55 protein-coding genes, 3 tRNA genes and 1 pseudogene are annotated in these 53701 nt (G+C 60.8%); 33 read left to right on the forward strand and 26 right to left on the reverse strand.

Annotated elements, in window-relative coordinates:
• Positions 1-29: 29 nt before the first annotated feature.
• The 4 genes from ABI_RS16060 to ABI_RS16075 form a co-directional block, all read right to left on the reverse strand.
• The gene (locus tag ABI_RS16060) at positions 30-773 is read right to left on the reverse strand and encodes an SIMPL domain-containing protein (RefSeq protein ID WP_050808328.1); all 744 of its coding nucleotides are present in this window, start codon (positions 771-773) and stop codon (positions 30-32) included.
• A 119-nt stretch (positions 774-892) separates the two neighbouring features.
• Positions 893-1774, reverse strand: coding sequence for a CatB-related O-acetyltransferase (locus ABI_RS16065; RefSeq protein ID WP_006274097.1), 882 nt, complete (start codon positions 1772-1774; stop codon positions 893-895).
• 55 nt (positions 1775-1829) lie between these two features.
• A tRNA-Ile gene (locus tag ABI_RS16070) sits at positions 1830-1905 on the reverse strand.
• Between the two features lie 58 nt (positions 1906-1963).
• Positions 1964-3238: an MFS transporter gene (locus tag ABI_RS16075; protein ID WP_006274098.1), complete on the reverse strand. Its 1275-nt coding sequence runs from the start codon at positions 3236-3238 to the stop codon at positions 1964-1966.
• A 140-nt stretch (positions 3239-3378) separates the two neighbouring features.
• On the opposite strand from ABI_RS16075, the gene ABI_RS16080 reads away from it, so the two are divergent.
• Positions 3379-3960, forward strand: coding sequence for a TetR/AcrR family transcriptional regulator (locus ABI_RS16080; RefSeq protein ID WP_006274099.1), 582 nt, complete (start codon positions 3379-3381; stop codon positions 3958-3960).
• Here ABI_RS16080 and ABI_RS16085 read toward each other — a convergent pair.
• From ABI_RS16085 to ABI_RS16095, 3 genes are all read right to left on the reverse strand, one after another.
• Positions 3957-4229, reverse strand: coding sequence for a GNAT family N-acetyltransferase (locus ABI_RS16085; protein WP_006274100.1), 273 nt, complete (start codon positions 4227-4229; stop codon positions 3957-3959). The genes ABI_RS16080 and ABI_RS16085 overlap by 4 nt on opposite strands.
• A gap of 72 nt (positions 4230-4301) precedes the next feature.
• Positions 4302-5369 (reverse strand): hypothetical protein, encoded by a 1068-nt coding sequence (locus ABI_RS16090; RefSeq protein WP_006274101.1) that lies wholly within the window; start codon positions 5367-5369, stop codon positions 4302-4304.
• On the reverse strand, positions 5366-6124 hold the full coding sequence (locus tag ABI_RS16095; RefSeq protein WP_006274102.1) for a hypothetical protein: 759 nt from the start codon (positions 6122-6124) through the stop codon (positions 5366-5368). Before ABI_RS16095 ends, ABI_RS16090 begins: the two co-directional genes overlap by 4 nt.
• Positions 6125-6316: 192 nt before the next feature.
• Between ABI_RS16095 and ABI_RS16100 the strand changes: the two genes are divergently transcribed.
• From ABI_RS16100 to ABI_RS16145, 10 genes are all read left to right on the forward strand, one after another.
• Complete coding sequence (locus ABI_RS16100; RefSeq protein ID WP_006274103.1) at positions 6317-7108, forward strand: SPOR domain-containing protein; 792 nt, start codon at positions 6317-6319, stop codon at positions 7106-7108.
• Positions 7108-8205, forward strand: a complete 1098-nt coding sequence (gene nagZ / locus ABI_RS16105) for a beta-N-acetylhexosaminidase (RefSeq protein WP_006274104.1) — start codon at positions 7108-7110, stop codon at positions 8203-8205. The genes ABI_RS16100 and nagZ overlap by 1 nt, the downstream gene beginning before the upstream one ends.
• Complete coding sequence (locus ABI_RS16110; RefSeq protein ID WP_006274105.1) at positions 8202-9077, forward strand: segregation and condensation protein A; 876 nt, start codon at positions 8202-8204, stop codon at positions 9075-9077. Before nagZ ends, ABI_RS16110 begins: the two co-directional genes overlap by 4 nt.
• Entirely contained in the window at positions 9074-9715 is a 642-nt protein-coding gene (gene scpB / locus ABI_RS16115; protein ID WP_006274106.1) for an SMC-Scp complex subunit ScpB, read from the forward strand. Before ABI_RS16110 ends, scpB begins: the two co-directional genes overlap by 4 nt.
• Positions 9716-9847: 132 nt before the next feature.
• Positions 9848-10045 (forward strand): twin-arginine translocase TatA/TatE family subunit, encoded by a 198-nt coding sequence (locus ABI_RS16120; RefSeq protein ID WP_040309513.1) that lies wholly within the window; start codon positions 9848-9850, stop codon positions 10043-10045.
• 36 nt (positions 10046-10081) lie between these two features.
• Positions 10082-10615, forward strand: a complete 534-nt coding sequence (gene tatB / locus ABI_RS16125) for a Sec-independent protein translocase protein TatB (protein WP_006274108.1) — start codon at positions 10082-10084, stop codon at positions 10613-10615.
• Positions 10612-11568, forward strand: a complete 957-nt coding sequence (gene tatC, locus ABI_RS16130; RefSeq protein WP_006274109.1) for a twin-arginine translocase subunit TatC — start codon at positions 10612-10614, stop codon at positions 11566-11568. The genes tatB and tatC overlap by 4 nt, the downstream gene beginning before the upstream one ends.
• Positions 11569-11741: 173 nt before the next feature.
• Positions 11742-13025, forward strand: a complete 1284-nt coding sequence (serS, locus tag ABI_RS16135; RefSeq protein WP_006274110.1) for a serine--tRNA ligase — start codon at positions 11742-11744, stop codon at positions 13023-13025.
• A 311-nt stretch (positions 13026-13336) separates the two neighbouring features.
• The gene (surE, locus tag ABI_RS16140) at positions 13337-14152 is read left to right on the forward strand and encodes a 5'/3'-nucleotidase SurE (RefSeq protein WP_006274111.1); all 816 of its coding nucleotides are present in this window, start codon (positions 13337-13339) and stop codon (positions 14150-14152) included.
• A complete protein-coding gene (locus ABI_RS16145) occupies positions 14149-14796 on the forward strand; it encodes a protein-L-isoaspartate(D-aspartate) O-methyltransferase (protein ID WP_040309514.1) in 648 nt (215 codons plus the stop codon). Before surE ends, ABI_RS16145 begins: the two co-directional genes overlap by 4 nt.
• On the opposite strand, the gene ABI_RS16150 is transcribed toward ABI_RS16145, so the two are convergent.
• The 4 genes from ABI_RS16150 to ABI_RS16165 are packed head-to-tail and all read right to left on the reverse strand — an operon-like array spanning position 14793 to position 16377.
• A complete protein-coding gene (locus ABI_RS16150) occupies positions 14793-15122 on the reverse strand; it encodes a hypothetical protein (RefSeq protein WP_006274113.1) in 330 nt (109 codons plus the stop codon). The two genes, ABI_RS16145 and ABI_RS16150, sit on opposite strands and share 4 nt — an antisense overlap.
• Positions 15119-15691, reverse strand: coding sequence for an RNA polymerase sigma factor (locus ABI_RS16155; protein WP_006274114.1), 573 nt, complete (start codon positions 15689-15691; stop codon positions 15119-15121). Before ABI_RS16155 ends, ABI_RS16150 begins: the two co-directional genes overlap by 4 nt.
• Positions 15692-15718: 27 nt before the next feature.
• Entirely contained in the window at positions 15719-16186 is a 468-nt protein-coding gene (locus ABI_RS23805) for a hypothetical protein (protein ID WP_006274115.1), read from the reverse strand.
• Positions 16187-16197: 11 nt separating this feature from the next.
• The gene (locus ABI_RS16165; protein WP_006274116.1) at positions 16198-16377 is read right to left on the reverse strand and encodes a hypothetical protein; all 180 of its coding nucleotides are present in this window, start codon (positions 16375-16377) and stop codon (positions 16198-16200) included.
• A 230-nt stretch (positions 16378-16607) separates the two neighbouring features.
• Between ABI_RS16165 and ABI_RS16170 the strand changes: the two genes are divergently transcribed.
• From ABI_RS16170 to ABI_RS16195, 6 genes are all read left to right on the forward strand, one after another.
• On the forward strand, positions 16608-17153 hold the full coding sequence (locus tag ABI_RS16170) for a LysM peptidoglycan-binding domain-containing protein (RefSeq protein WP_083811539.1): 546 nt from the start codon (positions 16608-16610) through the stop codon (positions 17151-17153).
• 8 nt (positions 17154-17161) lie between these two features.
• On the forward strand, positions 17162-17899 hold the full coding sequence (locus tag ABI_RS23810) for a murein hydrolase activator EnvC family protein (protein WP_006274118.1): 738 nt from the start codon (positions 17162-17164) through the stop codon (positions 17897-17899).
• A gap of 134 nt (positions 17900-18033) precedes the next feature.
• Positions 18034-18387, forward strand: coding sequence for a preprotein translocase subunit YajC (gene yajC, locus ABI_RS16180; RefSeq protein WP_006274119.1), 354 nt, complete (start codon positions 18034-18036; stop codon positions 18385-18387).
• Positions 18388-18425: 38 nt separating this feature from the next.
• Positions 18426-21026, forward strand: coding sequence for a protein translocase subunit SecD (secD, locus tag ABI_RS16185; RefSeq protein ID WP_006274120.1), 2601 nt, complete (start codon positions 18426-18428; stop codon positions 21024-21026).
• An 87-nt stretch (positions 21027-21113) separates the two neighbouring features.
• Positions 21114-21719 carry a hypothetical protein gene (locus ABI_RS16190; RefSeq protein ID WP_006274121.1) on the forward strand — a complete coding sequence of 202 codons (606 nt, stop codon included), beginning with the start codon at positions 21114-21116 and terminating at the stop codon, positions 21717-21719.
• Between the two features lie 3 nt (positions 21720-21722).
• Entirely contained in the window at positions 21723-22397 is a 675-nt protein-coding gene (locus tag ABI_RS16195) for a squalene/phytoene synthase family protein (protein WP_006274122.1), read from the forward strand.
• Positions 22398-22399: 2 nt separating this feature from the next.
• Here the strand turns inward: ABI_RS16195 and ABI_RS16200 are convergent, their stop codons facing one another.
• Positions 22400-23143, reverse strand: coding sequence for a DUF1353 domain-containing protein (locus ABI_RS16200; RefSeq protein WP_040309516.1), 744 nt, complete (start codon positions 23141-23143; stop codon positions 22400-22402).
• A 49-nt stretch (positions 23144-23192) separates the two neighbouring features.
• Positions 23193-24584 carry a methylenetetrahydrofolate--tRNA-(uracil(54)-C(5))-methyltransferase (FADH(2)-oxidizing) TrmFO gene (trmFO, locus tag ABI_RS16205; RefSeq protein WP_006274124.1) on the reverse strand — a complete coding sequence of 464 codons (1392 nt, stop codon included), beginning with the start codon at positions 24582-24584 and terminating at the stop codon, positions 23193-23195.
• 152 nt (positions 24585-24736) lie between these two features.
• Between trmFO and ABI_RS16210 the strand changes: the two genes are divergently transcribed.
• Genes ABI_RS16210 through ABI_RS16225 form a run of 4 tightly spaced genes read left to right on the forward strand, consistent with a single transcriptional unit; the run spans position 24737 to position 28335 of the window.
• Positions 24737-25537, forward strand: a complete 801-nt coding sequence (locus tag ABI_RS16210) for a hypothetical protein (protein ID WP_157138962.1) — start codon at positions 24737-24739, stop codon at positions 25535-25537.
• A 31-nt stretch (positions 25538-25568) separates the two neighbouring features.
• The gene (locus ABI_RS16215; protein WP_006274126.1) at positions 25569-26498 is read left to right on the forward strand and encodes a hypothetical protein; all 930 of its coding nucleotides are present in this window, start codon (positions 25569-25571) and stop codon (positions 26496-26498) included.
• 22 nt (positions 26499-26520) lie between these two features.
• Positions 26521-27441, forward strand: coding sequence for a hypothetical protein (locus ABI_RS16220; protein WP_006274127.1), 921 nt, complete (start codon positions 26521-26523; stop codon positions 27439-27441).
• Between the two features lie 48 nt (positions 27442-27489).
• Positions 27490-28335 (forward strand): hypothetical protein, encoded by an 846-nt coding sequence (locus ABI_RS16225; protein WP_006274128.1) that lies wholly within the window; start codon positions 27490-27492, stop codon positions 28333-28335.
• Here the strand turns inward: ABI_RS16225 and ABI_RS16230 are convergent.
• Both ABI_RS16230 and uvrA read right to left on the reverse strand, forming a co-directional pair.
• Entirely contained in the window at positions 28321-29157 is an 837-nt protein-coding gene (locus ABI_RS16230) for a carbonic anhydrase (RefSeq protein WP_006274129.1), read from the reverse strand. The two genes, ABI_RS16225 and ABI_RS16230, sit on opposite strands and share 15 nt — an antisense overlap.
• A 55-nt stretch (positions 29158-29212) precedes the next feature.
• Positions 29213-32122, reverse strand: a pseudogene (gene uvrA, locus ABI_RS16235) (excinuclease ABC subunit UvrA).
• A 235-nt stretch (positions 32123-32357) separates the two neighbouring features.
• Between uvrA and ABI_RS16240 the strand changes: the two are divergent.
• The gene (locus tag ABI_RS16240) at positions 32358-33482 is read left to right on the forward strand and encodes a hypothetical protein (protein WP_040309518.1); all 1125 of its coding nucleotides are present in this window, start codon (positions 32358-32360) and stop codon (positions 33480-33482) included.
• Positions 33483-33485: 3 nt separating this feature from the next.
• Here the strand turns inward: ABI_RS16240 and ABI_RS16245 are convergent, their stop codons facing one another.
• The 4 genes from ABI_RS16245 to ABI_RS16260 form a co-directional block, all read right to left on the reverse strand.
• The gene (locus ABI_RS16245; protein ID WP_040309519.1) at positions 33486-34718 is read right to left on the reverse strand and encodes a TadE/TadG family type IV pilus assembly protein; all 1233 of its coding nucleotides are present in this window, start codon (positions 34716-34718) and stop codon (positions 33486-33488) included.
• A 75-nt stretch (positions 34719-34793) separates the two neighbouring features.
• A complete protein-coding gene (locus tag ABI_RS16250; RefSeq protein ID WP_006274135.1) occupies positions 34794-35234 on the reverse strand; it encodes a hypothetical protein in 441 nt (146 codons plus the stop codon).
• Positions 35234-35566 (reverse strand): rod-binding protein, encoded by a 333-nt coding sequence (locus ABI_RS16255; RefSeq protein WP_157138963.1) that lies wholly within the window; start codon positions 35564-35566, stop codon positions 35234-35236. The genes ABI_RS16250 and ABI_RS16255 overlap by 1 nt, the downstream gene beginning before the upstream one ends.
• Positions 35567-35636: 70 nt before the next feature.
• A complete protein-coding gene (locus ABI_RS16260; protein ID WP_006274137.1) occupies positions 35637-36743 on the reverse strand; it encodes a flagellar basal body P-ring protein FlgI in 1107 nt (368 codons plus the stop codon).
• A 263-nt stretch (positions 36744-37006) separates the two neighbouring features.
• Between ABI_RS16260 and ABI_RS16265 the strand changes: the two genes are divergently transcribed.
• From ABI_RS16265 to ABI_RS16285, 5 genes are all read left to right on the forward strand, one after another.
• Positions 37007-37432 carry a flagellar assembly protein FliX gene (locus ABI_RS16265; RefSeq protein ID WP_006274138.1) on the forward strand — a complete coding sequence of 142 codons (426 nt, stop codon included), beginning with the start codon at positions 37007-37009 and terminating at the stop codon, positions 37430-37432.
• 330 nt (positions 37433-37762) lie between these two features.
• Positions 37763-38191 carry an RNA polymerase-binding protein DksA gene (gene dksA, locus ABI_RS16270; protein WP_006274139.1) on the forward strand — a complete coding sequence of 143 codons (429 nt, stop codon included), beginning with the start codon at positions 37763-37765 and terminating at the stop codon, positions 38189-38191.
• Between the two features lie 20 nt (positions 38192-38211).
• Positions 38212-39048 (forward strand): FkbM family methyltransferase, encoded by an 837-nt coding sequence (locus ABI_RS16275; RefSeq protein WP_050808329.1) that lies wholly within the window; start codon positions 38212-38214, stop codon positions 39046-39048.
• 56 nt (positions 39049-39104) lie between these two features.
• On the forward strand, positions 39105-39569 hold the full coding sequence (locus ABI_RS16280; RefSeq protein ID WP_006274141.1) for a DUF6265 family protein: 465 nt from the start codon (positions 39105-39107) through the stop codon (positions 39567-39569).
• On the forward strand, positions 39566-40300 hold the full coding sequence (locus ABI_RS16285; RefSeq protein ID WP_040309520.1) for a 3-keto-disaccharide hydrolase: 735 nt from the start codon (positions 39566-39568) through the stop codon (positions 40298-40300). The genes ABI_RS16280 and ABI_RS16285 overlap by 4 nt, the downstream gene beginning before the upstream one ends.
• 55 nt (positions 40301-40355) lie before the next feature.
• Here ABI_RS16285 and ABI_RS16290 read toward each other — a convergent pair whose 3' ends face one another.
• Positions 40356-40952, reverse strand: a complete 597-nt coding sequence (locus ABI_RS16290; RefSeq protein ID WP_006274144.1) for an LOG family protein — start codon at positions 40950-40952, stop codon at positions 40356-40358.
• Positions 40953-41059: 107 nt separating this feature from the next.
• Here ABI_RS16290 and ABI_RS16295 point away from each other — a divergent pair, with 107 nt between their 5' ends.
• On the forward strand, positions 41060-41926 hold the full coding sequence (locus tag ABI_RS16295; protein WP_157138965.1) for a hypothetical protein: 867 nt from the start codon (positions 41060-41062) through the stop codon (positions 41924-41926).
• 12 nt (positions 41927-41938) lie between these two features.
• On the opposite strand, the gene ABI_RS16300 is transcribed toward ABI_RS16295, so the two are convergent.
• From ABI_RS16300 to ABI_RS16310, 3 genes are all read right to left on the reverse strand, one after another.
• Entirely contained in the window at positions 41939-42577 is a 639-nt protein-coding gene (locus ABI_RS16300; RefSeq protein WP_006274146.1) for a 2OG-Fe(II) oxygenase, read from the reverse strand.
• 120 nt (positions 42578-42697) lie between these two features.
• Positions 42698-42895, reverse strand: a complete 198-nt coding sequence (locus ABI_RS16305; RefSeq protein ID WP_006274147.1) for a hypothetical protein — start codon at positions 42893-42895, stop codon at positions 42698-42700.
• A 134-nt stretch (positions 42896-43029) separates the two neighbouring features.
• A tRNA-Asn gene (locus ABI_RS16310) sits at positions 43030-43105 on the reverse strand.
• Positions 43106-43420: 315 nt separating this feature from the next.
• Here ABI_RS16310 and ABI_RS16315 point away from each other — a divergent pair.
• Entirely contained in the window at positions 43421-44557 is a 1137-nt protein-coding gene (locus ABI_RS16315) for a methyl-accepting chemotaxis protein (RefSeq protein WP_006274148.1), read from the forward strand.
• Here the strand turns inward: ABI_RS16315 and ABI_RS16320 are convergent, their stop codons facing one another.
• Positions 44558-45532 (reverse strand): glycerophosphodiester phosphodiesterase family protein, encoded by a 975-nt coding sequence (locus ABI_RS16320; RefSeq protein WP_040309521.1) that lies wholly within the window; start codon positions 45530-45532, stop codon positions 44558-44560.
• 60 nt (positions 45533-45592) lie between these two features.
• A tRNA-Cys gene (locus ABI_RS16325) sits at positions 45593-45666 on the reverse strand.
• A 195-nt stretch (positions 45667-45861) separates the two neighbouring features.
• Here ABI_RS16325 and ABI_RS16330 point away from each other — a divergent pair.
• The 4 genes from ABI_RS16330 to ABI_RS16345 all read left to right on the forward strand — a co-directional run bounded on the left by ABI_RS16330 (position 45862) and on the right by ABI_RS16345 (position 51689).
• Entirely contained in the window at positions 45862-46491 is a 630-nt protein-coding gene (locus ABI_RS16330; RefSeq protein ID WP_006274150.1) for a protein-L-isoaspartate O-methyltransferase family protein, read from the forward strand.
• A gap of 223 nt (positions 46492-46714) precedes the next feature.
• A complete protein-coding gene (locus ABI_RS16335) occupies positions 46715-48163 on the forward strand; it encodes a TolC family outer membrane protein (protein ID WP_245531376.1) in 1449 nt (482 codons plus the stop codon).
• A 190-nt stretch (positions 48164-48353) separates the two neighbouring features.
• On the forward strand, positions 48354-48881 hold the full coding sequence (locus ABI_RS16340) for a DUF2497 domain-containing protein (protein WP_006274152.1): 528 nt from the start codon (positions 48354-48356) through the stop codon (positions 48879-48881).
• A gap of 102 nt (positions 48882-48983) precedes the next feature.
• Positions 48984-51689: a valine--tRNA ligase gene (locus ABI_RS16345; RefSeq protein ID WP_006274153.1), complete on the forward strand. Its 2706-nt coding sequence runs from the start codon at positions 48984-48986 to the stop codon at positions 51687-51689.
• A gap of 103 nt (positions 51690-51792) precedes the next feature.
• On the opposite strand, the gene ABI_RS16350 is transcribed toward ABI_RS16345, so the two are convergent.
• Positions 51793-53499: a GMC oxidoreductase gene (locus tag ABI_RS16350; protein WP_040309522.1), complete on the reverse strand. Its 1707-nt coding sequence runs from the start codon at positions 53497-53499 to the stop codon at positions 51793-51795.
• Between the last annotated feature and the right edge of the window lie 202 nt (positions 53500-53701).

Here is a 53701-nt window from a genome sequence, read left to right on the forward strand (position 1 = left end):
CGATGAGGCAAGGTCATCGTGGATTGGTATTATTCAAGCTCGAACACGGCCGAGACGCTGACGCTCAGTTGCAGTTCACCCGACGCGACCGGGGTCGACTTGTCCATGGCGGCTTCGGCGCGCATCGCCATCATCGGCATGGGGTGATTGTAGACCGGACCGCTTTCGGAGATGGTCTGGACTCGCTTGACCTTCATGCCAAAGGCCGAGGCATACAGGTTGGCGCGCTGGGTCAGGGTCTTGATGGCCTGGGTGCGGGCCTGGTCCATCAGGACGTCGTCATTTTTCAGACCGAAGCTGATATTGTCGATCTGATTGACCCCGGCGGCCAGGACGGCGTCGATGACGGCGCCCGTCTGGTCCAGCTTGTTGACGCGAACGCTGACCTGGTTCATCGCCTGGTAGCCGGTGATCTTGGGCTGGTTGCCATTGCTGTAGTCGTACTGCGGGCTCAGGTTCAAGCTGGAGGTCTGGATGTCCTTGGCCTCGATGCCGGCGGCCTTCAACGCCGCCATGACCTGGTTCATCTTGACATTGTTGTTCTTCATCGCCGTTGAGGCAGTACCGGCCTGAGTGACGACCCCGAAGCTGACGGTGGCCTTGTCCGGTGCGGCCGAGACTTCGCCATTGGCTGTCAGGCTGATGGTGGTCGGCAGGCTGGCGGGCGAAATCATCATTGGGGTCATTGTCTGGGCGGAAGCGGCCATGGGCGCGGCGGCGAGGGCGGCGGCGCACACCGACAGGGCCAGGGCTTTCAGGATGGAGCGGGTCATTTTCAATTCTCTCACAATTGGTACAACGGGAATGTCTCGCTGTGGATAGCGGTGTATGGCTTGGCGGCTGAACCTGAACTGAATGAAATAAGGTTGAAATGTGGTAGGCAGTTGCGCGGTTATTCGTCGATGCCGGCGTCGGCCTCCGCCGCGGCCTTTTCCAACGCCCCGATGTCGCCCGACATGATGTGCGGCAGACAGACCTGGATCTTTTCGTAGGCCCAATCCCACCAAGATAGTGCCAGTAACCTCTGTATGGTGGTTTCGTCGTGGCGAAAACGGATGACCCGCGCCGGATTGCCACCAACTATGGCATAGGGCGGCACGGATTTGGTGACCACCGCCTGGGCCGCGATCACGGCGCCATGGCCAATGCTGACCCCGGGGTTAATCACCGCGTTGACCCCGATCCAGACGTCCGATCCAATGGTGACCTGACCTTTCTCAACATGGTCAGGAATACCCCGCGCGGCGGGCCAAAGTCCCTGGAGGGTGCTGAACGGGTAGGTGCTGAAGGTGTCTGTGTAGTGGTTGGACAGGATGATTTTGACGCCCATTGCAATGCTGCAAAACCGACCGATCGTCAGTCCACCATATTCTTCTTCGAGAACGTCCGGAGTGCCGTAGGTGTAGTCGCCGATGCTCCAGCCATATTTGACAATCTTTTCCTCGAAAATTCGCCATGTCCAGGTGAACCAAGGATCCATGCCGGGGATGGCAGGCTCCAGGTACAGGGTCGGGTGCGATGAGCCCAGGAGGTGCTCGCCTGATAGGATGGTGTGTTTGCCCACTGTCTTGACGTTGTCGAAGCGGACGCTTTTTTCGCCCTGCACGTTGTAAAAACACAGCAGGTTCTCTTCCATGCCCCATCGCGCTTCGTTCGGATGGTCGTAACCCAGAATACGGCCGTCCTCTGACAGGCGCAGGGTGTTGGTGGTCGGGCGGCGCCGGTCGAGGCTGAAACGCCAGACGGTCTGAAAAAATTCACGCGGTAACGTCATAAGCGGCTCGATGAGGCGAAAAAATCTTTGGGAAAGCGAAACAGACTTTGGGAAGTGGTAGGCGAGGAGGGACTCGAACCCCCAACCAGACCGTTATGAGCGGTCGGCTCTAACCATTGAGCTACTCGCCCCCGTGACAGGGCTCCCGAAGCGGGAAGGCGGCGGTGCTAACACGCGTCGCGCGCGGTTTCAAGCCGCAGCCGGCGCTGTCTGTGCTTTCGGCCGGATGATGGTCAGCGCCAGAAGGGCTGCGAGCAGGCACAGCGCGCCGGCGATTAAGAACGCCAGGTCGTATTTGCCAGAGGTGGTGCGGATAAACCCTGCTGTAAAAGCGATCGAGGCGGCGCCCAACTGGTGGCCGGCGAACACCCAGCCGAAGACGATGCCGGCCTTGTCCTTACCGAACTTTTCCGCCGCCAGTTTCAGGGTCGGGGGCACGGTGGCGATCCAGTCCAGGCCGTAGAAAACCGCGAAGGGCGCCAGGCCGAAGAATGTGAACTCGGCATTGGGCAGGAACAGCAGGGAGATGCCCCGCAGGCCATAATAGGCAAACAACAGCCAGCGCGAATCGTAGCGGTCCGACAGCCAACCCGATCCTATGGTGCCGATAAAGTCGAAGAGTCCCATCAGCGCCAGGACGCCGGCTGCGGTCACGGCGATCATGCCGTAGTCACCGCAGAACGAGACGAAGTGCGTCTGGATCAGGCCGTTGGTCGAGGCGCCGCAGATAAAGAAGGTGCCGAACAAGACCCAGAAGGTGCGGGTCTTGGCTGCGTCCTTCAGAACTTGGAACGGTTGCAGGTTCTGCGTGGGTGGAGCGGTGTCGACGACCGTGTCGCCATAGGCCGGCAGACCGAGATCTGACGGACGGTCGCGCATCAGCAGCAGAACCAGGACAAAGGCGGTCGCCAGCAGGCCGCAGACCAGGATCAGCGCCGTGCGCCAGCCAAAGGCCTGGTCCAACTGCGCGATCAGGGGCAGGAAGGCAAGTTGCCCGGTGGCCGACGACGCCGTCAGCAGGCCGATGACCAGACCGCGGCGATGGTTGAACCAGCGCGTGGCTACCGTGGCGCCCAGGACGATGGCCGTCATGCCGGCACCGACTCCGGTGAACACGCCCCAGAACAGCACCAGTTGCCACATGTCCTTCATGAGCATCGACAGGCCCAAACCAGCGACGATCAAGGCCAGGGCGCAACTGACCACCCTTTGCAGGCCATAGCGCATCATCAGCCAGGCGGCGAACGGGGCAATGGCGCCGAACAGAAACAGGCGCAAGGCCAGGGCGGCTGAGATATCGGCCGTGGTCCAGCCGAACTCCTTTTGCAGCGCCGGCATCAGCACGCCCGGCGCCCCCAATGCGCAGGCGGTGGTCAGCATAATCAGGAAGGTCAGGCCTGCCATCACCCAGCCATAGTGGATGTTGCGCGAGTTCAGGGCGGCGGCAAGAGGCGTGGACAACATGGCGAGTCACTTTACATGATCATGGTCATGATTGCATTTATGATGATGATCATGTATCGTCAACGCCAAACATCGCAAAGAAACTGCCAAACTGCCAAACTGCCAAACCGCCAACACTTAAACTATCAGGACTGCCCTTCTTGAAGACCTCCCGTGCCACTGTCGAACGTAACCGTGAACGTTTGCTGCAGACGGCGTCCGCCCAGGTGCGCAAGCGCGGCATCGAAGGCTTGAAGGTGGCCGACCTGATGCGCGAATGCGGCCTGACCCATGGTGGTTTCGGGACCTATTTCGACTCGAAGGAAGACTTGGTCGCTCAGGCCTGCGCGGCGACCCTCCAGCGCCAGTCCGAGCGAATTGGCCGGGCGGTGGCGACGGGGAGTTTCCAGGCGGAGCTTCTGGGGCTGTTCGAGCGCTATCTGTCGCAGCAGAACCGCGACCATCCGGAAGGGGCTTGTCTGTTTCCATCCCTGGCCGGAGATATGCCACGCCAGCCGCAGTCCGTGCGGGCGATCTTTACCACTGGACTTAAAGACTATCTGGCTGGGATGCAGGCTTTGCTGGGCGGGGACGAGGCCGAAGCAATGACAGTGATGTCGACCCTGGTCGGCGCCATGGTTCTTTCGCGCGCCGTGGATGATGTGGCGTATTCAGATCGTCTGCTGGAAGCGGTGCAGGAGAGGCTGACCGAAGTGCATGCCGCGGACGGATCTCCTTCCTAACCCGCCAAGTCCGCGTATTCATCATGGCGCCGGATCCAGGCCGCAGCGTAACCGCAGATCGGGATCACCTTCAGCGTACGTTCACGCGCCGTATCCATCACGCCGCGCATCAGCCGCCCGGCCGTACCCTTTCCACGCAGGGCCGGCGGCGACTCGACATATTCGATATACAAGGTATCGCCGTTGATCCGGTAGTCGGCTGTCGCTGTGCCTTCATCTTCACTGAGTTCGAAACGGCCGCGGGCGGGATTGTCGATGACCTCGGACATGTTGGCGCTCCTTCGGTTTGAACCTCAAGATAGGCATGCCGCGATAAGGGCGCAATACCTATCAGGAGAGACCTACCAGGGAAGCACGGCACAGCCGTTGCCGGCGAGTTTGCGTTCGTAGGACGTCACCAGGGCGTTGTAGGGCGGTACGAAGGTATTCAGCGGCCGCAAGGTGCCATTGACCTGTTCGGCGACCGACAGCCGGATCTCGAAATGCAGGTGGACCGTTGTGTACGACGTGCCGCCTGGCCCGAAGTCGCCGACCTGGCCCAGCCGCCGGCCGGCCTTGACCATCGTCGTCGTGCCTTCCAGCGGTTGCCAGTGGGCGATAAAATCGGGATCCATGTGCAGATAGCGGTAGATGCGGTACGGCGGGTTCACCGCCCGCAGGGTCAGGGTGTAGGACCCGACGTCCTTGACGACGGAATCTTCGGCAGCGACAGCCCAGTGGACGCTCTTCTGGCAGGTTTCGGGGCGGATATCCTGGCCCTGGTGGCCTTTGGCGCTATGGCAGAGGGCATTTTCGCCCGAGCGCTTTTCACAGAAGTTGTCGCGCCAGGGATACTGGTAGTTCGAAGGGTCGCAAGAGGTACCGCGCAGATTGTTGTAGGCGGCCAGCCAGCCCGACTGCTTGGGGTTGCTGTAGGCCTTGTTGTACCAGGCGTCGTACTGCGCCTTGGAGGCCAGGGCTTCCGGCGTGGCGAAGCCTTCGCCGCCGGGGCGGTAGACCTGGCTGTTGGCATAGGCCTTGCCTTCGATAGGGAAACACATGGCCGGCGACCAGTTGTCGACGTTGACATTGGCCTTGTAGCCCGGATCGTTGTTGCTGGTCGCTGCCCAGGGCAGGGGCACGGTGCTGGAACTCCACGACCAGGGCAAAAGGTCGGTCGCCGGCAGGTAGGTGAAGCCGCCAGGCGCTACCGAGCTTTCCACGGACGCATCGACCGAGGCTGTGCCGGAGACTTCGCTCTCGCCGGAAACCGGGGGCGCGGCGGAGGATGACGAAGCGCCGGCGCCCATGGGGATGACCGGCAGCCCGTACTTGGCGCCCTGGCACTGGTACAGTAGGCCCAGGGCCAGGATCAGGATGATAACCGCGATGACCGCGCCGCCGCCGCCAGAGCCATTGTTCCTACTCATGGCTTCACCGAAGAATTGGGTTTCACCGGATTGTTGGCCGTTTGGCGTTGTGTCAGGACGTCACGATTGACGGGGACCTTGACCGTGTCGGTCGGCCGTGGCGGTTGGGTCGTATTGCCGCCGGTGGCGGCGGTGAATTCGCGTTCCGCTTGAGCGCCCAGCACGATCTCGGTCATGCCGGAGGCGATCTTGCGAATATAGGTCGAGTCCTTGCAGTAGTTCATGGCGTCGGCTTCATCGCAGATGACCTCGATGCCGTAGGCCATGCCGAAGCGCGAGAAACTGGCTGTCCAGCCGTCCTCCGTCTCGCTGAACAGCACCTCGACCGGCTGGCCGCCCATATTGACCTGGTCGAACTTGACGCCACGGAACATGCCGGGCTGTGAGGCAACGAAGACTCGGGTGCCACTGAGCAGGACCGTCAGACCTTTGACCGGCTGCGGCAGGTTGATGTCGTAGACGTCGCCCAGTGAGGTGAAGGCCAGGCCGTCGCGGCTCACGCCTGTCGAGGCGTCGGGCAGGAGGATGGGCAGTGTCGTGTTGTCGACCTGATCGTTGCGGGCGCGCAGACCACGGGTCGCGCGCGATTTTGCGGCGACGCCGGGATTGTAGACGCGCGACAGGGTTTTCCAGTCGATCGCGGCGGGCGGCAGGGTGCGCGGTGACGCGTCCTGGGCCTGGGGCGAGACGACAATGCCGCCCCCCAGGATCACGGCCAGAGCGACCGCGGCCAAAGGCATGATTTTGCCGTTCACGAAGCAAGTCCCCTGAATTGAAATGTTTGAAAATCAAAGATTACGCGTAACAATGTCGTCACCATAACAGGGATCTTCGAACGAGTCCTGCAAGACGGTGATTATTTGCGTCAGTGAACATTTTTCGCCACAGGGGTGTCAAAATCGTATTGCAAACTCTATTCTCTAGGGTCTGCCTGAGAAGAATCAGGCATGATTCGCCCAAACGGCTTTGGCCGCCTGTGCGGGCATTGTATTTTTCAGGCTTTGGCCAAGGACTTCACACCCATGCTGGACAAGGATCGCGGCACCTATTCGCCCCCGACCGAAGACAATCTGAGCTACGAATCGCGCCGCACTGCGTCGCGCGATCAGGCGCCGCTGACCCTGATCATCAGCGGCATTGTCCTCGTGGTGGTTTTGCTGGCGGCGGTGCTGTTCTACAATTCGGGCCTGAGCACAAAGGGCCGCATTCCGGTCGAGGTCGGTGACACACTGGGTGAATTCCGCGACGAAAAGGTCACCGACGCCAAGGTCTTGAGCGACGAAGATTTGGCCGAAGGCAGCCAGGCGAAGTTCGCGCCCGGTTCCGAAACCCCGGCGCTGCGCGATTCCGCGACCTCAGGCGAAACCAATGTCGCGCCCCCGGTTGCTGCCCCGATCGAAGGACCTCTGCCGTCGCAGAAGCCGGTGGAAGCCGTGCCGGTGCCGGCGGAGACAAAACCGGAGACCAAGCCTGCCGCCACGCCGCAGCCGGTGGCGTCTTCGGGTTCGACCTCGGTCCAGATCGGCGCCTTCAACAGCCAGGAACAGGCCAATACCGAGTACGCCAAGGTCGCGTCCAGCTTCGGGCTGTTCGTTGGCGGCGCCGGCAAGAGCGTCCAAAAGGTCGAGACCGAACGCGGCACCTTTTATCGCACCGCCTTTACCGGCCTGTCGGCCGACAAGGCTAAGTCCTTCTGCGCCGCGCTGAAGTCGGCCGGCCGCGACTGTATCGTGCGGTAATGTCCAGGGTCAAAAAGCTGGCCGATGTCCGGGCCTGTATCCTGGGCGTCAGCGGTCTGGAACTGACGACGGAAGAACAACGCTTCTTCCACGATCATCCCCCGCTGGGTTTCATCCTGTTTCGCCGCAATATCGAGACACCGGAGCAGACCAAGGCCCTGGTGACCGCGCTGAAGGCGTGCGTGCGCCACGATCCATTGATCCTGATCGACCAGGAAGGCGGTCGGGTGCGCCGCCTGCGTCCGCCGCACTGGCCCGACTATCCGCCGGCTGCCCGCTTTGCCGAAGTGTGCAACGACCCATATGAGCAGCGAGACATGGTACGCCTGGGCGCGCGGCTGATGGCCAACGACCTCTATGCGTTGGGTATCAATGTCGACTGCGTGCCGGTCCTGGACGTACCTCAACCCGGTGCCCACGATATTATCGGCGACCGCGCCTATGGGCTAACGGCCGGCGATGTCGCCGTTATGGGCCGCGCCGCCTGCGAAGGCCTGCTGGCCGGCGGCGTCTTGCCGGTGATCAAGCATATTCCCGGTCACGGCCGGGCAGGAGCCGACTCGCACACCGACCTGCCCAAGGTCGATACCAAGCTGGACGAGTTGCTGAAGGTCGACTTCTATCCGTTCCAGGTCAATGCCGACATGCCGATCGCCATGACCGCGCACGTGCTGTACAAGGCGATTGACAAGCGCAACACCGCGACCACATCGAAAAAGTGCATCAAGGTGATCCGCAAGGTTATCGGCTTCGACGGGCTTTTGATCTGCGACGACCTGTCAATGAACGCGCTGACTGGCGACCTGCATCACCGCGCCAAGGCGTCTTTGAAGGCCGGGTGCGATGTCCTGCTTCACTGCAACGGCAAGTTGGACCAGATGAAGGTCGTCGTCGCCGAGGCGCCCAAGCTGCGCCGCGATGCCTTGCGCCGGGCCGAGGCCTGTTTCCGCCGTCTGGTGACCACGCCGGAGCCGTTGGATGTGGCCGATGCCCGGGCGCGCTTCGATGTTGTTCTCGCGCGCAGTGCGCCGCATGAAGCCAAGGTCGATCCGACCGAGGTGCTGGCCGGCGCGCCGGCCGCCAGAGAACAGGCATGAGCCGCGAACGGGCCGCACCTTCGGGGCTCGATCACGACGTCCGCCAGTCGAAGCTGGACTTTGATGGTTCGGCCTCCGATGCGCCCGAGGAAATCGCCCCCGATGAAGCGCTGGTGCTGCAACTCGACAGCTATGAAGGGCCGCTGCATGTCCTGCTGGCCCTGGCGCGGTCGCAGAAGGTCGACCTGCTGAAAATCTCGATCACCCGCCTGGCCGAACAGTACCTGGCCTTCATCCAGGAGGCGCGCAAACTGCGCTTCTCGTTGGCGGCCGACTATCTGGTCATGGCGTCCTGGCTGGCCTATTTGAAATCGCGCCTTCTGCTGCCGAAGACCGAGCGCAAGCAGGGCAATGAACCGGCGCCGGAAGATCTGGCCGCGGCCCTGGCGTTTCGGCTGAAGAAGCTGGAAGCCATGCGCAAGGCGGTGGAGGCCCTCACGGAACGGCCGCAGCTCAAGCGTGACGTCTTTGCGCGTGGCGATCCGGAGGCGCGATTGATCATTCCATCATCGCGCATCGAGGCCAATGTCTTCGACCTGATGAGCGCCTACGTCACCCAGCGGCGGCGTGAAACGGAGCGTCATTACGACCCGACGCGACGTATCGAGGCCTACTCGCTGGAAGATGCCCGCGATAACCTGCGCTCCAAGCTGCCGTCACTGAACAACTGGACGGCATTGGACGATGTGGCGCCACAGCCGCGCGGCGGAGTTGGCCCCAAGCGAATCTCCTACCTGGCCTCGACCCTGTCGGCGTCGCTGGAGCTGACCAAGGAGGGGCAACTTCAGCTTCAGCAACTGGCGACCTTCGACACCCTGTACATGCGCAAGCGCACGCCCCTTATGCCGATCCCGGAGGTAAAACCGGAATGACGCCCGAGACTCTGGAACGCGCCGTCGAAGCGCTTTTATTTGCCGCTGCCGGTCCGCTGTCGGCGGCTGAACTGGCCTATCGTCTGCCGGAGGGCGTCGATGTTGGCCAGGCTCTGGCTGGTCTTAAAGCGCGCTATGCCGGGCGCGGCGTGGCGCTGGAGGTTATCAACGACCGCTGGCAGTTCCGCACCGCCGGCGATCTGGGCTACCTGATGGTGGAGGAGCGCGAGGAGCCGCGCCGACTGTCCAAGGCGGCGCTGGAAACCCTGGCCATCATCGCCTACCACCAGCCGGTCACCCGCGCCGAGATCGAATCCGTCCGCGGTGTCGGCCTGTCGCGTGGGACTCTGGACGTCCTGCACGAAATGAACCTGATCCGGCTGCGCGGTCGGCGCCGTACGCCCGGCCGACCGGTAACCTACGGCACGACGGAGACCTTCCTGGAGCAGTTTTCTCTGCCCAGCCTGGCCGACCTGCCGGGTGTGGCCGAGATGCGCGCCGCGGGACTGCTGGACCTCAATGTGCCGGCCGACTTCATGGTGCCCGACCCGTCGTCGGGGCAGGTGCTCGAGGACGCGGCGACGCTCGACGATCTGGAAGAGGTCGAATTCGCCCAGGACTTCTTCGAAGAGAAATGAATTTCTTTCGCAGAGGCGGGATAATCGATGCAAAAATGCTTCCTAATTTGGTCATAAAAAGCCTATAAGGACTGAAATTTGCATCGTGCCCGCCCCATGTACAGGGGCGAGAGGCGCCAAGGAGAGTAGACTATGGGTGGACTTAGTATTTGGCACTGGCTTTTGGTTGCAGTCGTTGCATTGTTGCTATTCGGTGGCCGCGGTCAGATTTCCAACCTGATGGGCGATGCCGCCAAGGGTATCAAAGCGTTCAAGGACGGCCTGAAGGACAGCGGCAACGAGGACGACGACAAGAAAAAGAAGGTCGACGGCGAAGAGCCGAAAGCCTAACCGTCCTATCGCCACACTTAAGAGAAAGCTGCCATCATGTTGCCCGGTCTCGGCGGCAGTGAGCTGATTATCATTGCAATCGTCGCCCTGGTCGTGGTCGGGCCGAAGGATTTGCCGAAGCTGCTCCGCAATCTCGGCAAGTTCATCGGCAAGATGCGCAATATGGCCGACGACTTTAAATCCTCGTTCGACGATATGGCCCGCCAGAGCGAGCTCGATGACCTGCGCAAGGAGGTCGAGGCGCTACGCTCGAACAACCTGACCAGTTCGATCCAGAGCGAGATGAAGGCCATCGAAAGCGATATCAGCGTCAGCCTGAACAAGGGCGACAGTCCGGTTACGATGACGCCCCCGTCTGAGCCGGTGGATCCGAAGATATCTTATCCTCAGATGGACGGTTTGCCGCCCAAGTGGGACGCCGCCCAGAGTGATGATCTCGAGGCTGAGGTTGCCCCCGTCAAAAAGCCGCGTGCGCGCAAACCGAAGGTCGTTGCGCAAGCGGCGGCGGAACCCGAAGTCGAGCCTACCGTCATGCCTGTTAAACGCTCGCGCCGGAAGGTTGCCTCGTGACCGAAACCCTGCCGAACACGATCGACGTCGAAGACAAGCACAAGCGTAGCCTGGTGACCAAGGGCCAGACGACGGCCAATGACGCCGAAGATGCCGATATCGAGGCGTCGCGTGCGCCGTTGATGGATCACCTTGTCGAGCTGCGCACGCGCATCGTCATCATGGCGGTTGCCTTCGTGATTGCCTGCATCGGATGTTTCGCGGTCGCCAAGCCGATCTACGAGTTCCTGCTTCATCCGCTTAAGGTGGCCAGCGCCATGCTTGAGCAGACAAAGATCAGCGGCCATGGCGGCAATCCTTTCGACATGATGTATGTCCTGTTGGGCCTGAAGCAGGTGACTCTGAACAAGGATTTGTCGCTGATCTTCACGGCGCCGCTGGAATTCATTTTCACGCAAATGAAGATGGCCATGTTCGGCGGCATCATCGTCAGCTTCCCAGTCCTGGCCTGGCAACTCTACGGCTTCGTCGCTCCGGGCCTGTACCGCCGCGAACGCAACGCCTTCCTGCCGTTTCTTTTCGCAGCGCCACTGATGTTCGTGCTGGGGATGGCGCTGGTCTATTTCATTATCCTGCCGACGGTGCTGTGGTTCTCCCTGAGCCAGCAGATTGTTGCTCCGGGCGTCGCCATCACCGCCATGTATAAGGTGTCCGACTACCTGTCGCTGATCACCACTTTGATGCTGGCCTTCGGTTGCTGTTTCCAGCTTCCAATCGTTATAAGTCTTTTGGGCCTGGCCGGTATTGTCACGTCGAAAATGCTGAGCAGTTTCCGGCGCTACGCCATATTGGCCATCGTTGTCGTGGCGGCGGTTGTGACGCCGCCGGACCCGATTTCGCAACTGATGCTGGCGATCCCGATCGTGCTTCTGTACGAGATATCGATCCTCTGCGTGAAGTTGATCGAGTGGCGGCGCAAGGGCAAGCCGGTCACGGACGTCGTTGAAGTCTGACGCATTTTGGGTTTGCCCAAATCACCGGCTTTGCGTATCTAGCCCGCTAAGTTTTACACCGCTTATCTAGCCTGTCCCGGTGATAGGAGAGGGTTGACAGAGTCTCTGTCAACTCCCTCTCCCCACTTGAGGGGAGAGGGTTGGGGTGAGGGGTCCTTACATCCGAGGCCACCATGCACGATATCAAGGCGTTACGCGACAATCCTCAAGTCTATGTTCATGGCTGGAACTCGCGTGGCCGTGAGTCGTCGCAGGCCGATGCCGATTCGTTGATTTCCCTGGATTCCGAGTTGCGCGCCGCCCAGACGGCTTTCCAGAACGCCCAGGCGCGCCGCAACGAAGCCAGCAAGCAGATAGGCCAGGCCAAGGCCCAAAAGGACGAGGCCAAGGCTCAGGCGCTGATGGCCGAGGTCGAGAGCCTGAAAACGACCCTGGAAACCGAGGACGCCAAACAACGTGACCTGGGCGAAAAGTTGCGCACCGAACTGGCTTCGCTGCCTAACTTGCCGTTCGAGGACGTGCCACAGGGCGAAGACGAAGCTGGCAATGTCGAACAACGCCGTTGGGGGGATCCGAGGAACTTTATCTTTACGCCAAAGGACCACGCCGATCTGGGTGAGGCGATGAAGATGATGGACTTCGAGGCCGCCGCCAAGATCAGTGGATCGCGTTTCGTGTTTCTGAAAGGCCAGTTGGCGCGGCTGGAACGTGCCATCGGTCAATTCATGCTGGACGTCCAGACGAATGAGCACGGCTATACCGAGGTCAACCCGCCGGTCCTGGTCAAGGATCACGCCATGTTCGGCACGGGACAGCTTCCGAAGTTTGAAGAGGACCTGTTCAAGACGGCCGAGCCCTTCTACCTCATCCCGACCGCCGAAGTGTCGCTGACCAACCTGATCCGTGAGGCCATCACGGCCGAGGAAGAACTGCCGCTGCGGCTAACGGCTCTGACCAACTGCTTCCGAGCTGAAGCTGGTTCGGCCGGTCGCGATACCAAGGGCATGATCCGTCAGCACCAGTTCCAGAAGGTCGAACTCGTCTCGATCACCACGCCCGAGCAATCGTCCGAAGAGCACGAGCGCATGACCGGCTGCGCCGAAAGCATTCTGAAACGGTTGGAATTGCCGTACCGGACCATGCTGCTGTGTACCGGTGACATGGGTTTCGGCGCGCGCAAGACCTATGACCTGGAGGTGTGGCTGCCGTCGCAGAACACCTATCGCGAAATCTCGTCGTGCTCGAACTGTGGTGATTTCCAGGCGCGCCGCATGGACGCCCGTACCCGCAAAGCCGGCGAAAAGGGCACTCGCTTCGTCCATACGCTCAACGGCTCGGGTCTGGCGGTTGGCAGGACACTGGTGGCGGTGATGGAGAATTATCAGGACGAGAACGGCAAGATCGCTGTGCCTGTGGTGCTTCAACCCTATATGGGTGGGCTGACCCAGATTGGGTAAGCGTTTTGAACCACGGATGGACACGGATGGACACGGATTTCCAGTTCATCCGGAACCTGCCGCGTAGCGGCATCTCGGTTTAAGGCGGTCCACAGATTTCACAGATTACACAGATTAGAGTCTTAATCCCTCTAATCTGTGTAATCTGTGGACCCACTTTGGAAGAAGCCGCTGCGCGGAACATTCATGCGCGCCTTGAAATCCGTGTTGATCCGCGTCCATCCGTGGTGCCAATCTTTTTTAACCTGTTGGCCACTTTTTGTTCCTCATCCGGCTTGCGGCACGGACGGAAATCGCCATAAACATTTCGTATGCGTATCCTCCTGACCAATGACGACGGCGTCGAGGCCTACGGTCTCGAAATCCTCCATAACATCGCCCGCCAACTCAGCGACGATGTCTGGGTCTGTGCCCCCGTTATCGAACAGTCCGGTAAGGGCAGGGGCATCACGCTGCACGATCCGCTCCGCGTCAAACGCCTGGGTGAAAAGCGTTTTGCCGTCTCGGGCACCCCCACCGACTGCGTCCAGATCGCCATCAATGACTTGATGCCGCAGCCGCCGGACCTGGTCCTGTCCGGGATCAATCGTGGATTCAACCTGGCGCAGGATGTGACTCTGTCGGGCACGGTTGCCGGCGCGCTGCAGGGCATGACGCTCGGTATCCCCTCGATCGCGCTGTCGCAGTGTCTGGACTTCGATATCGACCTGATGACCCAATGGAACGCCGCCGAGGTCCATGGCGCGCCTGTACTCAGCGCCATCCTGGAAAAGGGCTGGCCGGCGGACGTGGTGATCAATATCAACTTCCCGGATTGCCCGGCCGATGAGGTCACGGGCGTCGAAGTTACCCGTCAGGGCTTTCGTGACGCTCACGAAATGCACGCCGTCAAACGCCGCGACCCGCGCGGTCGCGACTATTACTGGATGAATTTCCATGCTTTCGATCAGACTATGATCGACGGCACCGATTTGAACGCCGTGGCCCATAAGCGCATCTCGGTGACCCCGCTGCATCTGGACCTCACGCATTACGAGACGATGCACCGTCTGAAGAAGACTCTGGGCGGCACGGTACCCAAACAGATTAATATTGCCGATGACGAAAAGGCAGGGGCGGCGGAATGACTGAGCCCCCCGAAGAAACTCGCCTGCAAAGGTTGATGTCCGGACTCAAGCAGCAGGGCATCGACGACCGCAAGGTGTTGCACGCCATGGAGATCACGCCGCGCGACCTGTTCGTACCGGAACTGTTCCTCGACCGGTCGTGGGAAGATTCGGCCATCCCGATCAATTGCGGCCAGACCATTTCCCAGCCCTATATCGTCGCCCTAATGACCCAGGCGCTGAAGATCGAGGGCCGGCATCGTGTGTTGGAGATCGGCACGGGCAGCGGCTATCAGACGGCGATCCTCGCGCGATTGGCGCGTTATGTTTACACCATTGAACGCTATCGCTCGCTGATGGTTGAGGCCGAGACCCGCCATCGCCGGCTTCTGCTGGAAAATATCATCTATCGCTTCGGGGATGGCTGGGATGGTTGGCCGGAACAGGCGCCGTTCGACCGGATCCTGGTCACGGCTGCCTTGCCGGATGTTCCGACCGATCTGTTGAACCAGTTGAAACCGAAGGGTATTTTGGTCGGCCCCTTAGGCAAGGGATCAACCCAGATCCTGGTGCGCTATACCCGCACGGCGGACGGTTTTGAACGCGAAGATATGAGCGACGTTCGCTTTGTGCCGTTGATATCCGGCGTCGCAAAAGAAGCCTAGATCTGTATCCCGAAATCGCGCAGAGCCGGGCGCAGGTACCAGGCTCCCAGCGCGATCATGCCGACGACGCTCAGGATGATGACCACCGGTACGAGGGCGCCACCCAGGGTGATGATGGCCGGCGTCACGTACGGCATGATCAGGCCCATCACGAGAGTCACGGCACAGCCGCCGCACAGCCACCAAGCTAGATTCTCGACGAAACGGCGACGCTCGACCTTTTCCATGACGGCGATGACGAAGGCGATATCGCGCACCGGCGGCATGCCAGGTACTTGGGCCGGGACCTCGGCTTGCAGCAAGGCTTTCAAGGCGTCTTCACTCATGACGGTACTCCGAGCAGGGCGGTGAGTTTATCACGCCCCTTGGCAATATGCGACTTAACCGTGCCCAGGGGAAGCCCCAGAATGTCGGCGGCTTCGCTGTGGCTGTAGTCGCCGGCGACGCAAAGGCTGACGGCGGCGCGCTGGTCCAGCGGCAGTTGTGCCAAGGCTGCCTGAACACTCAACCGGCTGTCAACGGTTGAAGACGCCTGTTGCGGCGTCAGGTCGTGCCATTGGGTGTCGCGTGCAGACTGGCGGTTGAAGCGGCGGCGGTCGTTCAGGGCCTTGCGATAGGCGATGCCGCAGACAAAGGTACGAAACGAAATCCCGTCGTGCAGCCGGTCGATCTTTGACCATGCCGTGACGAAGGCCTCCTGGGCGAGGTCATCGGCGTCGTCGGCGGTGGCGGCCAGGCGACGGAGGAAGGCGCGCACCGCTTGCTGGCTGTCCGACACAAGCCGGGAGAAGGCTTCGTCGGAGCCGGAACGGGCGCGCCGGATCAGGGCGGCATGGCCAGATTCCGGATGGCCAGATTCCGAATGGCCAGATTCCGAATGGAGTGGGGATTCCATGGTCGGGTGCCCTGAGGTTCGCAATCGTCAATCGTCGACGCGGTCGCGACGCTTGCCGTCGTCGGGGCGCGAACGCGGCCCGAACAGGACGCCGATCAGTTTCAGCACGAACAGGGCCGCCGCAGCCACGCCGAAGGCCATACCCAGCGCCGTGAAGACGTGGCTGGCGTCGCTACCGGTCTGGTAACCCATATAGCTGAAGCCGGCGGCTAGGGCGGCGAAGACCACCACACTGCCCCACCCGCCGTTGCGATGACGATAGCGGCCGCCACCTTGATAGCCATAGGCCTGGTCCATGGCGCGATCTTCGTCGTTCTTGAGCTGATCCAGCAGGAACTGCGGCGGCTCCTTGCCCTGGTCGGCATAGCTTTTCAGGATACGCAGGGTCTCACTGCGGTGATGGTGGTGGCTCATCATGCCGAATACCCCCATCAGCATGCCGCCAACCGGAAAGATCAGCCACCAGTAGTCGCGGAACAATTGTTCGAAATTCATGTCGCCCTCCTTCAGAAATGGTTGTCGCGGCGCAGGGCATCCGGCACGGGCTGGCCGCGGTCGAGATAGCTCCTCATCAAATCAAGCTTCTTCTTCTCGTAGCTGCTGCGCAGGATCATCTGCACCAGGCCGTAGACCATGGCCATGGCCGGAAAAATCAACCACCAGAATTGGCGAAACAGTTCAGTCATCAGAGCCTCCATTAAGCTTGCGGGTGCGCACCCGGCTATACCGGGCCGTTTTCATGACTGAATGTCCGCTGCTGGCTTGGTTGGATGTGCTCACGGTAAATTTCTTTGCGCCATCCCCTCTTTTGCCCGATTTTTGCGCATCATTAGGGATTCGTTATCCATAGCTTAGCATAGAGTAAACGCGCACCAACCCTTACTCATTAACGATTTCGCATTCACGGAGCCCCATCATGACAGCGCACGCAAGACGTATGCATCAAGGCTTGATCTTCAGGGGGCTGGTGACTGCTGCGGCCGGATTGGTCCTGCTCGGGCTGCAGGCCTGCACGACCACGGACATGCCGGAACCGAAATATCCCGTCTATATGCAGGACAAGCCAGCGGATACCGCTCCGGCCACACCTGTGGCGGACGCCGCGCCGGAGACTGCCGCACCTGTAAGCGCCCCACCACCGTTTTTCGCGCCGGCAACCACGGTCGAATTGCCGGCCGTCGTACCGCCACCGCCGCCGCCGCCGGACACCGCCTCGGCATCATCCTCGGCGCCGGTCGCGCCGGTGAAAAATTTGCGCGCCGCCTACACCTATACTCTGGTGGCGCAGGATACGCTGTATGGCGTGTCGCGCCGTTTCGGCGTTCCGGTCAAGACGCTCTATGACATCAACGGCTTCGAGCCCAATGCCACCCTGCGGATTGGCCAGAAGGTCCTTCTACCGGAGGGCGCCGTCGATAAGGGGCGGAAGCACGCGCCAATGGCGCCACCCTGGTCCGGCTGAGCTCAGCTTTGGCCAGCACGGCCCCGGCGCCGGTGGTTAGCGCGCCGGCCGCGAAGCCGGTTGAGGCAAAGTCGACGTCCAGCCTGCCGCCGCCGCCCTTGCCCAAGGCGTCCGAAAAGACCACGACAACGGTTGCGGCCAAACCGACCGTCGCCGCTCCGGCTGCGGCAGCGGTTGCCGCCGTTAAACCCGTTGTCACAGCGGCCACGACCACGGTCGCGGCTGTCAAACCGGCCGTGACGCCGCCGGTGGCGAAACCGGAAGCGAAGCCCGCCGCGAAGCCGCTGGTTGCGACGCCACCGCCGGCCGTGGCTGGCTTTCCGACCAATGCCCAACTGAGCCAGATGGGCAAGGGCGTTTTTGCCTGGCCGGTCAAGGGCAAGATTCTCGTGCCGTTCGGTCAGTTGGCGCCCAATGTGCGCAATGACGGAATCAATATTGCCTCGAGCGGCGGCACAGATGTGGTGGCGGCCGCGGATGGCGTCGTGGTCTACCAGGGGGATCAGGTCCGCGAACTGGGTAACACCATCTATATCAAGCACCCCAATGGCTGGTACACCGGCTATTCACACCTGTCGGCCATGAAGGTGACCAACAACCAGAAGGTCACCAAAGGGCAGGTCATCGGCACCGTTGGCCAGAGCGGCACGATCGACCAGCCGCAACTGCATTTCGAAGTGCGTTATACGCCGTCGACCGATATCGCCCGGCCGATCGATCCGAAGCTGGTTCTGCCGTCATCGTAAGAGGTTAACGGGGAGGGGTTCGATGCGGCCGGCTGTGGCAAATATGCCATTGACCTTTTTATGGTTCTGCCTATGTATGGCGAACCTTTGAGCCGCCTAGTGTCGCGGCCGTAACGATACTCCAGGAGACGACCGTGTTCGCCACCCCCGCCTTTGCTCAAGCTGCCGGCGCTGCCGCGCCATCCGGAACCGACGGCCTGCTGTCCATGCTGCCGATGCTGATCGGTTTTATCGCCATCATGTACTTCTTCATGATCCGTCCGCAGCAGCAACGCGCCAAGCAGCACAAGGCGATGATCTCAGCCATCAAGCGCAATGACACGGTCGTACTGTCGTCGGGCCTGATCGGCAAGGTCACCCGCGTTGAGGACGCTGAAATCTCCATGGAAGTCGCCAGTGGCGTCAATGTCCGGGTCGTCAAGGCCATGATCACCGAAGTGCGCGCCAAGGGCGAACCGGCGCCTGCCAACGACACCAAGGCCGCCTGAGCCCTTCTTTCGCCTTTTAAAGTACCGAGCGCCAAATCATGATGAGCTTATCACGCTGGAAGGTGGGGCTGGTTCTTATCGCCACCCTTCTGGGCATCCTGTTCTCCTTGCCCAATTTCTTGCCGTCCAGCGTGAAGGACAGCCTGCCAGGCTTTGTGCCCGCCAAGGGGCTCAATCTGGGCCTCGACCTTCAGGGTGGGTCTTACCTCCTGGTGGAGGTCGATACCGCCGCCTTGCAGCGTGAACGGCTCAACAATCTGGTCGAACAGATCCGCGCCGATCTGACCGAAAAGAAGATCGCGACGCCGACGCCAATCGTCGATGGCAACAGTGTGCGTGTCCGCATTCCCGACGTCTCGCAGGTTGACGACGCCTATAAGTCGCTGAGCCGGTTCCCGATGGCACTGCCGAACAATCCCAGCGCCATGGACATGACGGTGAACCGTGGGCCGGATCAGACCCTGGTTGTCACGTTGACAGAAGATGGGATACGGGCGACGTCGGTGCGCGCGGTCGACACCTCTATCGAAATCGTTCGCCGCCGTATCGATGAACTGGGAACCAAAGAGCCGTCGATCGCCCGTCAAGGCGTGAACCGCATCGTCGTTGAAGCCCCGGGGGAAAGCGATCCGGACGAATTGAAGCGCATCATCGGCACGACCGCGCAACTGACCTTCCATATGGTTGACGACAGCGTTTCGCCCGAGGCCACCCTGGCCGGCCAACTGCCGCCGGGGACCATGGCGCTGCCTGAGGAAGGCAATGGCGGCCAGCCTTTGGCGATCCGCAAACTGGCCATCGTTTCCGGTAAAAATCTGGTCGACGCCAAAACCGAAACGGATGAGAACGGCCAGCCTGCCATCGGTTTTGCCTTCGACAGCGAAGGGGCACGTGCTTTCGGCGACATCACGCGGAACAATATCGGCAGGCGCTTTGCCATTGTTCTGGATGGCAAGATCATTTCCGCCCCGCGGATTATCGGGGCGATTTCCGGTGGCAAGGGCCAGATTACCGGCGTCGACCAGGTAGAGGCGTCCGAGACGGTGAAACTGCTCAATGGTGGCGCCTTGCCGGCGCCGCTCAAGTTTGAGCAACAGCGTACCGTGACCGCTGAATTGGGCGCCGATGCGGTTCAGAAGGGCGCTATTGCGACCCTGGTGGCCGTCATCTGTGTCATCGTCTTCATGTTCTTCTCCTATGGCTTCCTGTTCGGCGGGGTCGCCGTAGTTGCCCTGATCGTCAACCTCGTCCTCTTGATCGGCGGCATGTCGATGATGCAGGCCACGCTGACACTGCCCGGCATTGCCGGTCTTATCCTGACCCTGGCCATGGCGGTTGACGCCAACGTTCTGATCTATGAGCGTATGCGTGACGAAGTGCGCGCCGGTCGAAATGTCATCAGCGCCCTGGACGCGGGCTTCTCGCGCGCCATGGAAACCATTATCGACGCCAACGTTACCACCCTGGCGGCGGCCGCCATCATGTATTTCCTGGGCGCCGGCCCGGTGAAGGGCTTCGCTGTCACCCTGACCCTCGGTGTCATAACCTCGGTCTTCTCGGCCGTTCTGGTGACCCAGATTCTGCTGGGCGTGTGGTTCCGCGTTTCGCGCCCCAAGACCATGCCGATCGCCGACAATGTCAAGCCGACGAAGTGGCCGCTGATCAAGGTCCTACCGCAAAAAACCAACTTCACCTTCGTCAAGTTCGCCAAGCTGGCGGGCGGCGTGTCGATCCTGGCCGTCCTGGCTTCGCTGTTCCTGGCCATCTACCCGGCAACTCCGCCATGCGGCGGCCTGGCATGCGGTGTCGACTTTAAGGGCGGTTCGGCGCTGGATATCACGACGGCGCCCCAGGTCATCGACCTCGCCAAGCTGCGCGAGACGATGAACAGTCAGGGTCTGAAGGGCGTTCAGGTTCAGGGGGTCGACGATGGTACGGCGGCTCAGATGAAGTTCGAAACACCGGGGAATGACCCGGTCGGCAAGGTCGAGCAGGTCAAGATCGCGCTGAAAAAGGATTTCCCGACCGCCGCCTTCTCCAACACGGAAGTGGTAGGCGCCAAGGTGTCGGGTGAATTGCTGACCGGCGGTATCCTGGCCCTGTTCATGGCCATCGGCCTGATGATGATCTACATCTGGTTCCGTTTCGAGTGGCAGTTTGGTTTGGGGGCCGTTGTCGCCCTGTTCCACGACGTCACCCTGACGTTCGGTCTGTTCGCCCTGTTCAAGCTGGAATTCGACCTGCGCGCTGTGGCGGCCATCCTGACCATCATCGGTTATTCGATGAACGATACCGTCGTCGTGTTCGACCGGCTGCGGGAAAATCTTCGTAAATACAAAAAGATGCCGTTGGGTGATTTGATCGACCTGTCGATCAATGAGACTTTGTCGCGGACCATCATCACCGGTGTGACGGCCATCATGGCCTTGACCGGCCTGGCGGTCCTGGGCGGCGAGACCCTGCTCAGCTTCTCCGTCGCCATGATATTTGGTATCTTTATCGGTACCTATTCCTCGGTTTATGTTGCCGCGCCAGTTATCCTGTTGTGGGGTGTCAACCGCAATCAGGGGGACGCCGAAGTGGTGGATATGGGCGGCTTCAAGGGCCGCAAGAAGATCCCGGCCGACGAACTGCCGTAAGTCAAAAAGGGCGCCAGGGCAGAGTTTTGCCTCCGGCGCCCGTTTCGCATAAGGTGCGAGTCTTTTTAATGCGGACAGGGGTGCGCCATGGCTGGTTTTTTGGCTAATTTTCGTAATGTCATCGTCGTCAGCCTATTGCTGGCGGTGCTGTTTATCGTCGCCTTTGGCTATGACTCCGACCGGGTGAGCCTGGCGGTCGCTGTGTTGCGCTGGGCCCATGTGGTCTGCGGCGTGCTGTGGATCGGTTTGCTGTATTATTTCAACTTTGTGCAAATCCGTGTCATGCCGAACGTGCCGGCTGAACTGAAGCCCGGCATCACCAAATATATCGCACCGGAAGCCCTGTTCTGGTTCCGATGGGCGGCACTGCTGACCGTCATCATCGGCCTTGCGCTGGCGGCGCACCGTGGCTATGCGGTCGAAGCCTTGAGTCTAGGCTTCGCGGGTGGGCTCAGCGCCTCGGACACAGGTTTTATCTTTATTGGCTCCGGTATGTGGCTGGGCCTGATCATGATGTTCAATGTCTGGGGCTTTATCTGGCCGGCCCAGAAGATCGCGCTGGGCATCAAGGATGGCACGGCCGAGCAAAAGGCCGCTGCTGCCAAGAAGGCGATGATGTTCTCGCGTATCAACACTCTGTTGTCGCTGCCCATGCTGGTCACCATGACCATGTACCAGACTCTGTTCGGCTAGTTCGTGGTGTCGTCCGAGCTCGAACCGAAATCGGAGGACATCCGTCTGGCCTGTGCCTTCATCCCCGACGTGGAACGCCGCGCCGGGGTCTTGGCCTTATTCGCCTTGCTGGAAACCGTGCGCGAGATTCCGGAACGGGTAACCGAGGCCTTGATGGGGGAGATCAGGCTGCGCTGGTGGTATGAAGCGTTTGAAGCGATCGGGCAGGGCCGCACTCCGCACTATCATCCGTTGACGGAGCTGTTTCAACGGTTGATCCCGCTGTACGGCCTGCCGGTCGAGACCTTTCTCGCCCTGATCGAAGCTCAGATGCCTCTGCTGGACAAGGGCGCGTTGACCTTGCGCCAGGCCATGGATGTCGTCTGCGGAGAAGAGGCCGTGTATCAACTGGCCCGGATGATCCTGGACGCCGAGGCTGAACCCTCCAGCGGCTTGCAATGCGCGCGCATGTTCGGTTTTTTCCAGTTACAGCGAAGCGGCAGACTGACCGCCGGGGAGTTCGGCGATACCGAACTGGCGCATCTTCTGGCCGACATGCGTGTCGATGTTCGCGGACTGTCGACCGCTATGGCGCCGCTGGCCCTACCTGCCGTCGCCGGCTTGGGCCATCGTCGTGGGTATGGGCCCCTGCGATTGCGCCTCAGCCTGTTGTGGACCTATCTGACCGGACGGGTCTGAGCCTACTTTTTCTCGTCTTTTTTCTTCTTCGGCCAGGGTAGCTTGTCCTGGACCCAGTCGGTCGGGCCGGTCTTTTCGGTCACTGTGACAGACGCCGGCACATTGAGCACCGGGGTGACGATCGGATAGGCGCGCCAGCCCGTCTGTATCAATTCCTTGAAGCCAATGCACTTCGACATGACACGCACGGCGCCCGTCTTCGGTTTGGCGAACGGCGCCGGCTGGGCCTTGTCAGGCTGGGTCGGGTTTATGAACGACCAGTCGTCCTTCAGGCCATAGCCCTTCTCGCCACCGGTACGGACCGCAGTATAGGCCGTTCGGGCCGTCCATTCCGTCACGCCGAAATTGATCATGGCGCGATAGAAGATGTCGTCGGCCTCCTCGCGTTTGCCTGTCTCGCCGATGGCGTAGAGGTAGTCATGGATGATCGCAGCGCGGGCCGTCGGCCCTTGCGGGTCGATGACGCCCTGGCCGAACCATGGCACCGAGGCGAAGTCCGTGACATACCATCGAGGCACCACGATCACCTTGCCGGTACCCGGATCGCAGTAGGGAAATTCTTCGTTCAGGGTGAACAGCTTTCGGCCGTTCTTGGTCTTGTTGAACAAGATGACCGGCTGGGGCGTCAGCGAACTGGGCGTGACAACGGGCGCCACCGGGACGTAGACCGTCGTCTGGGTGGTCGTGGTGGTGGCGCAGGCCGTAAGGGCCAGGGACGCAGCGGCAAGAAGAGGCAGGGAACGCACGGAAAACCTGAAACGGTAAGAAGACACAGGGGGCTACATAGCGGCAGATTCAGGCAAGATTTAGCCACTCCTGAACATCGTTCAAGGCCCTGAGTGACATCAGGCGTTTTTTCGCCCGGCCACGTTCCTTCAGGGGGATTTTCTTGCCGTGTTCGTCGACCTTGGGCGGATCCAGAGGCGGCAGGAGTCCATAGTTGATGTTCATCGGCTGGAAGCTGCCACCCTCCAGGTGACCGATGGTTATGTGGTTGATCAGCGCGCCCAGGGCCGTAGACTCCGGCGGCGCCGGGAGGCTGGTCCCCAGTGCTTGGGCGGCGGCGAACCGGCCGGCCAGAAGGCCGATCGCGGCGCTCTCGACATAGCCTTCAACGCCAGTGAGCTGTCCGGCGAAACGCACGGATTTATCAGGGAAAAGCGCTTTCAACCGAAGTTGGCGATCCAGGAGTTTCGGTGACTGAATGAAGGTGTTGCGGTGCAGACCGCCGAGGCGGGCGAACTGGGCGTTTTCCAGCCCCGGAATCATGCGGAAAACGTCGGCCTGGGCGCCATGCTTCAGCTTGGTCTGAAAGCCTACCATATTGTACAGCGTGCCAAGGGCATTGTCCTGGCGAAGCTGGATAATGGCGTGGGCCTTGACGGTCGGGTTGTGCGGGTTGGTCAGGCCGACCGGTTTCATCGGACCGTAGCGCAGGGTTTCGCGACCGCGTTCGGCCATGACCTCAATCGGCAGGCAGCCGTCGAAATAGGGGACGTGCTCCCAGTCCTTGAATTCGGCCTTGGGACCGGCCAGCAGTGCATCGATAAAAGCCTCGTACTGGTCCTTGTCCATCGGGCAGTTGATATAGGCCGCCGCGTCACCGCCCGGACCTTCCTTGTCGTAGCGCGACTGTTTCCACGCCTTGGACATGTCGATCGAGTCGTAGTGGATGATCGGGGCAATGGCGTCGAAGAAGCTGAGTTGGCCCTCGCCGGACACATCGAGCACGAATTGCGACAAGGATTCGGAGGTGAGGGGGCCGGTAGCGACGATGACATTGTCCCAGGGCTTGTCGGCCAGGGTGGTGACTTCCTCGCGGACGACGGTGATCAATGGATGATTTGACAGGATCTCGGTGACGGCCGCGCTGAAGCCGTCGCGGTCGACGGCCAGGGCGCCGCCGGCCGGGACCTGGTGTTTGTCGGCGCAGGCCAGGATCAGCGAACCGCCGCGGCGCATCTCTTCGTGCAGTAGACCGACGGCATTAAATTGCCAGTCGTCTGAGCGGAAGGAGTTGGAACAGACCAGTTCGGCGAAGTCGCTGGTATGGTGCGCATTCGTTGGTTTAATCCCTCGCATTTCGTGCAGGACGACAGGGACACCGCGCTGGACGATCTGCCAGGCGGCTTCGGAGCCGGCGAGGCCGCCGCCGACAATGTGAATAGGTTCGGAAGAAACTGTCATGGCTGCGGTCTATAGCAGGGTGTGACACGGGGGCAAGGGCGCGGAGAAATTTGATCCCGTTAACGAAATAAGCTTTTCAAGCGAATGGATTTGAGTCTCAAGTCACGGTCGGCTGTTATGCCTTAAGGCTGGTTCCAGGGTGGTTATATATTATGCGTAGAAGCGCGTCATTTTCCGTGACGAAGGCGTTGTCGGCGGCCATTGCCGGGCTGCCGGCGGTGTGGGGCGGCGCAGGTCTCGCCTTGTTGTTGTTGTGGGCGACGGCGGTCGGCGGCCCTTTGCTTGTCTTGCAGCATCCGTCGGCGTGGCTGTGCCTGGCTCTTGTGGCGCTTGTTGCGATATTTAAAGTGATAAGCCTGGGCGCGCTTTACCGGACGGCGCTGTTCGGCAAAGAGGCGCGCAAGGAAGGCCTGGGGCCGCTGGGGCTGCAGTTCGGGCTGCCAGAGGTGCGCCTGATCGTGGCCAGCCTGCTGGTGCTGCTGTTTGTCGCCTTTATCGCCGCGGCGATAGCGATCGTGCTGATGGTCGGCTTCAGGATGAACGACGTCGACCCGCTTCACGCCGGTCCCTGGGGGCTGGCCGGGGCGGCCATCGCCCAACTTCTGTTGCTGTTCGTCCTTGTGAAATTCTCTCTGCTGCACGCGGCCAATATTGCCCAGCGCAAACTTGTCACGCTGAATGCGCTAGGCCTGACCTCAGGTCAGGCAGGTAAGCTCTTTTTCGGCATTGTTGTTTTAAGTCTGCCGTTCGCTTTGTTATGCGCCGGTGTCGTCCACCAATTCGCCCCGGAGATCCGCCTGGCGCAAGCCCTGCCGTATCCCTGGTTGAACCAAAGGATGAGCCTGGTGCTGTATGGCGGCCTGCTTTTGCTGCAGGTTGGCGTGCTTTTGCCGCTGCTGACCGGATTCTTTGCCTCGGCCTATAGGCAAATTGAACGGTTAAGGGCAGAATAGCCGTAAATTCGCCAAATTCCGGGGGACGGCCATGAGCAAGCTCAATATTGATTTCGCCTTCGAAGGCTTCCGCATCATCCGCGAACGGCCGTGGCTGATCCCGGTTTGGGGCGTCGTACTGCTGATCTTCAGCTTCGCGTCGACAGCCGCCCTCATCCAGTTCGCAGGGCCGGCCCTGGCGGAGTTGGAAGCCATGTCGGCAAACCCGTCTTCGGACCCGGCCCAGGCCATGGCTGTTTTCGGTCCGATAGGGCAGATTTACGCCGTAGCCATGCCGCTTGGGCTGTTGGTTCAAGCCGTGATCGCCTGCGCGGTTTATCGCAGTGTTCTGCAGCCCTCGGCCTCTTCATTTGGTTTCCTCCGCCTCGGGACCGCCGAACTCCTCCAGATTGGTCTCTACATTGTTCTGGCTCTGATGTTTCTGGCGGCTTTCCTCGCCAGCCTCCTGGCAGGGGTTGTCGTTGGCGGCATCCTCAGCGTTGTTCTGGGGCTGATCGCGCTGCCGCTGGCCTTCATTGGCGTGGTCGTCGGGGTGGTTCTGGCCTATGGTGGCGTGATCTGGATCATGATCCGCTTCTCGCTGGCTGGGGTTCAGTCGTTTGCGGAAAAGAAGTTCAATCCATTCGGATCTTGGGAACTGACCAAGGGCAATAGTTGGACCCTGTTCGGCGGATATCTGATCATGTCCATCATGGTGCTGCTGGTTTGCGGTCTGTGCGTCACGATTTACGCCATCGTCGTCGTAGCGCTTTCGGGCGGAAACTTTTCCGCCTTGTCGCCCATCTTCGACGGCGGCCTGACATCGTGGGAAGCCTTTACCGATCCGCTGATGCTCAGCTATCTGGTGGTGATGAACCTGCTGGTATCTCCGCTGGCTGTCGCCCTGATGACCGGCGGCCCAGCCGGCGCGTACAAGCAACTGGCCGGCACGACCAAGGCGAAGGCCGAAAGCGTATTCTAACACCGAAGCTGGGGGCTATGTCATGAAGCTCGATATTGAGTTCGCGTTTGAAGGATTCCGGATTCTGCGCAAACGCCCTTGGGCGGTCGCAGCGTGGGGCGTCGTTTTTCTCCTTGCCAACCTTATAGGCTTCGGCAGTTTCGTTCCCTTGGCCCTGCCTGCCCTGATCCAGTTGTTCAATAGTTCGGGGAGCGCTCCCGACCCGGCGGTGATTGCCAGCCTCATAGCCGGGTTGATCCTGCCTTATATCGTCCTGTTCATCGTTATGATCCTGGCTGGGGCCGTCGTCTCGTGCGCCGTATTCCGCGCCGCGCTGACCGATGAAAAGCCTGGTTTTGGCTATCTTCGCCTGGGGGGCGATGAGTTCCGTCTGATCTTGGTCCATATCATTTTCAGTTTGATGTTCGTCGGCTTCTATCTCGTCTGCGCGATTGTCGGTGGCATCCTGACCTTTGCGTTTAGTCAGATCGACGAGGATCTGGCCGGTTTGGGCGTGGGGCTCACCATCCTGCTGGGGCTTGGCGTGATGATCTGGCTGATGGTGCGGTTGTCGTTGTTTTCGGTCCAGAGCTTCGATGAGAAGCGCATCAACCTGTTCGGTTCGTGGAAGCTGACCAAGGGCAAGGCCTGGACCCTATTCGGTGGCTACCTGCTGGCCGGTATCCTGGCCGTGGTCGTTGAAACCATCGTCATGACCGTGGTGTGGTTTGTGATGGCCATCGTGATGTTCGCCAATATGGGCGCCTGGCAGAGCATAGGCAATTCGGCGACGCCGGACCTTACCGCCATTCTCTGGGTCGTTGGACCAATGCTGGCGGGCTATATTGCTGTCTTCAGTCTGGTCGCCTGGCCAATCATGACGGCCATCCTGGTCGGAGCCCCGGCTGCGGCCTATCGCGCCCTGAGCGACCGTCACCCCAATACAGTCGAAAAGATATTCTGATCCGTTGGCGGCTTGCGCTGGCCCCCGGCAGCGGCTAAGCGATGAGGCATGGCTCTTCCGTTTGACTTTGCCTTTGAAGGTTTCCGCATCATTCGGGAACGTCCACGCCTCATTTTAATCTGGGGCGCCGTTGCCTTGGTCGGTAACGGCCTGATGCTGGCCGTGGTCATCCACCTGGCCGGCCCCGTCCTGGCTCAGTTGATGCCCTTGATGGCTGATCGAACGACGGCGGAAGATCCGGCCACGGTGGAGCTGGCGAGCAAGATACTGCCCGCCATGGCCGCCTATGCCGCGATGGAACTGGTCCTGGGCGCGGTGCTGGCAACGGCCGCTGCGCGGGCCGCCCTGATGCCCGGTGATGATCGGCTGGGCTATCTCCGGCTCGGCCTTGATGAACTGCGCATGTTGATCGTCCACAGCTTCATGCTGTTCATGTCGCTGTTTCTCCTGCTTGCAGGAGCGGCGATCGGCTCGATAGGGGGGACGGCAGGCGCTGCAACCGGCATGTTCGCCGCCTTCGGCGTCATCCTGTCGTTGCGCATCCGCCTGTCGCTAAACGGTCCGCAAAGCTTCGACCGCAAGACCATCGACCTTTTCAGCAGTTTTGCCCTGACCCGCGCTGAGGTTTGGCGGCTGATCCTGGGCTATCTCATGGCCGCAGCACTGGCCTTTGTCGTCTGGTACCTATGCGGCAAGGTAATTGAAGCGATCGTCGTCCTGACGTTTGGAACGCCGGGCATGCCAGATCCCTCCAGCCTGCAGGCCTATTTTACGCCCGCCAATGCGGCGATCACTGTCTTGTCGGGGGCTATTGTGGCGCCTCTGCTCGCGGCCATTGTCTATGGCGCTCCGGCCGCGGCCTACCGCGCTCTGAAGCCGTCAGGCCCCGCCTGATATATGCAGGAAATCGCGCTCGTTGCGTGCCTGCAAGGGGCGTGAATTGGGCCCGACCAGACGGCTGAAGGCATCGGCCTGTTCGGCGCTGACGCTCAAGGGTGATGAAAACACCATCCACGTCACGCCCTCGCTGCACGGCGGAGTCGTCAGGGACCCGGCATAGACGTAGAAGTCTTCGGTGCCCGGCATCAGGTCCTGGGCATTGATCAGAATGTCATTAAGCGGCAAGGGTTGACCTGGATCGGTCGGCAGATAGGTCCATAGCGAGGCCAGCATGGGGTCGGCATTGCCAATGTCCGACATAACGCCGATGACCAGAAGGTCACCATGTTCATTTTGGTGGACGAAATGGGTTTCCAGGGCGGTGCGCTGACCGTTGATGGCGTGTTCGCTGGGCGAGTGGAAGTGGAACTGTTTCAGCGTGTAGACGGTGCTATCGAGGATAACGCCGCCGGCGTCCGCCGGCGCGACCACGACGGTGTGGCCGTTGTTCTGGATGGTCGCCGTCGAGGAATGGTAGGCGAACTGAATCTTCGCGGCCTTCTGGGGGGTCTTGCCGGCAATGTCGATCGGCGACTGGCGGTGACCGGCGCCGCAGGCGGCGTTGTCGCCTCCCATGGCGGCCCAATGTTCCGGGCCTTCCTTGCCTTCGTAAGTCCAGTGGGCGACGGCTTCGGTCTTGGCCCCATGGGCGTCACCCTGCGGTGCGGCGTGTGGGTCGCCATGTGAGTCGCCAAGGGCGGCATCGCCGTGCGCCTCTTTCTTGGCGCAGGCCGACAGCAGGACAAGGGCGGAACAGGCGAGGGCGGTGAGTCTCATGCCCCCATCCTGCCAAGAGATGGTTAACAGAGATTAAGCGGCGTAAGGTAAAAGGCTATTGCGCCGGCTCCAGATGCCGCTTTTTGTGTTTAGCCAGCATGCCCTTCAGGTACTTTCCGGTCCACGACTTCGGATTCTCAGCCACCTGTTCAGGCGTACCGGTCGCCACGATTTCGCCGCCGCCATCTCCGCCTTCCGGGCCAAAGTCGAGCAGCCAGTCGGCCGTCTTGATGACGTCGAGATTGTGCTCGATCACCACGGTCGTATTGCCGTGATCGGTCAGTTCATGCAGGACTTCCAGCAGCTTGCGCGTATCTTCGAAGTGCAGGCCCGTCGTCGGTTCGTCCAGGATATACAGGGTTTTTCCGGTGGCGCGTTTCGACAGTTCCTTGGACAACTTGACCCGCTGGGCCTCACCGCCGGAGAGGGTGGTCGCCTGCTGCCCAATCTTGATATAGCCCAGTCCCACGCGCTTTAAGGTCTCAAGCTTGTCGCGGATGGTCGGTACCGCCTTGAAGACGTCGGCGCCTTCTTCGACCGTCATGTCCAGCACATGGGCGATGGAATAGCCCTTGAAGACGATGTCGAGGGTTTCGCGATTGTAGCGCTTGCCCTTACAGACGTCGCAGGTGACGTAGACGTCGGGCAGGAAGTGCATCTCAATCTTGATCAAGCCGTCGCCCTGGCAGGCCTCGCAGCGGCCGCCCTTCACGTTGAAACTGAAGCGCCCCGGGCCGTATCCGCGCGCTTTGGATTCAGGCAGGCCGGCGTACCAATCGCGAATCGGACCGAAGGCGCCGGTATAGGTGGCAGGGTTTGACCGCGGCGTACGGCCGATCGGCGACTGGTCGATCTCGACGATCTTGTCGAAATGCTCCAGGCCTTCGATCTTGTCGTGGGCGGCCGGGTGAGCGGATGCGTTGTTCAGCCGTCGCGCCGCCGCCTTGTACAGGGTCTCCAGGGTAAAGGTTGATTTGCCGCCGCCGGAGACGCCGGTGATGCAGGTCATGACCCCGACCGGGATCTCGCCCGTGACATTCTTCAGATTGTTGCCGCGGGCGCCGATGACCTTCAGCATCTTTTTCTTTGTTGATCGGTCGGCGTTCCTGGTCGGTGTCCTTGGAATAGAACAGAGGGATCTCGCGTTTCCCCGTCAAGTATTGACCGGTGATGGACCTGGGATTGCTTTTGATCGCTTCCGGCGCGCCCTGGGCAATGATCTCGCCCCCATGGACGCCGGCAGCCGGCCCCATGTCGATGACATAGTCGGCCTGTAGAATGGCGTCTTCGTCATGTTCGACCACCAGCACGCTGTTGCCCAGGTCGCGCAAGCCCTTCAGGCTGATCAGCAGGCGGTCGTTGTCGCGCTGATGCAGGCCGATCGACGGTTCGTCCAGCACGTACAGCACGCCGGTCAGGCCGGAACCGATCTGCGACGCCAGGCGGATGCGCTGGGACTCACCGCCCGACAGGGTGCCGGAGTTGCGCGACATGTTGAGGTAGTCCAGACCCACATCGTTAAGAAAGCGCAGCCGGTCCTTGATTTCCTTCAGAATTCTTCGGGCGATATCGAGTTGTTTTTCGCTCAGCTTATCTTCGACCTCAGTGAACCATTGGTGGGCCTGCTTGATCGACAGGCGCGAAATCTCCGAGATATTCTTTGCGTCAATCTTGACGGCCAGGGCCTCTGGCTTGAGGCGGGCGCCGTTACAGGCGTCGCACGGCGTCTCGGACTGATAGCGCGCCAGGTCCTCGCGTACCCAGGAACTGTCGGTCTCGCGCCAGCGCCGGTCCATATTGGGGATGACGCCTTCGAATGGCTTGGTAACGTCGTAGCGTCGCGTTCCGTCCTGGTAGGTGAACTTGATCTTCTCCGTACCCGAACCCATCAGGATCACCTCTTGCACCTTTTCCGGCAGGTCCTTCCACGTCTTGTCCACAGAGAATCCATAGTGGATTCCCAGGCTTTCGAGGGTCTGGGCATACAGTGGCGAAGGGCCCTTGGACCAAGGCGCGATGGCACCGTCCTTCAGGTTGCCTTCTGGTCGGCGACGATCAGGTCGCGGTCGAACTTCAGCTTGACGCCCAGGCCATCGCAGGCCGGGCAAGCGCCGAACGGATTGTTGAACGAAAACAGCCGCGGCTCGACCTCTTCGATGGTGAAGCCAGAGACCGGGCAGGCGAACTTTTCCGAAAAGATGATGCGCTTCGGCTCGGTCTCGCCCTCAGCGACATCGGCGAATTCGGCCACCGCCAGGCCGTCGGCCAGACGCAGCGCCGTCTCCAGAGAGTCGGCGAGACGGGCCATCAAACCGCCTTTAACAACAACACGATCGACGACAACGTCAATGTCGTGCTTGAAGGTTTTCTCGAGTTTAGGCGCATCCTCGATGGCATAATACTGCCCGTCGATCTTCAAACGCTGGAAGCCCTGTTTCTGCAGTTCGGCGATCTCTTTTTTGTATTCCCCTTTGCGACCGCGGACATAGGGCGCCAGCAGCAGCAGCCGCGTGCCTTCGGGCAGGGCAATAACCTTGTCGACCATCTGGGATATGGTCTGGCTTTCGATCGGCAGGCCGGTCGCCGGCGAATAAGGGATGCCGACGCGCGCCCACATCAGGCGCATATAGTCGTGAATCTCGGTGACGGTGCCCACCGTCGAACGCGGATTCTTAGAAGTCGTTTTCTGTTCGATGGAGATGGCCGGCGACAGGCCTTCAATGAGGTCGACGTCGGGCTTGGACATCAATTCCAGAAACTGACGGGCATAGGCCGACAGCGATTCAACGTAGCGGCGCTGGCCTTCGGCGTAGATGGTATCGAAGGCGAGCGACGACTTGCCAGAACCGGACAGGCCGGTCAGGACCACCAGCTTGCCGCGCGGAATATCGACGTCGACACCCTTGAGGTTATGTTCCCGCGCCCCGCGAACCTTGATGAAGCCCTGATCGAACTGGTGCGCCATACGCCTGCTATCCCGAAAATTCCACAAAAGGCACTATATAGGAGCCTAACCGCGATTTGCCAGTCGAAATCAAGAACATTTTGGCAACATTCACGGGTTTGCGCCGCACTGCACACCTGCGCACGCCGTAATGACAGGTTTTGGCAGCAGGGCGCAAAAAGACATGGCGTGACAAAACGAACAAAGTAAGGCCAATATTCGTCGTCAGGGTCGCGGGACGAGGGCAGAGCCGTATATGCGCGTCACCATAGAGCAGATCAGGGACGAGATCAGCGACCGACTGGAAGTGGTCGGTGTCTGGATCACGTCCCGCACCAACCCCCGTTCGCGCTGGATCGGCTCGACCTTCATCGTGCTCGGTCTTCACGCGGTGTTTTTCTGGGTTCTGGTGGTCAGCAAGACCGAGAACATGCGTCTGAAACCGTTCGAGGAAGAGGTTTATCCCGTTGAGTTATGGGAGGTTCCACCGCCGCCGGAAGATATCCCCGAGCCCGTTCCCGAACCGATCCCTGAGGAAACCGTCCAGGAAGAGGTCGAAACCGTGACTCCGCCTCAGGTCGAGCCGGAACCTCAGCCCCAGGCCCAACCAGTGCCGCAACCCCAGCCCAGTCCTGTTGAGTCGCCGCGGCGCAGCCTGACCGTCAAGCCCATGGACATGCCCGACTTGGCCCGCAAGCAGCAGCCCACGGCGCAAAACCAGACGCAGCGCGATGTCAGCCTCAATACGTCGCCGGCGCCAACTGCGTCGCCGGTACCGGCGCGGAACCTGGGGGTCAAGAAGCGCAATGAAGACGATCAGGTCTCAGCACGCACCCAGGAAACGGCGCGTAGCGACTCGACCACGCGCGATGTGTCGAACCTGAATCTGCACCAGCCGGACAGGGTTGCACCGAACGCCCAGGCGTCGGGACTGACACCGGCGGCGCGCAAACCGGCGGGGAGCGCAGGTGGTGGCGGGGGCGGCATGCCAGGGGCCGGTCTGCCGCCGGGTTCCTTGCAGGGACTGAGCGGTGGGCGCTCAGGTGTCAGCCAGGCGATCCAGAACCATAACAGTTGCGTTGCGATTCAGCAGGCCGGAAAGCCGATTCCGGAAAGCTGCGATATGAGCGACCTGGCGGTGCAGGGCCGCATGGGCCCAAAGCCCGACCGGGATTTCCAGAATGCTGCCAATCAGCGTGACGCCAATCTGCGCTACAAGACGACACCGGGGAGTACCGATTACTGGAAGCGTGTAAATTCCGCGCCAACGCCCGGCAGTGGAGGGCGCGACGACGATCTGCCCAAGAAAGGTGCCTATTCCAGCGAGAAAGATGCCCGGGTGATGAACGGGGACAATATCGACCCGAAGAACGGGAACTAAAGCCTACTTCACCAGCCGAACGCTCTTCATGGTGCCGCTGGCCCCTGAGGAACTGCCGGCCATAGGGCCAAGGTTCCACGTCGTATTGTTCAGGATCAACCGCCACACCACCAGGGTCAGGGCATCGGACTGAATGCCGGACTTGGCGTTCAGGGTAAGCTCGCGCGATGGCAGCCAGATCAGGCCCGTCAGCTTGTTGGCCACGGAGTCATTCAGCACGAACTGGGTCTTGGACAGGCCGGAAGCCTCGTACATCAGGAGGTTGGCATAGGTGCCACTGGAGGGCGCGCTGAGGTCGGCTGAGATGCCGCTGTTGAACTGGATCTTGGAGGTGTCGGCATAGTAGAAGGTGACGCCGGTGCCCTTCCAGGTGCCGCCGTTGACGTTCCATCCGCCGTTCTTGATGACATAGACGCCCGGCGCGAAATTGACCGTCGCCGATGAATTGTTGAAGTTGAACCAGCCGCAATAGACGCCCGGTGTCAGGTTCTGCGTCGCGGCGCTGTAGTTCTGATTCGAATAGGTGCAGGTCGATGATGCCGGTGTCGGCAGGGTGCCGGCATAGGGATCGCCCGAAGCCGCGCAACCGGTGACCAGGTTCGGCACGGTCACCGAATTTTTGATGATATTGGTGCCCTGGACGCACAGCTTTTTGAAGTTCAGGCTGCTGCCGGAATTGAAGATGGCGGCGGGATTGCCGGTCGACTTGACGTGAATCTCGCAGGACAAGGCTTGCACATTGGCGCCGCTGTTGACCAGAAGGGCCTGGCTGCCGCTTGGGTCCAGCACATAGATACAAGGCTTTCCCGCCGGCGCGATCGTGGTGGTCCCCTGGGCGACCGATTTGACGCTGACCGTCAGATCGTTCAAGCCCAGCAGCTTCATGAAATAGGTCGGGCTCTCCAGGCTCGCCGTGCCGGTCAGGGTAGTGGTGACATAGGATGACGACGAGGCCGAGGACGACGACACGGCGCTGCTGTAGGACTGCGACGCGCCGTCCATGTCGTCGGCGACGTTCTGTTTGAAGGCGTTACTGGCGGATGTGCCCATCTGACTTGATGCGCGCACGCCCGTCAGAACGGCGGCATCCAGGGCGTTCTGCATGTCATGTCGCAGGTTGGACGCGTTGAACAGATCCAGAGCTCCGCCGCCTGCTGCAATCACCAGCGTCGCCGAAAGGCCGTAGATCATGGCCGCATTACCGCGCGTATCGCGCCAGAAAGCCCAGTTTCTCATCAACACTACCCGAATATTTTTTTCAAATATCGGATAGTGGGATGAAGATGGCGTTAAACCTGTGGGTTAACGCCGTTACGCTAGCCTTCCGAAGTTCAGAGACTGCGGCCCGGCATCCGTTGTGCGCCCTCGGGCGCCGTAGGTGGTTGCCTGGTTTCGGATCTTGTTGAGGTCTTCTGCGACGGCGGAGATGATCCCCTCCGTCACCGTTTTGGCGGCGTTGACGGCGTGTTCGTAGCGGTGCAGCCGCTCCTGGAAAACAACCGTGGCGTCGCGCAGAGCGCTCTTGTCAATGGGCGTCATCCCGCCCAGCAGGGACGGATCGGCCTTGATTCGGGCGGTTTCCAGCCGATACAGATTGGACAACTGGCGGGTTTCCTCGATCCGGTCGTGGAGGTCTTGCGGACGGTGGGCTTCCAGGACCTCGATCTCGTGGGCGAGACGGTCACCCAGACGAAGGGTAAGCGCCAGCAACTGGCGGGCACGGTCGGAACCGTTTTGGGCGGACAGGGCCATCAGATCGAGCCTTCCTGAAGTTTGATCAATTGCTTTTGCATCATGTCGGAGATGCCGATGCCGCCGCGGCGGGTGATGTTTTGCGCCATGGCATCGATTTGGAAGGAGCGCATGGCCGCTTCGCCTTCGCCGCCGCCGAAGGGGCCATCGGTCGTGAGGCCTTCGAACATCGGCTTGAGCAGGTTCGACAGCACCATCGACTCGAAATCGGCGGCCAGCTTGGTGTTCTGGTCCGCCTGAGCAGAGCGGGCGCGACTACCCAACTGGGCCTGGCCCGCGGCGCTGGCCTCGCTCTGGGCGGACTGGAGGGTGAGGAGGGCGGAAGAAGCCATCATAAAATTACCTGCCTAATTACCTAACCGGGCCAACTACATGACTTGACCAATTACATGACTTGACCAATTACATGACTTGGATGTCGGCCTGGAGCGCACCTGACGCCTTGATGGCCTGAAGGATGGAGATCATGTCGCGGGGGCTGACACCCAGGGCGTTGAGACCGGCGACCAGGTCGGACAGGGTAGAGCCGCCGCCCAGTTGCAGAAGTTGCTTGCCCTTTTCCTCTTCGATACTGATGTCGGTGGCCGGAATGGTCGCCGTTTGCCCCTGGGAGAACGGAGCGGGCTGGCTGACATCCGGGCGTTCGTCGACGCGGATAGTGAGATTGCCCTGGGCAATGGCAACACGCGATATGCGGACGTTCTCGCCCATGACGATAACACCGTTGACCTCATCGATCACGACCCTGGCCGGAACGTCGATATCGACAGACAAGGGTTCGATCAGGGTTACGAAGCTCATCATGGTCTGGCCCGCCGGGGCACGGATGGCGACGACAGACGGGTTTTCCGCCACGGCTGTGCCGGGGTATTGGGCTGTGATCGCCGCAGCGATCCGCTGGGCGGTCGTAAAGTCCGGGTTGCGCAGGGTCAGGCGGACGACGGGCTGGCTGTTGAAGTCGAACGCTGTCTGGCGCTCGATGATGCCACCCGACGAAATGCGCCCCGCAGTGGGAACGCCCTTGGTCACCGACGAGCCCGAGGCGCCGCCGGCCGAAACCGAACCCGTCTGCACCGTGCCTTGCGCCACTGCATAGACTTCGCCATCGGCACCGATCAGCGGTGTGACCAGCAGAGTGCCGCCGAGCAGGCTCTTGGCGTCACCGGCTGCGGACACGGTAATATCGAGCCGCGACCCAGGCGCGGCGAAGGGGGGCAGTTCCGCCGTGACCATGACGGCGGCGGCGTTCTTGGTGTTCAGATTGGCGTCGCGGACATTGATCCCCAGCCGTTCCATCATGGCTTCCATGCTTTGTTTCAGCATGGGCGAGTTGCGGACGGTGTCGCCGGTGCCATTGAGACCCACGACGATGCCGTAGCCGACCAACTGGTTGCCGCGCACGCCTTCTACCTCGACGACATCCTTGATGCGCGATGCCGCCTGGGCGCCGCTGGCGGCCGCCAGGCCGATCAGGATGGCGGCAAAAGTCTGTTTCCACTGGATGCGCATCATTCACTCGCCGGTTAACCACGTAAGTCGCTGTCTGAATGCGATTTTCGTGCCAGCCGGAAAGCGATGAAATTCCTTTTGGAGTCAGGGCGTTGTCGGACGCGAGTTTTCAAGGGAGAGGGCGCGCGGAAATTCTTGCCGAGCCGTTAAGGCTTCGCTTACCCTCATGCGGCAATATTGGCCTAATGGCCGCAGTATGTCCGGCCTTCGACGCAGAATTCGCGCCATGCTTTGTCCAATACGGCCCAATTCAAAGGTGCGTCATGAATTTCAGGATCAATCCGGCAACCGGCATGAATATTCCCGCCGCGACGGGTGGGCCCAGGCGTGCCGGTGGCGATTTTTCCATGGCCAAGTCGGGTGAGGCGCCTAAGTCCGCCGCGACGGCCCAGGCCTCGGCGGCCTTCGGCATGGTCGGTATGGATGCCCTTCTGGCCTTGCAGGGGGAGGAAGACGTCCTGACCGGTCGTCGCCGCCGCCAGATCAAGCGCTCGCATGACATGCTGGATGCACTGGACGATCTGAAGGTCAGCGTTCTGTCGGGCGATATCAATGACGAAGCCCTTTTGCGGCTGCAAAGCCTTATTGCCCAGCACCGCGAAGACCTGAACGACGATCGTCTCCAGGGCTTGCTGAACGAAATCGAAACCCGGGCCTTTGTCGAACTGGCCAAGCGGAAGCTGATGTAGGCGGAACAATGACTGCCTTCAGGCATAAATTGTACGCAGCGGGCGACAGGAAATGGTTTTCGGCCGCTGCGCATTGTTGCGCCAGCCATACGGCGCCTGAGAGCAAGTCCTTCCCGCGGCGCTTGAGCGCTTAAATGTTGCAAAACCTTCAATAATCTCGCAGCGCAGCAAAAGAAAATTCACTTCACAGGGTTATCCTGCGGCTCTATAAGCCGCCCACATCCAGACGGCGGTACGGATGGTACTGTTCTTGCTTGAGAGTATCCGTGAAATGTGCGGCTAGGCGCATTTTCGGGGTTTGGTGTTCGATTTTAGGGGTCCGACAAGCTTATGCCGTCTACAGATGTGCCGGAACTGGCCACAAGCTATCGTCCTTCCGAGGACGAAGATTATATGAATGCCCGTCAGCTGGCCTATTATCGCGCCAAGCTGAACGCCTGGAAGGATGAGATCCTCAGAGGCGCCAAGGAAACTGTCAATATTATGCAGAAGGAAACGGAGAACCACCCGGACCTGGTGGACCGCGCTTCCTCCGAATCGGACCGGGCGCTGGAATTGCGTACCCGCGACCGTCAGCGCAAGCTGATCTCCAAGATCGATGAGGCGATTTCGCGTATCGACGACGGCTCCTACGGCTATTGTGAAGAGACCGGCGAGCCGATCGGCCTTGGCCGTCTGGAAGCCCGTCCGACCGCTACGCTGTCGATCGAGGCCCAGGAACGTCATGAGCGTTCCGAGCGCGTCCATCGCGACGACTGATCGGGGCCATAGGGGAGGCGATGCATCAATTTACCGGAAATCTCGTGGGGCTGTGGCTCCGCGGCGTTACGCGCTGGGTTACCCGCAAGCGCTGTCGCTTCGCACTGGTGACGCCGCCTTTTCTGTCGCGTCAGGTTCTGCTGGCCAAGGACGGGCAATCACCTCTGCAACTGTTTGCCCGTGACCGTCATGATATGAACATGTACAATTACATGTTTCTCGACGAGCCCTACAGTTTCCGTAAAATGAAGCGCGAGGCCTGTATCACGAAGGCTTTCGACGATATCGTGCGCGATAAGGCGCGCCCTTTCATCGTGGACTGCGGTGCCAATATTGGTTCGGCGACGGTCTATTTCGGTCAGACCTACCCCCAGGCCACCGTGGTCGCCATCGAGCCGGAAGCGGGGAATTTCGCGGTTCTGGAGCGTAACTGCGCCCAACTCGGCAATGTCCGTCCCATCCTGGCCGGGGTCTCCAATCAAAGCGGCATGGCCGATACGATCGATACCGGACTGGGGCATGATGCCTTCCGTACCCGTGTCAGCGACACAGGCACGACACCTCTGGTTTCGATGAACGACCTTCTGCGGGAGGCCGAGACGCGTGGCGAAAAGCCCTTCATCGTCAAGATCGATATCGAAGGTTTCGAGGCGCAGCTTTTTTCCAGCGATACGGAATGGGTCGACAAATTCCCCGTTGTGATTATCGAATTTCACGACTGGATGCTCCCACGCCAAAAGACCTCTCAGAACGCACTGCGCGTCCTGGCAGGCCTGGACCGCGATTTCATTCTCAAGGGCGAAAATATCTTCAGCATCTCCAACCGGCTCCGCAATCCGCAAAGCGCCGATTCCTGAACCCTTGAGCTTCCACGCAGGGCGTGACAGGATCGCGCCTGAACATGGAGATTGTCATGGAGTTCAAATCGATCGCTGTGGCTGCGGTGTTGACGCTGCTTACCGCGCCGGCGCATGCCGGAAGTGTCACTGAGCTCACCTGGCTCACCGGATGCTGGGTACAGAAGGCGATGGGCGTGACTCTCGAAGAAACCTGGCTGGCGCCCTCCGGCGGCGCGCTTCTGGGCGTCGGCCGAACGGTCCGCGACGCCGACAACGCTTTGCGCAATTACGAATTCATGAAAATCGATTCGCCCGACGGCGTCCTGACCTTCACTGCCGATCCGTCCGGTCAGGAAGGCGCCAGCTTTCCCGTCAAGACGCAGACCGCCGATGAAATCGTCTTCGAACAGTCGGGACATGACTTCCCGCAGCGGGTCGTCTACCGCAAGGGCACAAACGGCCTGCACGCCCATATCGAAGGTGTTATCGACGGCCAAACCAAGACCATCAACTTCGACTATGAACGGTGCCAGCCATGAAAAAGCTTTTGATCCTCGGCCTGTGGGCGGCTGCCAGTGCCGCCTGTGCCCAGAGCGACTATGATAAGTCCAAAGCCACCGAAGTCTACACGCCTGTGCCCAAGGCCGTCGATACGACAGGACCGGTGCCGTCCGACGCCGTCATCCTGTTTGACGGCGGCAACCTCGTTTCCTGGGAGGCCGTCAAAGGCGGTCCCGCCCCGTGGAAACTGGTCGATGGCGCGCTGGAAGCAACCAAGGGTACGGGTGACATCCGCACCAAACAGAGCTTTTGCGATGTTCAGTTGCATGTTGAGTGGATGACCCCGGCCGTACCGGCGCAGAACGCTCCGACCGGCCAGGCGCGCAACAACAGCGGTGTCTTCCTGCAGGAGCGCTACGAGGTCCAGGTGCTCGATTCCTACCAGGCAGGCACCTATGTCAACGGCCAGGCCGGATCGGTCTATAAGCAGTCTGTGCCGCTCGTAAACGCCTCACGGCCGCCCCAGACCTGGCAGACCTACGACATCATCTACAAGGCGCCGAAGTTTGACTCTGCCGGCCAGGTTAGCGAAAAGGCCCGCGTGACCGTGCTGCACAACGGGGTGGTGGTGCAGAATGGGTTCGAGATCGCAGGACCAACCGCCTGGATCGGTCATCCGCTGTACGAAAAGCACGACTGCGCGCCGATCAAACTGCAGGACCACGGCGATGCCGTGCGCTTCCGCAATATCTGGGTGCGCCCCCTGTAAGTGATTTTGGACGCCTCATGCCAAAGAAGGTTTCTGGCCACGTTTTGGCATGAGGCTAGACGACCCTACGCGTATCGATATCCACGTCAACCGTGGCCATGCCGGCAATGGCCGGCAGGACGCCTTCGACTGTATCGACGCTGTGGTAGGTGTTGCGGAAGCTCGTCGGGGTGAATTCGGTCGCCAGGGTGTGGTCGATCAGCGCAAAGAACGGATCCCAAAACCCATTCACATTCAGAAAGATCACAGGCTTTTTGTGCAAATCCAGGCGTCGCCATGACATCAGTTCGATAACTTCTTCCAACGTGCCCACGCCACCCGGCAGGACGATGAACGCGTCCGATTCTTCGAACATCATCATCTTGCGCTCGTGCATGTTGGTGACCATGCGGGTCTCGACGTCGTCATAGACGATTTCGCGGCTGCGCAGGAATTGCGGCATGATGCCCAGCACCTTGCCGCCGGCATCGTGGACGGCGCGGGCGGTTTCGCCCATGAGGCCAACCCCGCCGCCGCCGTAGACCAGGCGCAAACCTGCCCCGGCCAGAACCTGGCCCAAGTCCAGTGCAGCCTGGCGATAGGATGGATCGTTGCCGAAGGATGAGCCGCAGAACACACAAACGGATTTGATATCGGATTTGGACAGGGGCATTGTCTTCGCTACCTCGTTACACACCAGTTTAACTTGCTTCGTTTTTTTTGCACAAGCGGTATCTAACCCGCTAAAAGTGAAAACGAAAAGGGAATACGGCGACCAACGTGAAAAGATTTGCGGTCACAACTGCGCCTGCGATGGCGGCGATTCTGCTGGGACTGACGGCCTGTCAGCCTGTGAAGCCCAGCGCTGAAGCTGCGGCGGCGGCTGAACTGCGCGCCCGCGGTTACAGTCGCGTCCCGGAGGTCACTTCCGTCATCCAGGAAGGCGAGGTCTTCGTCGTCTTCGGCCAGGCAACCCAGAGAGGCCGTGTAAATCTTATCTATTCCGGCACCAACGCGGCCGGTCAGAGCGTCAGGTCCTATCTCGGCGACGAGGCGGACAAGACGGGCCAGTTCCGCGTTCCTGAGGTGCCGATCGGCGTCAATGGGGGGCTGTATGACCTGACCGTGGATTCGGAACGCGACCGTGACGCCGAAACCGCGACATCACAAGCGCCTGACAGCGTGCAGATCGACCAGCGTGGACGGACCATGCGCGCAGAAGGACGGCTGTTCGTGCCGCGTGGGCGGCCGGACAAGGCCGCCATGTTGTTGCCTGGCGGTGCGGCGCGGTCGCTATCGAAGGAAAAACTGATTCTGGCGGCTGCCGATTACGACAGTACCGGTGGCATTGCCGTAGCAGGCCACGTGGCGCCGACAACGACGGTCAATCTGGTCGTCAGCGGCATCATCATCGGACGCAGCCAAAGCGATGACCAGGGTCGCTATCAGGTGACAGGCCAGATTGCCGCGCCCGGTGAACTTGAAACGGGGCTGGAGATCGAAATCGAGACGGACAAGCAGTCCGAAAAGCGGACCATTCCGGTATCGCTGCCTGCTCCCGGCGATCGCATCACGCCGGTTGACGGCGCATGGCGAGTCGACTGGACCCTGCCGGGTGGGGGCGTGCAAACGACGATCGTATTTTGATCGCCGCGCGTCTTACATCATCTCGTCCTGCTTCTGCTTGGTCGATGAGAACAGTTTTTTCAGGAATTCGGTAATGCCGTGACGCTTGGCCTTGCGGGCGACGGCATCGTCACTGACCAGCCAGGCAATCTGAATCACCCGCCGTTCGCCTTCGAAGGGCTTATGGCCATGCCACGAATTGTCGAGGCGCGGAAAGGCGATGAAGTGGCCGTAGCCCGGATTGACCTCTTCGGTGCCCGGACCATCCTGATCAGGGCCTTCCAGGAACCGCAGGTTGCCGCCGCTGGCGCCTTCGCGGTTGAGGTAGATCAGAGCAGACGCCAGTTTATCGGCGCCGTCGGTATGCGTCCGGCCATCTTTCAGCGCTGACCATTTTCGCACCGTAACCCAGGAGGGCTTTCCGACCAGGTCAACGCCAAGTTTGTCGCCCACGGCCCTGGCGAAAGCCTCGCTGCGAACCTCTTCGAGCAGAGTCCGGAAGGCGGGGCCCATCGGAAAATCCTCAGGGCGCATGAAGCCGGTCTTGTTGATCTGGGGGAAGTCGCGTTCGATCTCGCCTTCCAGTTCCGTCGGCAGGATATCGGCGCCGATGAGATTACGGAAGGGGTAGTCGTTGGCGGGAGTGGCGGAAATCGAGTCGTAACGCAGCATGGGAATTACCTGAAAAGAGACCGCGCCTTATAACACGGTCTCTATGGCAAATCCTAGACGGCAATCCATCTAAGCGTTCTCGTTAAGCCTCCGGGCTAAGCCTCCGTGCTAAGCTCCGGGCTAAGCGTCCTGGCGGGCTTCGATATGGGCGTCAATGACGGCCGGTTCGTCGGCCGCAGGGACATAATAGGTGCTGGTGTCGACGGTGGGGGCGGCCAGGCTGGTCTGCGGCATGTTGATGACCAGGATGGCGGTGACGGCGATCAGAACCAAGGCCAGCAGGGCGAACATGGTCGTTGACGCTGAACGATAGGACATGGACGCCTCCGGGGTAAAAGCCTGGGCGTACTATCGGATCAGGGCCGTAAGTTTGATATCGGATGCGAGGCGAGGAAATGCAAAGCCCCGATATGTGGCGTATGCAGTTTGCTTTTTCATCGGAAGAAAAAGCCTGGCTCCCCGAACAGGACTCGAACCTGTGACAAGTCGATTAACAGTCGACTGCTCTACCAACTGAGCTATCGGGGAATGACCTCAGGCCTTGGCAAGGCGCGCCCTATAGCAAGGCTTTGAGGGGCATGGCAAGCCTGAATGCAGATTTTTCACAACAAAACTTCGACAATCATTCAGGGCACAAAAAAAGCCCGAACATACGCCCGGGCTTTTGAGTTTGGTGATGGTGGGTGTCTTCAAAAAAGCAAAGACAACGCCGTTATTGCGGATGTCGGGTTAATGAAGCGTAAATTCTCTTGGTTGGCGAAAAATAAACAGGGTGGAATACCGTTCATGACTAATTAACCAGCCGGATATGAAGCTCCGCGAAACAACACAGAGGAATACGCCGTGCGCCTGTCTGCCCAACTGTCCCGCATCCGCGTCCTCCTGACTGTGGTCGTGGTCGGCGCTGGGGGGCTCGCGGTCCTGGCCGCATTTCCGTTGAACGTTCTGATGCTGGTTGCAGCCCTTACCGTTGTGGCTCTCGCCGTTGTCGGACTGGTACTGACGGGGCGGCGGCTGGCCGCGGGGGTTAGCGAAATGGACCGCGACATCGATTCGCTGCGCAACCGCGCGGAGGTCCAGGCTGTACGCGACGAAGAAGCCGCGCAAATGGCAGCAGCGCTTGACGACGAGCGGCGCACCTCGGTCCAGGCCCTGGCGACAAAGCTGGAGCAGCAGGTCTCGGGTCTGTTTGACGCACTGACGCGTTCATCCAATGCCATGACGTCCTCGGCAGAACATATGAGTCAATCGGCGTTTTCGGCTTCCGAGAGCGCCGGAAAGGTCGCTTCTGTGGCCATAGAAACCTCGCAGAACGCCCAGAAGGTCGCGTCTACGGTGATGGAGTTGTCCCAGACCGCTAACGAAATCGCCAACTCGCCCCACGAATCGACCCAGGTGTCGGCGCGTGCCTCGGCTGAGGCCGAAGCCACATCGGCGATGATGACGCGACTGGGCCGCAGCGCCGACGAAATCACCGCTGTGGTCGATATGATCACCTCGATTGCCCAGCAGACCAACCTCCTGGCGCTGAACGCCACCATCGAAGCGGCGCGGGCCGGGGAGCATGGCGCTGGCTTTGCTGTTGTCGCCTCCGAGGTCAAGACCTTGTCGCAACAGACCGAAAAGGCCACCCGGGACATTACGGCGAAGGTTCAACAGATACAGGCCGATGCCAACGGCGCCCGGTCCGCCATCGCTGCGATCGTCACCACGATCGGTGAGCTTCGCGCCGGCGCCGATGACATCGCCCGTTCGGTGGCTGCCCAGCAGATGGCGACGTCACGCATCGCCGATACGGTGGAAAATCTGGCTGCGGGCTCGCAGAGCGTTGGAGATGATATCGATTCGGTGCGCAATGTCGCGAGCGAAACCGGCCAGGTTGCCAGCGTGGTCTTCGAAGAGGCCAAGTCGGTCAGCGAAGTTTCGGCCTCGCTGCGGCGTGAGATCGGCACATTCCTGACGTCGGTGCGGGCGGCCTGATCAACGGCTTTTTGCCAGCGGGCCGATAACCTCGATCGAATCGGTGGCTACTCCCATGCGCCACGATTTCGGCACCTTGGCGTAATCTTCCGGCGTATTGATGCTGGGGAGGCCGTTGGTGCTCTTCATCGGGCCAACGAGATAGATGTAACTTCCAGCTTTTGCGAAACGTTCCTGCAGGCGATTGGGGTAGCCCCACATCACCCAGGTGAGGTTCTGCGGCACGTAGACGGTGGTGTTGTGGCAGGCCTTGGGGACGTAGCCGCTCCAGCCAAGCGCGATGTAAGTGAAACCACAGGTTTTCAGGGCCTGTTTGCTGACCGGCTTAAGGTCCGGGCGCAGTTCGGCCAGGCGCTGGGCCGAACGCTCGCCGGCGAAGACGCTCAGCCGTTGCGGATGGGCCTCTGGATGCTCACGCAGCCATGCGTCCAGTTTCTCAGATTCGCGCGGACTGTTGCTCTTGATGTTGATCAGGAAGGCCTTGTCGGGGAAGGCCGTCAGGACTTCGGACAGGGACGGCATCTGTGCTTTGAACCGGCCGCGGAAAGGGAAGGTCTTGCCGCCGTCGTGCGTATAGCCGTAGCCGATATCCAGCGCCTTCAATGCCGCAAGGCTGTGCTCGCGGGTGACGCCCTTGCCATCGGTGCGGCAGTCTACGGTCCAGTCGTGAAAGACGGCAAAATCGCCGTCTGTCGTGGGATGAATGTCGATCTCGACCGCATCAGCGCCAGCGTCGAAGGCTGCGCGCATCGATGGCAGAGTGTTTTCCAGATAGTCGTGGGTCGGCTTGGCGATTCGCGTCGCAGTACAGGTGTCGTTCTTCAGGCCGTCGCGATTGTAATGCTGATAGACGCCGCGGTGCGCCAGCAATTGCGGCTGCGAGTCCGGCGCAGAGGCCAGCCAGGACGCATTCATGACATACAGGATGGCGGATGCCGCGGCCAAAGACCCGGCGGCCACATAACGTGTCTTCACGACGCACTCCCTCGACCGCGGCAACTTAGCCGCGGGTGGGCGCGTTTGTACAGGGGAGAATGGAGGCCTGACCCGGAGTCGAACCGGGCTTCACGGATTTGCAATCCGGTGCGTAACCGCTCCGCCATCAGGCCTCACTGGAGCGAAGGGCGATCAGCTATCAGATCGTCCCGTTCATCGCAATTGCTTATATGAAAATTCCTGAGGAATATTTACCGCCTTTGCTCTCGTCGCACGGCGCAATTTGCGGCGCAGGGTAATTGCAGTCTGGCGCGCGCATGCCTATAAGAGCGCATACGAGTCCGCGTCCTTTTTCGAGAACTTATCCCATGGATTTCCACGCCGCCCGTCAGAACATGGTCGAATCCCAGGTCCGGGTGAACGATGTCACCGATACCGCGCTGCAACTGGCCATGCGCCATGTTTCGCGCGAGCGCCTGTGCGCGCCGTCCCAGGGCTTTGCCGCCTATGGTGATGTCGAGGTCGCCATCGCGCCGGGTCGGGTGCTGATGGCGCCGCGCGACGTCGCCAAGCTGCTGCAATCGCTCGAACCGCGCGCCGGCGAAACCGCCCTGGCGATCGCCGCGCCCTATGCCGCCGCTGTTCTGGCCCATGCCGGTCTCACGGTCACGGCCCAGGAAGCCGATCCGCGCGCCCAGGCGGTGGTTGAACCCTACCTGAAGGAACTGGGCGTCAGGATCGAGACCAACGACCTCAAGATTCCGGCGGGCCGCGACTACGATGTCATCGTCATCGAAGGCGCCGTCGCCGAACTACCGGCCGCCTGGTTGAAGGCGTTGAAGGTCGGCGGTCGCCTGGCGGTGGTGCTGAAAGACAGCAAGATCGGCCGCGCGCGGCTCTATATCCGTCTGGAAGCCGGTTTCTCGGAACGTGAGGTCTTCGATTCGTCGCCGTCGACCCTGCCGGGCTTTGCGCGCACGCCCAGTTTCGAATTCTGAAAGAGTGCTGCCAAAAACGCGTCGTTGCAGGGTAGAGTGATGCAACCGTGCGACGGCCGGCATTTTAGATACGCCTGAAACGGCAAATGAATAAAGCTTAACTCGCCAAGTCTAAAAATGTCTGGCAGGAAGAGTCCGCAAGTTTTACGCAATTGACGGGCAGGGTGGTCTGGACCACCCGCTCGACCTGCCGGCGCAGCCGGAGTTACTATCGGGGTACATGATGACCATGTTGAAGTTCGGACGTTCTTTTTCCTCGGGTTTGGCCTCAGGTTTGGCCTTGGGGCTGGGAACATTGGTAACCGCGTCGGTGCTGGCCCTGGGCGCCGCCACGGCTGTCAGTGCGGAAAGCCTGAATGAGGCGATCGCCCAGGCCTATAACCAGAATCCGACCCTGGCGCGCGCCCGCGCGGCCCAGCGCGCGGCGGACGAACGTTACGTCCAGACGCGTTCGGAGTTTGGTCCGTCGCTCAGCGTCGGCGGAAGCGTCAACTACACAGACACCGACACCTCGTTCCAGCCAGGCAACCAGCGTTCGAACACGTCGCTGTCGGTCAGTGCCGACCAGAATATTTTCACCTCGGGCGGCCTGACCAACTCATTGCGCGCTTCGGAGGCCAATATCCGGGCCGGGCAGCAGGATCTGCGCTCGACCGAATCCCAGGTGCTGCTGGACGTCATCCAGGTCTATACGGCCGTGCGCCGTGATCAGCAGGCGCTGAAGATTTCGCAGGACAATTACGACATCCTGAAGCAACAGCTTGAACAGACACAGGCCCAGTTCGATGCCGGTCAGCTGACTCGCACCGACGTCGCCCAGTCCCAGGCCCGCCTGTCGGCCTCAGCCGCGTCGCTGGCCCAGGCCCAGGCGCAGCTGGACGCTGACCGCGCCCAGTATGTCGCCATTGTCGGCCAAGCGCCGATCGGCCTGGAAGCGGAACCGGTTCTTCCGGGGCTGCCGGCTGATTTCAATACTGCCCTGCAGACCGCCGAGCGCAACAATCCGGACCTTCAGGCCTCGCTCTATGCGGAAGACGCCGCCAAGGCCAATCTGGGCGCTGCCCGTTCGGTGTTCGGCCCGACCGTGTCGCTGGGCGCCGTCTACAGCGGCACCACGCCGACCGACGATCTCGGTGGTTTCGGTGACGCCGCCGGTGCTACGGCGACATTGCGCTTCAATGTGCCTCTGTTTAGCGCCGGTCTCAACGGTTCGCGCGTCCGCGAGGCGGCTGAAAACTACAATGCCCAGAAGATCAGCACGGAAATCACGCGCCGTGCCGTGGTATCGTCCGTGTCCCAGGCCTGGTCGCAGATGATCGCTGCCCGTTCGGCCGTGTCGTCCAACCAGGAGCAGGTCCGTGCCGCTCAGGTCGCCGCCGAGGGGGTCAAGACCGAGCAGCAGGTCGGCCTGCGCACCAATATCGAAGTTCTGAACGCGCAGCAGGAACTGAAGTCGGCCCAGTTGCAACTGCTGGAGGCCGAGCGCACCCAGTATGTCGCCGCCAGCCAGTTGCTGTCGGTCATGGGTGGCATGACGGTGCAGGCATTCGTGCCGAGCATCGAAGTGTACGACCCGCAGGAAAACTTCAACAACGTCAAGTCGAAGGGGTGGACTCCTCTGGAGCCGGTATCGCGGGCGCTGGACGGACTGGCTGCCGGCGGCAGCAAGTAAAACGCATTGGAATTTTATGCGAAGTGACGCCTGCGATCCGTCGCAGGCGTTCGCTTTATCACAGAAAAATTAGCCTTTTCGACGAAATTCGCCCCGCAAACCCTGTCTGGAGTGTTGCCAAGGTGGTCGAACACATGTCACCCTTACCGCGACTTCAGTTTTGAAATCCGATTCGCAGGCGCTTAAAAACATGGCAGAACAATCCGCACACGAACCGACCATGGAGGAAATTCTCGCCTCTATCCGCCGTATCATCTCGGAAGATGACGCGCCGGAAGCCGAGAAGCCCGCGCCGGTTGCCGCGGCCCCCGAGCCCGAGCCGGAACCCGAACCCCTGCCGGTCATTGAGGAAGAACCAGAAGAGGACGTCCTGGAGCTAACCGAAACCTACGATGCGGCGCCCACCATCTCGATTGGTGACATCGACGCCTATGAGCCGATCAGGCCGGAGCCGGCCCCGACGCCCACGCCCGTCTACAAGCCGGAACCGCGCCGCGAGTCGCTCGTCAGCGAGCGTACGGAATCGAGTGCCGCTTCGGCGTTCGGTTCACTGACGTCGTCTCTGCTGGTGCCGCATAGCGACCGCACGCTGGAAGACGTCACCAAGGACCTGCTGCGCCCGCTGCTGCAACAGTGGCTGGACTCGCACTTGCCAGCCATCGTCGAAGAAGCCGTACGTGCCGAAGTCGAACGCATTGCACGACAGGGCCGCCGGTAAAACTGGATTTCCTCCATACCACCTGATAAGAGCGGCGTCCTGTGACGCCGCTTTTTTCATTTTCGTCGCCATCTCCTTTCGTTTTTGACCTCCTGAAAGACCATGCTGGAAAAGACTTTTGACCCCGCCGCCGTTGAACCCCGTCTGTATCAGATGTGGGAAAAGTCGGGCGTATTCGCCCCGATCGACGACCCGAAAGCGGAAACCTTTTCCATCGTCATCCCGCCCCCCAATGTCACAGGCAATCTGCACGTCGGTCATGCGCTGAACAACACGCTCCAGGATGTCCTCACACGCTTCGAGCGCATGCGTGGCAAGGCGGCCCTTTGGCTGCCCGGGACCGACCATGCCGGTATCGCCACCCAGATGGTGGTCGAGCGGCAATTGGCGGCTGCCGGCAATATCGGCCGCCGCGACATGGGCCGCGAGGCCTTTGTCGCCAAGGTCTGGGAATGGAAGGCCGAGTCGGGCGGCAATATTGTGCGTCAGTTGCGTCGTTTGGGCGCCTCATGTGACTGGTCGCGGGAGCGCTTCACCCTGGACGAGGGGCTGTCGGCGGCGGTGCGCAAGGTCTTTGTCCAACTGCATCGCGACGGGCTGATGTACCGCGACAAGCGCCTGGTCAACTGGGATCCGCAGTTTCAGACCGCCATTTCAGATCTCGAAGTCGAGCAGAAGGAGGTCGACGGCCATTACTGGCATTTCGCCTACCAACTGGCCGACGGCGTTACCTATGGGCATCCGGTCAAGGATGAGGACGGCAACGAAACGGTCGAAACACGCAACTACATCGTTGTCGCCACGACCCGGCCGGAGACGATGCTGGGGGATTCCGGTGTCGCCGTTCACCCCGAGGACGAGCGCTACAAGGGGCTTATTGGCAAGGACGTCATCCTGCCAATCACCGGTCGGCGCGTGCCGATCGTCGGCGACGACTATGCCGATCCGGAAAAGGGCTCCGGCGCGGTCAAGATCACACCGGCGCATGATTTCAACGACTTCCAGGTTGGCAAACGGCATGATCTGGCTCAGATCAACGTCATGGACGAGATGGCGCGGATCATCGTCGCGCCGTACGAAAATGAGGACCGTTTCGCGGCGCGCAAGGCCATCGTCGCGCGCGCCGAAGAAGAGGGCTGGCTGAAGGCAATTGAGAAGACCCGCCACATGGTCCCCCATGGTGACCGTTCCGGCGTGGTCATTGAGCCGTTCCTGACCGACCAGTGGTATGTCAATGCCGGTGAGCTGGCCAAGGAGGCGGTGCGCGCCGTCGAGGATGGCCGCACGGTCTTCGAGCCGAAATCGTGGGAAAAGACCTATTTTGAGTGGATGCGCAACATCGAGCCGTGGTGTGTGTCGCGCCAACTGTGGTGGGGGCATCGAATCCCGGCTTGGTACGGTCCGGACGGCACGATCTTTGTCGAGATGTCTGAGGCCGACGCCCTGAAGGCGGCTCAAGCCCACTATGGCAAGGCGACACCGCTGAAGCAGGACGAGGACGTTCTGGACACCTGGTTCTCGTCGGCCTTGTGGCCATTCTCGACCATGGGCTGGCCGGACAAGACTGACGACCTGAAGCGCTTCTACCCGACCCATACTCTGATCACCGGATTCGACATTATCTTCTTCTGGGTCGCCCGGATGATGATGATGGGCCTGCACTTCACCGGTGAGGCGCCGTTCAAGCGCGTCTTCATCAATGCCCTTGTCCGCGACGAGAAGGGCCAGAAGATGTCGAAGTCAAAAAACAACGTCATGGACCCGCTGGTTCTGATCGACGAGTTCGGCGCCGATGCGTTGCGTTTCACCATGACCGCCATGTCGGGCCAGGGGCGCGACATCAAGTTGTCGAAACAACGCATTGAAGGCTATCGCAATTTTGGCACCAAGCTGTGGAATGCCACACGTTTTGCCCAGATGAACGAGTGCGCCCGCGTCGACGGCTTCGACCCAGCGTCAGCCAGGCTGACCCTGTCGCGTTGGATTCGCGGCGAGGTCCAGAAGACCCAGGCAGCGCTGACTGCAGCGCTGGAGGCCTGTGCCTTCGACGATGCGGCCAATGTGCTGTACCGGTTCATCTGGAACGTTTTCTGCGACTGGTACCTGGAACTGGCCAAGCCGATTCTGAACGGCGACGACGAAGTCGCGACGACCGAAATCCGCGCAATGACGGCCTGGGTGCTCGACCAGGCCATGGTTATGCTTCATCCGGTCATGCCGTTCATTACCGAGGAACTGTGGCAGCAGACCGGCGGCCAGAATATAAAAAATGGCGGGATGTTGATCAACCACAGCTGGCCGAAGTCGGATGCGTCGGCGGTCGATGGCGAGGCCGACGACGAGATCAACTGGCTGATTGACCTGATCACCGAGATACGCTCGATCCGCTCGGAGATGAACGTGCCGGGTTCGGCGCGGGCGCCGCTGGTTTTGACGGGGGCATCGGAGGTGACACGTGCGCGTATCGCGACGCACGAGGACCTGATTCTGTTCCTGGGTCGTTTGTCCAGGGTCGAGGCGGCGGAAACGCCCGCCGCCGGTTCGGTGCCATTCGTGGCGGGTGAAGCGACGGCGCATCTGGCGATTGCCGAATTCATCGACTTGAAGGCGGAGCAGGCCCGCCTGTTGAAAGACATTGCGGCTTTCGACAAGTCGATCGACGGCGTCAGGCGCAAGCTCGACAATCCGGAGTTCGTCAAGAAGGCGCCGGAAGAGGTGATCGAGGAAAACCGCGAACGCCTGGCCGAAGCCGAGAGCGGCAAGGCGAAGCTGGCCGCCGCCCTGGAACGTCTGAAGGTCGCGCTTTAGAGCGCGTTTCGATCCGGAAGAATCGGATCGGCGCTCTGAGATTTTTTTTTGAGCGCATCCCAAAAAGTGCGCACGCGTTTCGGGATGCGCTTTGAGGCGCAACCTACAACACACCCGTCTTCAACAGCTCTGTCGCGTGGTTGGCGGCGCGCGCCGTCAAGGCCATGTAGGTCAGGGACGGGTTCTGCACCGCCGAGCTGGCCATGCAACTGCCGTCGGTGATGAAGAGGTTGGGCACGTTGTGCGACTGGCACCAGCCGTTCAGCACCGAGGTCTTCGGATCGCGCCCCATCCGCGCCGTGCCCATTTCGTGGATCTTGTTGCCGGGCGCCGTCAGGGATTCCATGGTTACATCTGAGGCCCGAACATTAACACAGCCCCCGGCCGTCAGCATGTCCCGCGCATCCTTGGCTGCCGCCTGCATCAGCTTCAGCTCGTTCTCGCCCATTCGGCAGTCGATGATGGCCACCGGCATGCCCCACTTGTCGGTTTTGGTCTCGTGCAGACGGATATGGTTGCGGTAGTTGGGTAGCATATCGCCGAACGCGCCGATTCCGATACTCCAGGACCCCGGCGCACGATTGGCCTGCTTGAAATCCTGGCCGATTCCCGGCCGGTTACCGGTCCAGCCCGGCCGTGACGATGCGCCCTGGAAGCCGTAGCCGCGCAGGAACGGTTTGTCGTGCTCGGTGACGTTGGCGAAATTGGGGATATAGATGCCGCCCGGACGCCGGCCGGCATAGTAATAGTCGTCGAAGCCCGGCATTTCACCCCCGGCCCAGGCACCACCGAAATGGTCCATCAGATTGTGACCTAGTTGCCCAGAGCTATTGGCCAACCCATTCGGAAAGGTCTGTGACCGGGAATTCAGCATGATCAGGGTCGAGGCGACCGTCGAGGCGTTCAAAAAGATCAGTCGCGCGCTGTAGGTTTTGGCCTCGCGCGTATTGGCATCGATCACCCGCACGCCGGACGCGCGCTTCGATACCGGATCATAGTCGATCGAATGGACGATGGCGTGGCTGATTAAGGTCATGTTGCCGGTGTTGCGCGCCGCCGGCAGCGTCGCCGAGACCGACGAAAAATAGGCCCCGAAGGAACAGCCGCGGTGGCAGTGATCGCGCACCTGGCACGGCCCGCGCCCCAGATCCATCTGTTCCTGGGTCGGCGCCGTCAGGTGGGCGACGCGCGCAGCGATGACGCGGCGTGTCGGGAAGGCCTTGTTGACCCGCTCGGCGAAGGCTTTTTCCGGCATTGTCAGCTCGAAAGCCGGCTGGAAGACGCCATCGGGCAGGCTCGGGATCCCGTCGCGGTCGCCCGAAATGCCGGCGAAGCGCTCGACATGGTCGTACCACGGCGCCAGGTCGTCATAGCGGATGGGCCAGTCGACGCCGTGGCCGTCCTTCTTGTTGGCTTCGAAATCCTGCGGCCCGAAGCGATAGGAATGTCGGCCCCACATCAACGACTTACCGCCACTGTGATAGCCGCGCACCCATTCGAACGGCGCGTCTTGCGGCGTCTCGTAGGGCTGCTCGTCCTCCTTGACCCAGAACTGCTTGGTGGTCTCATGCACGACCCAGCCGACGGACTTCGACTGCATCGGATAGTGCTTTTTGAGCTCGTCTTCCGGGATGCGGTCGAGATTGGGCCGCTCCCACGGCGACAGCATGTCGGAATAGTCCTTCTCGACGCTCAGTTCGCGCCCGCGTTCCAGGACCAGGACTTTGAGGCCCTTTTCGCACAGCTCCTTGGCGGCCCAGCCGCCGCTCATGCCCGAACCTATGACAATGGCATCGAATTCGTCGTTCATCACGCTCAACTGATTTCTATCGTTATTGTCTTCGGACCCTATTGGGCCCATGTCCTGCCGATGTCATCGATCGGTGCCGAAGCGATCCATCGCCCGGGTATCAGCTCGTAGTGCAGCTCTTCCGTCGCGCCGGGCTCGGACAAGTAATAGACCGTGGCAATAAGCGACTTGAGGTTTCGGTAGTCCCAATGATCGTTGCCGG

Origin of the sequence: Asticcacaulis biprosthecium C19 (assembly GCF_000204015.1) — a bacterium.
GTDB classification, from domain to species: domain Bacteria; phylum Pseudomonadota; class Alphaproteobacteria; order Caulobacterales; family Caulobacteraceae; genus Asticcacaulis; species Asticcacaulis biprosthecius.

Excerpts from the sequence above, each read along its gene's own strand:
- ABI_RS16060 (WP_050808328.1), bottom strand. The coding sequence starts at position 773 with ATGACCCGCTCCATCCTGAAAGCCCTGGCCCTGTCGGTGTGCGCCGCC.
- ABI_RS16065 (WP_006274097.1), bottom strand. The coding sequence starts at position 1,774 with ATGACGTTACCGCGTGAATTTTTTCAGACCGTCTGGCGTTTCAGCCTC.
- ABI_RS16075 (WP_006274098.1), bottom strand. The coding sequence starts at position 3,238 with ATGTTGTCCACGCCTCTTGCCGCCGCCCTGAACTCGCGCAACATCCAC.
- ABI_RS16085 (WP_006274100.1), bottom strand. The coding sequence starts at position 4,229 with ATGTCCGAGGTCATCGACAATCCCGCCCGCGGCCGTTTCGAACTCAGT.
- ABI_RS16090 (WP_006274101.1), bottom strand. The coding sequence starts at position 5,369 with ATGAGTAGGAACAATGGCTCTGGCGGCGGCGGCGCGGTCATCGCGGTT.
- ABI_RS16100 (WP_006274103.1), top strand. The coding sequence starts at position 6,317 with ATGATTCGCCCAAACGGCTTTGGCCGCCTGTGCGGGCATTGTATTTTT.
- nagZ (WP_006274104.1), top strand. The coding sequence starts at position 7,108 with ATGTCCAGGGTCAAAAAGCTGGCCGATGTCCGGGCCTGTATCCTGGGC.
- ABI_RS16110 (WP_006274105.1), top strand. The coding sequence starts at position 8,202 with ATGAGCCGCGAACGGGCCGCACCTTCGGGGCTCGATCACGACGTCCGC.
- scpB (WP_006274106.1), top strand. The coding sequence starts at position 9,074 with ATGACGCCCGAGACTCTGGAACGCGCCGTCGAAGCGCTTTTATTTGCC.
- ABI_RS16120 (WP_040309513.1), top strand. The coding sequence starts at position 9,848 with ATGGGTGGACTTAGTATTTGGCACTGGCTTTTGGTTGCAGTCGTTGCA.
- tatB (WP_006274108.1), top strand. The coding sequence starts at position 10,082 with ATGTTGCCCGGTCTCGGCGGCAGTGAGCTGATTATCATTGCAATCGTC.
- serS (WP_006274110.1), top strand. The coding sequence starts at position 11,742 with ATGCACGATATCAAGGCGTTACGCGACAATCCTCAAGTCTATGTTCAT.
- surE (WP_006274111.1), top strand. The coding sequence starts at position 13,337 with ATGCGTATCCTCCTGACCAATGACGACGGCGTCGAGGCCTACGGTCTC.
- ABI_RS16145 (WP_040309514.1), top strand. The coding sequence starts at position 14,149 with ATGACTGAGCCCCCCGAAGAAACTCGCCTGCAAAGGTTGATGTCCGGA.
- ABI_RS16150 (WP_006274113.1), bottom strand. The coding sequence starts at position 15,122 with ATGAGTGAAGACGCCTTGAAAGCCTTGCTGCAAGCCGAGGTCCCGGCC.
- ABI_RS16155 (WP_006274114.1), bottom strand. The coding sequence starts at position 15,691 with ATGGAATCCCCACTCCATTCGGAATCTGGCCATTCGGAATCTGGCCAT.
- ABI_RS23805 (WP_006274115.1), bottom strand. The coding sequence starts at position 16,186 with ATGAATTTCGAACAATTGTTCCGCGACTACTGGTGGCTGATCTTTCCG.
- ABI_RS16165 (WP_006274116.1), bottom strand. The coding sequence starts at position 16,377 with ATGACTGAACTGTTTCGCCAATTCTGGTGGTTGATTTTTCCGGCCATG.
- ABI_RS16170 (WP_083811539.1), top strand. The coding sequence starts at position 16,608 with ATGACAGCGCACGCAAGACGTATGCATCAAGGCTTGATCTTCAGGGGG.
- secD (WP_006274120.1), top strand. The coding sequence starts at position 18,426 with ATGATGAGCTTATCACGCTGGAAGGTGGGGCTGGTTCTTATCGCCACC.
- ABI_RS16190 (WP_006274121.1), top strand. The coding sequence starts at position 21,114 with ATGGCTGGTTTTTTGGCTAATTTTCGTAATGTCATCGTCGTCAGCCTA.
- trmFO (WP_006274124.1), bottom strand. The coding sequence starts at position 24,584 with ATGACAGTTTCTTCCGAACCTATTCACATTGTCGGCGGCGGCCTCGCC.
- ABI_RS16210 (WP_157138962.1), top strand. The coding sequence starts at position 24,737 with ATGCGTAGAAGCGCGTCATTTTCCGTGACGAAGGCGTTGTCGGCGGCC.
- ABI_RS16215 (WP_006274126.1), top strand. The coding sequence starts at position 25,569 with ATGAGCAAGCTCAATATTGATTTCGCCTTCGAAGGCTTCCGCATCATC.
- ABI_RS16220 (WP_006274127.1), top strand. The coding sequence starts at position 26,521 with ATGAAGCTCGATATTGAGTTCGCGTTTGAAGGATTCCGGATTCTGCGC.
- ABI_RS16225 (WP_006274128.1), top strand. The coding sequence starts at position 27,490 with ATGGCTCTTCCGTTTGACTTTGCCTTTGAAGGTTTCCGCATCATTCGG.
- ABI_RS16230 (WP_006274129.1), bottom strand. The coding sequence starts at position 29,157 with ATGAGACTCACCGCCCTCGCCTGTTCCGCCCTTGTCCTGCTGTCGGCC.
- ABI_RS16240 (WP_040309518.1), top strand. The coding sequence starts at position 32,358 with ATGCGCGTCACCATAGAGCAGATCAGGGACGAGATCAGCGACCGACTG.
- ABI_RS16245 (WP_040309519.1), bottom strand. The coding sequence starts at position 34,718 with ATGAGAAACTGGGCTTTCTGGCGCGATACGCGCGGTAATGCGGCCATG.
- ABI_RS16250 (WP_006274135.1), bottom strand. The coding sequence starts at position 35,234 with ATGGCCCTGTCCGCCCAAAACGGTTCCGACCGTGCCCGCCAGTTGCTG.
- ABI_RS16255 (WP_157138963.1), bottom strand. The coding sequence starts at position 35,566 with ATGGCTTCTTCCGCCCTCCTCACCCTCCAGTCCGCCCAGAGCGAGGCC.
- ABI_RS16260 (WP_006274137.1), bottom strand. The coding sequence starts at position 36,743 with ATGCGCATCCAGTGGAAACAGACTTTTGCCGCCATCCTGATCGGCCTG.
- ABI_RS16265 (WP_006274138.1), top strand. The coding sequence starts at position 37,007 with ATGAATTTCAGGATCAATCCGGCAACCGGCATGAATATTCCCGCCGCG.
- dksA (WP_006274139.1), top strand. The coding sequence starts at position 37,763 with ATGCCGTCTACAGATGTGCCGGAACTGGCCACAAGCTATCGTCCTTCC.
- ABI_RS16275 (WP_050808329.1), top strand. The coding sequence starts at position 38,212 with ATGCATCAATTTACCGGAAATCTCGTGGGGCTGTGGCTCCGCGGCGTT.
- ABI_RS16280 (WP_006274141.1), top strand. The coding sequence starts at position 39,105 with ATGGAGTTCAAATCGATCGCTGTGGCTGCGGTGTTGACGCTGCTTACC.
- ABI_RS16285 (WP_040309520.1), top strand. The coding sequence starts at position 39,566 with ATGAAAAAGCTTTTGATCCTCGGCCTGTGGGCGGCTGCCAGTGCCGCC.
- ABI_RS16290 (WP_006274144.1), bottom strand. The coding sequence starts at position 40,952 with ATGCCCCTGTCCAAATCCGATATCAAATCCGTTTGTGTGTTCTGCGGC.
- ABI_RS16300 (WP_006274146.1), bottom strand. The coding sequence starts at position 42,577 with ATGCTGCGTTACGACTCGATTTCCGCCACTCCCGCCAACGACTACCCC.
- ABI_RS16305 (WP_006274147.1), bottom strand. The coding sequence starts at position 42,895 with ATGTCCTATCGTTCAGCGTCAACGACCATGTTCGCCCTGCTGGCCTTG.
- ABI_RS16330 (WP_006274150.1), top strand. The coding sequence starts at position 45,862 with ATGGATTTCCACGCCGCCCGTCAGAACATGGTCGAATCCCAGGTCCGG.
- ABI_RS16335 (WP_245531376.1), top strand. The coding sequence starts at position 46,715 with ATGACCATGTTGAAGTTCGGACGTTCTTTTTCCTCGGGTTTGGCCTCA.
- ABI_RS16340 (WP_006274152.1), top strand. The coding sequence starts at position 48,354 with ATGGCAGAACAATCCGCACACGAACCGACCATGGAGGAAATTCTCGCC.
- ABI_RS16345 (WP_006274153.1), top strand. The coding sequence starts at position 48,984 with ATGCTGGAAAAGACTTTTGACCCCGCCGCCGTTGAACCCCGTCTGTAT.
- ABI_RS16350 (WP_040309522.1), bottom strand. The coding sequence starts at position 53,499 with ATGAACGACGAATTCGATGCCATTGTCATAGGTTCGGGCATGAGCGGC.